The sequence below is a fragment of the Kutzneria sp. NPDC051319 genome (assembly GCF_040682195.1).
In the GTDB taxonomy this organism is placed as follows: Bacteria; Actinomycetota; Actinomycetes; order Mycobacteriales; family Pseudonocardiaceae; genus Kutzneria.
Genome location: NZ_JBFBAM010000012.1, coordinates 1 through 55,035 on the forward strand (window position 1 = coordinate 1; position 55,035 = coordinate 55,035).

A 55,035-nucleotide genomic window follows, 5' to 3' on the forward strand; every position below is an offset into this window, starting at 1 on the left:
TGGGGGGGGGGCCCCCACCCCCCGGGTGTAATCCCCCCCCCGGGGGTGTACCCCACCCCCCCGCTCCACCCTGAGCCTTTTTCGTGTTTGGAAGGGGGCTTTCCTCCACTCCGAGTGGAGGAAAGCCGCCTTCCCAACCTCGAACTAGGCCCTGAACAGCAGGGTGAAGGTGTGGGCGGCGGGCCAGTTGGCGTGTTGGGGGAGGACGTCGGGGCCGCAGGCGGCGGAGCCGAGGCCGTGCTGGGCGTTGTCGACGAACAGGTAGACCCGGTCGCTGGACGGCAGCTCGTAGGGGTGAGCGGCGGCGGCTACCTGTTGCGGGGTATGCCGGGAGAGGCTGAAGCCGGGGCGGTGGCCGGTGCGGTCGGGCACGGTGTCGATGCGCAGCCGGCCGTCCAGCTCCAGCGACCGTAGCTGCGGACGGTGCCCGGTCTCCTGGGGCTTGGAGTAGACGACGTTCAGATCGTCCATGGAACTGGTGAACCGGCCGACCTGGGCGGCGGTGTCACTGTCCGAATAGGACTCCAGCGGCCCGGTGCCGAACCACGAAGCCTCCTCCACGGACGGCAGCTCGAACCGGACGCCGAGGCGCGGCCACGTGCAGTCCCAACCCTGGCTCGGCACGGCGTCGACCCGCAACGCGACGCCGTCCTCCACGCCGAACCAGTGGTAGGTGACCTCGATGCACCGAGCGGCCGTCGCGGCGGCGACACGCACGGAGACGGTGATCGAGTCGTCGCCGATGAGAATGTCCCGGACGCGGTGTTCGAGCCGGTCGAGGCCCCGTTCATGCCACATCCACCCGCCGGCCCGGATGTCATTGTCGGTGGGTGCCCGGTAGAGCTCCAGCCGAGGCCCGGTGATCTCCACGTTTCCGATACGCAGCAAGGAACCCGTGCGCGGATCGAACACGGCCCCGCCGAGCCCCTTGGCCCGCACGAGAGAAACCGGCGGCCGAGAAGACAACTGGTACTGGCGCGAACCGACGACGTGGCCGGAGACGGCCTCCAGGGTCAGCCACGTCTCGCCGGACGCGGCCACGTCCAGAGCCTCCGCTGGCAGCTCGAATCGGCCGGATTCGCCGGCGGGGACGGGGAAGACCTCCAGTTCGCCCCGGCCGACCTCGACGCCGTCGTCCTCACGCCGCCAGGTGAACCGCACGGCCGCGGTGTCGATGCAGTGGTAGCGGCTGCGCAGGGTGCCGGGCTCGTCGCCGAAGACGATCGGGGCGATCACGGCGGCGTACTCGGCCAGCCCCGGCGACGGGGTGCCGTCGGGCAGCACCATGCCGTCCATGACGAAGTTGCCGTCGTGCACGACCTCGCCGAAATCCCCGCCGTAGGCGTAGAACGGGGTGCCGTCGGCGGTCTTGGTGAGAATGCCGTGATCACGCCATTCCCAGATGAAACCGCCGTGCAGCCGCGGATACTGCTCGTACACGGCCTGGTAGTCGGCCAGGCTGCCGGGGCCGTTGCCCATGGCGTGCCCGTACTCGCAATGCACGAAAGGGCGATTCCGTTGCCGCACGGCCTCTTCCGGCTGCAGGTTGCCCTCGCTGGAGTTGCCGGTGGTGGCGATCGCCGCCAGCTCCGACAGCGTGGCGTACATCCGGGAGTGCATGTCGGTGTAGGCGCTGGCATGGTCGCGCTCGAAATGCACCGGGCGGCCTGGATCCCGCTCGTGGGTCCACTGCGCCATCGCGGCCATGTTGCGGCCGGTGGCGCATTCGTTGCCCAGCGACCAGATCACGATGGACGGGTGGTTCTTGTCCCGCTCGACCGTGCGCTCCATGCGGTCCAGGAACTGCTCCCGCCAGCGCACGTCCTCGGACGGATTGTCCGTGATGGACGGATCGAACTCGAAGCCGTGGGTCTCCAGGTCGCACTCCAGCATGACCCACAGGCCGAGCTCGTCGCACAGCTCCAGCACCCGCGGATCCGGCGGGTAATGACTGGTGCGGATGGCGTTGATGTTGTGCTGCTTCATCAGCAGCAGGTCCCGGCGGGCGTGGTCGAGGTCGAACACGCGACCCAGCACGGGATGCGTCTCGTGCCGGTTCACGCCGTAGAACATCACCTTGCGCTCGTTGACCAGGAACTGGTCGCCGTCGATGCGCACGGTCCGGAACCCCAGTCGCAAGTGGACGGACTCGCCGGCCGCGGCGACCGTGCAGTCGTAGAGCCGCGGCGACTCGGCGCTCCACGGCTCCACGGAACCGACCTCGATCGGCGCGACCTCGGAAGGTGACTGCCATGTCACCGAAACGGCGAGTTCCGGCACGGACAAGGTGATCGGGAACGAGCCGCTGACCTCGGGCGTGACGACGCCGTGGCCGTCGGTGAACGACGCCTGCAACCACACGTCGTCGATGCGTTTCGACGGCCGGCCCAGCAGCGAGACGTCACGGAAGATGCCGGGCAGCCACCACTGGTCCTGGTCCTCCAGGTAGGTCGCGGCCGACCACTGGTGCACCCGCACCAGCAGGGCGTTCTCGCCCGGCGCCACGAGATCCGTGACGTCGAACTCGGTGGCCAGCCGGCTGCCCTTGCCCACGCCGACCTCGGTCCCGTTGACCCACACCTTGAACGTCGACTCGACGCCGTCGAAGCGCAGCACGAACCGGTCGACTCCCCAGTCCGGCAACGTGAACGTGCGGAAGTGGTCGCCGGTCGGGTTCTCGTCCGGGACATACGGCGGGTCGACCGGGAACGGGTACTTGATGTTGGTGTAGATCGGCCGGCCGTAGCGACCGTCGCCGTGCAGCACCCAGTGCGACGGGACCGGCAGCGTGTCCCAGTCGGCCGGATCCTCCAGCGGCGCGTCGGCATGCGGCCAGAGCTTGAACTTCCAGTCACCGTTCAGTGACAGAACGGGAGCACTGGAGCGCACCCACGAGCGCGGCGGCAGCCGGTTCGAACCGGGGGAGAAGTCCTCGTAGTACGTCACGCCATCAACCCTTCACAGAACCATCTGTCAGGCCGCCGCGCCAGTACCGCTGCAAGAAGATCATGGCGATCCCCAGTGGGATGACCGACACCAGCAGGCCGCCGATGGTCAGCTCGTAGAACTGCGGCGACCGGTCGACCTGGCTGCGCCAGGCGTTGAGGCCCAGCGTGATGGGGTACAGCCTGTCGTCGGCCAGCATGATCAGCGGCAGCAGGAAGTTGTTCCAGATGCCCACTAGCTGGAACAGGAACACGGTGACCAGCGCCGGGGCCATGCTGCGCAGCACCAGGGTGTGGAAGATCCGCAGCTCGCCGGCGCCGTCCAGCCGTCCCGACTCCAGCACGGAGTCGTCCACAGTGGCCTGGGCGTAGATGCGGCACAGGTACAGGCCGAACGGCGACACCATCGCCGGCAGCAGCACGCCCCAGTAGGTGTTGGCCAGGCCCAGCTTGCTGAACAACAGGAACAGCGGCAGCGCGGTGGCGGTGCTGGGCACCAGCACGCCGCCGAGCACGGTGCCGAACACCAGGTTGCGGCCGGGGAAGTCGTACTTGGCCAGCGCGTAGCCGCCGGCCGCGGCCAGGTAGGTGGCGACCAGCGCGCCGCCGCCGGCGTAGATCACGCTGTTGAGCAGCCAGCGCAGGTAGATGCCGTCGGACGCGGTGAACACCTGCGCCACGTTGGTGAACAGCTCCATGGTCCGGCCGAACCAGAAGCCGGGCGTGGTGAACAGGTCGCCCGAGGACTTGGTCGACGCGATCACCACCCAGTACACGGGCACCAGGAAGTACAGCGCGACAACGGTGAGCAGGCCGGTGACCACGATGGTCCAGCCGGTGTTCCTGGTGGTCGTCATGACCGGCCCCTCCGGTTGGTCCAGGCGAGAAAGCCGAAGGACAGCACGAACGCGGCCACCGCGATGATCACGGCCTCCGCCGACGCGATGCCGTAGTCGTTGTAGGCGAAGGCGTTGTTGTAGGCGCTCAGGTTGGGTGTGTACTCGGTGACGATGGCCGGCGAGACCGTCCTGAGCACCAACGGTTCCGCGAACAGCTGGAGCGTGCCGATGATGGAGAACACCACGCTGAGGACGAGCGCCGGCCGGATCAGCGGCAGCTGGATGGACAGGGCGACGCGCAGCGGGGAGGCGCCGTCCACCTTGGCCGCTTCGTAGATCTCGGACGGGATCGACTTCAGCTGGGCCACGATGATCAGCATGTTGTAGCCGGTGTAGGTCCAGGTGACGATGTTGGCGATGGACCACAGCACCGCGTTGGGGCCCAGGAAGTCGATGTCCAGGCCGACCAGCTTGCCCACGTCGATGATCGGGCTCAGGCCGGGCACGTACAGGAACGACCACAGGATGGTGGCGATCACGCCGGGAATGCCGTAGGGCAGGAAGTACGCGGCCCGGAAGAACGCGGGCCAGCGCGCGGAGGCCGACTCCAGCATCAGGGCCAGGACGGTGGCGAACACCGTCATGACCGGAACCTGCACGATGCCGAACAGCAGCACCCGGCCGATGGCGCCGAGGAAGTTGCTGTCTCCCAGGGCCTGCGCGTAGTTGGCGAAGCCGGCGAAGTCGCTGGACACGCCCTTCTCGCCGAACAGGCCGGCCCGGTTGATGTGGGTGAAGCTCTGCACCACGGCCAGGACCACCGGGCCGAGAACGGTCAGCACGAACAGCAGCAGGAACGGCGCGAGCAGGATCCAGGGCGCGCCCAGCAGTTTGCGCCGGTGCCGCTGCGGTGCTGTCGCCTTGACGGCGGACGCGGATTTCACGGCGGTGGTCACTTCGCCTCCAGCACGGTGAGCCCGATCTGCCGCATGGTGTCCACAGTGGTCTGCTGCGTCTTGTGCAGACTGTCCACGAAGGACTGGCCGGCGGTCAGCTTGCGCCGGAAGTTGTCGGACAGCGTGTTGAGGGTGCGTTGGGTTATCGGTCCCCAGTGCCAGTCCTTGGGCTGCTGCTTGGCCGCCGGCACGAAGACTTCGCTGTTGTAGTTCTGGCCGCTGAAGAACTCGCTGGGCTGCTGCCGCTGCGCCCCGATGTAGTCGCGGGCGGGCGACCAGCCGATGCCGCAGTACTTGATTAGGGCGTCGATGGCCTCCGGGCTGGTGGTCATCCACACCGCGAAGTCCAGCGCCTCCTGGGGATGGCGGCTGTTGGCCAGGATCGCGGTGCTGGAGCCGCCGACCGCGGAGGACCCGGAACCGGTGGACCACCGGGGCATCGGGGCCACCCGCCACTTGCCCTTGCCGGTGCCGATCGTCTCGACCAGCGCGTCGCCCCAGGACGCCCCGGTGAGCGCGGCGATCTGGCCGTTGCCGGCGGCGGCCGTCCAACCTGGACTGTACGGGTCGAAGCCGGTCTGCACGTAGCCGCCGTCGACGGCCTTGTCGAAGAACCGGGCCACGGCCAGGGTCGCGTCGTCGGTGAGGTTGACGATCCAGCCGTTTTCGGTGGGGTTGAACCACTTCCCGCCGGCCTGCGCCGCGTAGGCCATGAACGGCGACGCGTCGGCCACGGAGAAGGCCTCCAGGTACACGCTGGGATCCTGCTTGTGCAGCTCCTGGGCCAAAGTGGCCCATTCGTCCCAAGTGGTCGGTGGCTGTCCGCCCACCTTGGCCAGCACCTCGGGCTGGTAGTACCAGGCCATCGGGCCGGTGTCCTGCGGGATGGCGTAGACGCCGCCGTTGAAGCTGACCTGGTCCCACGCCGCCTCGTCGTAGCGCGACTGGTACTGCTCGGCGCCGTAGCGGGACAGGTCGATCAGGCCGCCGACGAGCATGAACTCCGGCACGCTGCGCAGCTCGACCTGGGCCAGGTCGGGACCGCCGCCGGCGGCCAGCGCGGAGTACATCTTCTGGTAGCCGCCGCTGTTGCCGCCCAGGCTGAACACCGCCTGGACCTGCACGTTCGGGTTCTTGGCGTTCCAGATGTCGGCGACGGACTGCAGGTCCTTGAGCCACGCCCAGTAGGTCAGCGTGATCTTCTCGCCGGGGGCGGCGGCCGGGATCGTCGGCTCCGCGTTCACCGGGGTGGCGCCCGGCGGGGCACAGCCCGCGAGCGCGGCGGCGCCCAGTGCGCCGAGTCCGAGACCGAGCAGGCGACGGCGACCGATGGTCACGCGCTGCCCCCTTTCCGTCACGCGGCGGCGGTGAATTTGTTCACACAATCATAGATTCGGCTCTCGTACCAGCACGCACAGTGCCGCTACGATCACGGATCCATGACCAGGGTGCTGATCATCGGGGGTGGCGTCGCCGGACCGGCGACCGCCCTGGCTCTGCACAAGGCCGGCGTCGACGTCGGCGTCTTCGAGGCCTATCCGGTCGGCGGCGACGATGTCGGCGCCTTCCTGACCATCATGAACAACGGCATGGACGCGCTGGCCGCCGTGGACGCGGCCGGGGTGGTCGAGGCCGTCTCCTTCCCGGCCACCACAGTGGAATTCCTCAGCGGCAGCGGCCAGGTGCTGGGGCGACAGCACATCGCCGGCCAGATCGAGACCCGCCACGATCCGCGGACCATGCGTCGCTCGGCGCTCTACCGGGCGCTGACCGAAGAGGCACGCCGGCGCGGCATTCCGGTCGCCAACGGCAAACGGCTGGTCGACGCCGTGCCCGTGGGCAACCGGATCCGGGCCGTCTTCGAGGACGGTTCGACCGAGCTCGGCGACGTGCTGGTCGGGGCCGACGGCATTCACTCGCGTGTGCGGTCGCTGATCGACCCCGGCGCGCCGGAACCGCGCTACACCGGCCTGAACATCCTGTACGGCTACACCGACGACCCGACGCTGCCGCTGTCCACCGACGCCTACCGGATGATCCAGGGCAAGCGGGCCTTCTTCGGCTACACCACGTCTCCGCAGGGCGAGACCTTCTGGTTCGCCCGGCTGCCCGGCGCGGAGCTGACGCGGGAGAACATCGCCGGCATGACGCTCGAAGGCTGGCGCCGCCGGGCCGCCGAGTTCTTCATCGCCGACACCACGCCGTCGCGGCGGATCATCGAGGCCACCTGGGACGAGATCGTCGGCGGCAACGCCTACGACGTGCCGTCCACGCCGGTCTGGCACCGCGGCGCGATGGTGCTCGTCGGCGACGCTGCCCACGCTGCGTCGCCGGCGGCCGGCCAGGGCGCGTCGATGGCGCTGGAGGACTCCGTCGTGTTGGCCAAGTGCCTGCGGGATCTGCCGCGGGACGAGGCGTTCCTGGCGTACGAGCGGATCCGCCGCGAGCGGGTGGAGCGGCTGGTGGCGACCAGCGCCAACGACGGCGCCACCCAGGACAGCGGCGACGAGGTGCTGTCCGAGCAGTTGAACGATCGGCAGCAGTCCCGGGCCTGGTTGTACGCGCATCACATCGAGTGGGCGGAAGGCGTGGTCTGAGCGATCCGTCCCCCGCTACGGTGATGCCGGGCGAGTGAACGGGGAGACACGGATGGTGACCGTCGACCGAAGCTCCGTGGAGCAGCGGGGCATCGAGCACGTGCCGGACGAGGAGCGCTACGGCGCGCCGAGCCGCCAGTTCTGGGTCTGGTCGGCGGCCAACCTGAGCATGCTGCCGGTCGGCTACGGCCTGCTCGTGGTGGCGGTCGGGCTGAACTGGTGGCAGGCCATGCTGGCCGTGGTCATCGGCATCGGCCTGTCGTATCCGCTGGTCGGGGCGGTGGCCGTGGCCGGTACGCGGGGCGGTGCGCCGGCGATGATGCTGAGCCGGGCGGCGTTCGGCGTGCTGGGCAGCCGCCTGCCGACGTTGATCACCTGGTTCACGGTCGTCGGCTGGGAGACCGTCAGCGTCGCGCTCGGGGCGCTGGCCACCCGGACCGTGCTGGAACGGCTGTCGCCGGGGCTCGGCGGCACGGCGATGGTGGCGTTGGCCTTCGCGGTGATCGCGCTCGGCACGATCGTGCTCGGGGTGTACGGGTATCACGTGATCCAGCGGGTGCAGCGCTGGCTGACCCTGATCACCGCCGTGGTCACCGTCGTCTACCTGATCGTGGTCCTGCCGCGGCTGCACTTCGACCTGAGCGGCGGCAAGGCCGGCTCCGCCGTGATCTTCCTCGGCGGCATCGTGCTGGTGATGGCCGGCACCGGGCTGGGCTGGCTGGCGGCCGGGGCGGACTACTCCCGCTATCTGCCACGAAACACGCCTTCGCGGCGCATCCTCGGCTGGACCGCGGCCGGCGGCGGCGTCACCCAGGGGCTGCTGGTGCTGGTCGGCGTGCTGCTGTCGACCAGCGACCCGGTGTTGGTCGCCGCGGTCGCCAAGGACCCGATCGGCGCGCTGGCCGCGCAGGCCCCGACCTGGTTCCTCGTCCCGTACCTGATCAGCGTGATCATCAGCGTCACCGCCGCCGGCGCGGTCGACCTGTACTCCTCGGGACTGGTGCTCCAGGCCATCGGCGTGCGGCTGCCGCGGCCGGTGACCGCCGGCATCGACGGGGTGCTGATGATCATCGGCGGCGTCTACATCGTGTTCGTCGCCCCGACCTTCGCCAGCGTGTTCATCGCGTTCCTGTTGATCACCGGCGTTGCCGCCTCGGCCTGGGCCGCGGTGTTCCTGGTCGACCTGTGGATGCACCGCCGCGACGGTTACGACACCGCCGCCCTGGACGACGTCAACGGCCGCTACGGGCGGTTCAACTGGGCCGGCATCGGGTCCATGGTCATCGGCACCGTCGTCGGCCTGGGCCTGGTCACCTCGGCCGACGCGCACCTGGCGGCGATCACCGGCTTCCTGCTGCCGGCCGGCGTCGCCGACAGCCCGCTGGCCATCACCAACCTCGGCATCGTGCTGGGTTTCCTGCTGTCCGGCCTGCTGTACGCCGTGCTGACGCTGCGGACGCGGACGGCCGCTCGGGAGGCTGTCGCCGGCTGACGTACCGTTATCCGGTGGACGTGACAACGGTGCTGACCGAACCCGAGTGGCGGGCCCGGCAGCGTGCGCACGCCGACCGGGTCCGGTGCTGGACGCAGCCGCACCGGGAACGCTCCGTGGCCAAGGAAAAGCACCCGGTGCACGACTTCCTGTTCACCTACTACTCGCAGCGGCCGGGTCGGCTGGAGCGCTGGCACCCCGGCCTCGGCTTCGTGCTGGCCGGGGACGCCTCGGAGTTCCTGGCCTACAAGGGGTATCACCGCGTCGAAGACGGCGTGACGCTGGATCCCGCCGCCTGCGCCGAACCTCGCATCCGCACGGCCGAGTTCTACCTGGCGCTGCTGGCCGCCACCGCTTCGCGGCCGCCGCGGCTGAACTGCTTCGGGCTGCACGAGTGGGCCATGGTGTACCGGCAGACGCCGGAGCAGGTCCGCCACTTCGGCTGGCCGCTCCGCCTGGGGCACAAGGGAACCGACGAACTGGTGGAGTCGTCGCAGGTCCGATGTGGACACTTTGACGCGTTCCGCTTCTTCACCCCGCCGGCCCGGCCCCGCAACACCCTGCAGCCGACGCGGGACGGCCAGGTCGAGCTGGAGCAGCCGGGCTGCCTGCACGGCAACATGGATCTGTACAAGGCGGCGTACAAGCTGGAGCCGTACGTGCCGTCGGAGGTGGTGGCCGACTGCTTCGAGCTGGCCGCGCAGATTCGCGAGCTGGACATGAAGGCCAGCCCGTACGACCTGTCGGAGCTGGGCTACGAGCCGGTGCCGATCGAGTCGGCGGCCGGGCGGGCCGAGTACGCGCGGCGGCAGGCCGACTTCGCCGAGCGGTCGAAACCGTTGCGGGACAGGCTGATCACCTGCTGCCGGGACCTGCTGCGGTGGCAGGAAGCGCACCGGCCAGCAACTCCCTGACCGACCGGCTGCCGGTGGTGTCGTCCAGCTCGTCGTAGAGCGCGAGGGCCTGCTGCCAGGACGCACGGGCCTCGTCACGGCGGCCCAGCTCGATCAGCACATCGCCGCGCCGGGTCAGCGCCTCGGCCTGCGCCCAGCGGTCCCGCAGTTCCCGGCTCGTCACGACGGTGTTGTCCAGCAACGCCAACGCGTGGTTGAAGTCGCGGCGGGCCAGGTGGATCTCCACCATCTTGCGCAGCACGTGCACCTGGCCTTCGAGCGAGGCGATGTCCGACATCATGCCCAGCGCCAGTGCGCACAGGGCGAGGCCGCCGTCGAGGTCGCCCCGCAGCCGCAGCACGTCGCCCCGGGTCATCAGGCACAGCGCCTGGCCCTGAATGTCCTTGTACTGCACGAAGATCTGCGTCGCCTCGTCGGCGAACTCCTGCGCCTGACCGTCATCACGCAGATCGGCGGCCAGAAACGCCGAGCCGGCGAGGGCCCAGGCCAGTCCGTAACGATCGTCCACATCGGACCGCAGTTGGCGGGCCTCGGCGTAGAGGCGGCTGGCCTGCTCCAGCTCGCCCATCCGCCGGTAGCCCTCGGCCATGTTGGTCACGACCCAGCCCTCGGCCGCCCGGTCGCCCAGGGCCTGCGCCGCCTGCCGGGCCAGCTCGTGGCTGCGGATCCAGATCGCCCACGGGCGTCGTTGCAGCAGGTAGGTCCACAGCACGATCGGCAGCTGCCAGGCCAGCTTGAAATGGCCGTGGTCCATGGCCAGCTGGATGATCGGCACGAAGTTGGGCAGCTCGGCGTCGCACCAGCGCAGGGCGTCGAGGGCGCCCGCGTCGTCGGAGGTCCAGCCCAGCGGGTGCACGCCCCGGGGCGGCTCGTCCTTGGCCATCGGGTCGAAGCGGAACGGGGCCAGCACGTGGGTGGCGGCCGTTGTGGAGTGCAGGTACCAGCTGACCAGGCGATACACCGCCGCCGGCGTGTCCGTGACCTCGCGGTCGGCCAGCTCGGCGGCGTAGTCGCGGATCAGGTCGTGGAAGGTGTAGCGGTCACGGCCGACGGCCCGCAGCAGGTGGGCGTGGGTCAGTCGGGCCGTGGCGCGGCGGGCGAAGGTGTGCGGCATGCCGGCGAACGCGGCGGCGGCCCGGCCACTGATCTGCGGGCCGGGATGCAGGCCCAGCAGCGGGAACAGGCGGGCGGCGTCGGGGTCGAGGCGCCGCAGCGACCAGGAGAACACCGTCCGCACGTCCGAGTCCTCGACGCCGAGCACGTCCAGGCGCTCCGAATCCAGCTCGGAGACCAGGTCGCGCAGGTCGTAGTCCGGGGTGGTGACGGCCCGTTCGGCGGCGACCCGCAGGGCCAGCGGCAGGCGTCCGCAGCGGGCGGCCAGCGAGGCCAGCGCCGCCGGTTCGCGGTCGGCGCGCTCCTTGCCCAGCACGGTCGTCAGCAGCGCCAGCGACTCGTCCTCGGACATCGGGCCCAGCGTGAGCCGGTGCGGGCTGGCCCGCAGGGTCAGGCCGGACAGCCGCTCCCGGCTGGTGATGATCACCGCGCAGCGGGCCGTGCCCGGCAGCAGCGGCTCGATCTGCGCGAAGTCGGCCGCGTTGTCCAGCACGATCAGCATGCGCCGCTCGGCCAGCGCCGACCGGTACAGCGCCGCCAGCTGCTCGACGTCGGCGGTCCCGGCGACCGGCACGCCCAGCGAGCGCAGCAGGTCGGCCAGCACCTCCTCGGGCCGGGCCGGCCGGTCGTGCGGGCTGTGTCCGCGCAGGTCGGCGTACAGCTGGCCGTCCGGGAAACGCGGGATGGCCTTGTGCGCGAAATGCAGCGCCAGGGTGGTCTTGCCGGCCCCCGGCGGGCCGTCGACGGCGATGATCAGCGGGACCCGGCTGTCGGTGGGGCGTTCCAGGGCCGCGGTCAGGTCCCGGATCTCCGGCTCGCGGCCGACGAAGCCGCTCATGGCCAGCGGCAGCTGGGCCGGGCGGGGGAGCCGGCCGACGGTCAGCACCGCGAGCAGGGAGCCGTTGGCGCCGAGAGCGATGTCCAGCGTGCGGGCCATGTCGACCGAGGGCAGCCGGCCGTTCTCGATCTTGCTCAGGTAGCCCGGGGTGATGTGGGCGAGGTCGGCCAGGCCGCGCAGCGACAGCGCGTGTCGGGTCCGCAGCGCCCGCACGTGCCGGCCGAAGTTTTCCACCATGCCCTACCCCCGGAGCCGAGGGTATTACAGATGCCGCCCCAGGTCGGCGATGTCGGCCAGCAACTCGGACAGGATCCGCGCCGTGTCCGCGGCCACAGCCACCTCGGCCGGACGGCGCTTGGGCAGCTCAGTGCCCGGCAACGGCGTCGCCCGGCGGTCGACCAGGGTCGCCCCGCGCAGGTATCCGTGCAGCTCGACGACGACTTCGTGCCGTTCGTACCGGGCCAGGCCGGGGTTCAGGGCGATCGCCGCCGCCACCGGGTCGTACAGCAGCATGCCCGGACTGCCGTGCTCCACCGCCAGCGTGCCCGAGTAGAAGTCGAGGTACTGCTTGTGCCAGGAGGTCAGCGCCCGGGCCGCCGGGTTGTCGATCTTGGCCAGCTCGGCGATCCACGCCTCGTCGGCCCAGGCCTCGACGACGGCGTCGATCGGCACCACCGTCGTCCGGAAGCCGGCGGCCAGGACCCGCTCCGCGCCCTCCGGGTCGTGCCAGGCGTTCGGCTCCTGGGCCACGCCGACCGTGCCGGGCAGGGTGAACACCCCGCCCATCCAGATCACGTGCTCGACCAGGTTCGGCAGGTCCGGCTCGATCTCCAGGGCCTTCGCGACGTTGGTCAGCGGGCCCAGGGCCAGCACCGTGATCGCGCCGGGGTGCTGCCTGGCCAGCCGGGCCAGCTGCTCGGCAGCCGATTCCTGGGTCGGCCTCCTGGTCGGCGCCGGGCCCGCGTTGCCGCCGAGGCCGTCCTCGCCGTGCACGATCTGCCCCGACTGCATCTCCGGCCCCACCAGCGGCTTGGCCTCGCCCACCGCCACCGGGATGTCCAGGCCCAGCAGCTCGGTGATGCGCAGGGCGTTGTCCGCCCCCGGCTCCGGCGGCAGGTTGCCGTGCACCGTGCCGATCCCCAGCACCCGGCAGTCGCCCCGCTTGGCCCGGGCCAGCAACCCCACGAGCGCGAACGCGTCGTCCACGCCGGGATCCGTGTCCACAACGATCAGCACCGGCCGATTATGCGAGCCCCTTCGGGCGGACACGGGGGTGTTTCCTGGGTTGGCAACGGCCAACCCCTGGCCACCGTGACCATTGTCTCCGCATAGTTGACGTTCCGGGGATTTCGGGGTTCCCGGACCCGCTGGTCGAGGGGAGCGGCGGGTCCGGACCCCTTCTTTTTCACACCGCGAGTCCCGTTCTCAGGCAGCCATGAAGCTGTTTCATGGCGTCCCGAGAGCGGGACTCGCGGTTTTCAGGGGCGGGGGATGGAGCGGAGGTTGCTGCGGGCCAGGTCGATCATCCGGCCTACGCCTCCGTCCAGGACCGTGCGGGTGGCGGCGAGGGCGAAGCCGCGGACCTGGGCCGCCGTGATGTGGGGCGGGATCGACAGGGCGTTGGGGTCGGTGCGCACGTCGACCAGGAACGGGCCGGGAGAGGCCAGCGCGGTCGAGAGGACGCCGCGCAGCTGAGCCGGATCGTCGACGACCTCGGCCGGCACGCCGCAGGCCCGGGCGATGGCGGCCAGGTCGGAAACGCCGTGGTCGGTCTCGAACGACGGATATCCCGCCACCATCATCTCCAACCGGATCATGCCCAGCGACCCGTTGTTGAAAGCGATGATCTTCACCGGCACATTCCGCTCCCGCACGGTGCGCAACTCGCCCAGCAACATGGTCAGACCGCCGTCGCCGGACATGGACACCACCTGCCGGCCGGGCTGGGCATGGGCGGCCCCGATGGCGTGCGGCAGGGCATTGGCCATGGTGCCGTGACGGAACGAGCCGATGATCCGCCGCCGACCGTTGGGCGTGAGATAGCGCGCGGCCCACACGTTGCACATGCCGGTGTCCACGGTGATCACGGCGTCGTCGGCGACCAGCTCGTCCAGCACGGCGGCCACGTATTCGGGATGCACGGGCCGCAGCTTCTCCACCCGATCCGTGTAGGCGGAGACGACCTTCTCCAGGGCATCGGCGTGCTTGCGCAGCATCCGGTCGAGGAACGACCGGTCGGTCTTCTGCCGCAGCAACGGCAGCACGGCCCGCAGCGTGGCGCCGACGTCACCCTCGACGCCCAGCTCCAGCCGGGTACGCCGGCCGAGCCGGGAGGCGTCGCGATCGACCTGGACGGTGTGGGCCTGCGGCAGGAAGGTGTCGTACGGGAAGTCGGTGCCCAGCAGGATCAGCAGATCCGCCTCATGGGTCGCCTCGTAGCAGGCGCCGTAGCCCAGCAGCCCGCTCATGCCCACGTCGTACGGGTTGTCGTACTGGATCCACTCCTTGCCGCCGAGCGAGTGCCCGATCGGTGAATGCACGCGAGCCGCCAGCTCCAGGACCTCGGCCCGGGCGTCGCGAACGCCGGCCCCGACGAACAAGCTCACCGTGGCCGCCGAATTGATCTTGGCGGCCAATGCCCGAACGGCCTCCTCGGCCGGCTCGGCCACCGCCCGCGTCTCCACGATGTGACTGGCGCCGGTGGGAAAAGCGGCCGGCTCGGCGGTGAGGTCGCCGGGCAGCACCAGCACGGCCACGCCCTGCTTGGCCAATGCCGTCTGGATGGCGATCCGCGGCAACCGGGGCAGCTGCTCGGGCCGTGACACCAGCTCGCAGTAGTCGCTGCACTCCAGGAACAGGTGCTGCGGATGCGTCTCCTGGAAGTAGTTGGTGCCGATCTGCGTCGACGGGATGTGCGAGGCGATGGCCAAAACCGGGGCGCCGCTGCGATGGGCGTCGTACAGGCCCTGGACCAGGTGGGTGTTGCCGGGGCCGCAGCTGCCGGCGCACACCGCCAGCCGCCCCGTGAGCTGCGCCTCGGCCGCCGCGGCCAGTGCCGCCGCCTCCTCGTTGTGGACGTGCACCCACTCCACGTCCGGGGTCCGGCGGATGGCGTCGGCGATCGGATTCAGGCTGTCGCCCACCAGGCCGTACACCCGGCGCACGCCGGCCTGCCGGAGGACCTCGATGAGCTGGTCGGCGACGGTCTGAGCCATGGGCCACCCTTCCCCGGTCGATGTGGCGCGACTCACCTCCTATTGGCGGGGCCGCACCCGATGTTCACCGAGGAATCTAGTGGCGGACATGCCGATGGCGCCCGCGGAGAGCGGGCGCCATCGTTTGGCCTTGCCTATTTGCTCAGCCTGTTCAGCTGCCGTGAGCGGCCTGGAACTTGGCCACCAGCTCGGCCGGGATGCGGCCGCGGTCGGAGATCTTCTCCCCCTGGCTGCGGGCCCACTCGCGAATGGCCTGGTTCTGCGCGCGGTCGCCGCCGGCCTTCACCGCGGTGGTGCTGCCGCCCCGCTGCTTGCGGCCACCGACTCGCTGCGCCTTCTCGACGAACGAGGTCAGGCCCTCGCGGAGCTTCTTCGCGTTCTCCTCGGACAGGTCGATGGTGTACTCGACACCGTCGAGCCCGAAGGACACGCTCTCGTTGGCCTCACCGCCATCGAGGTCGTCGATCAGCTGGACGATGGTCTTCTGTGCCATGGACGTTTCTCCGTCTGGGTCGGAACGTGGCGTAATACTCGCTGTCAAAGAGGCGTGCCCCGTCGACGCGACTGCGGCCAGTCTAGTCGATACTCCGCACAAAATGACTCACCGACTCGAAACCAAATTGAGCGGCTAACCGGGTGGGGTCGGTCACGCCCGAGCGGCCGATCGGGCAGCAGTTGTCACCACGGCGGTCCGCCCCTAGTACGCCGAACAGACCAGCGACGACAGTTGTCGTCACCGATTCTTCACCGGATCAGGTGGCGTTAGGTCCGGATTCGCCCGTGACCGCGGATTGCTTGCCCCGCTGCGCACGGAACGTGCCTGCCGCAGGATGGAGGGGTGAGCGAACCCGATCCCCGCCGGTGGAAAGCACTGGCGGTCAGCCTCGCCGCCGGCTTCATGAGCCTGCTCGACGTGAGCATCGTGAACGTGGCGCTGCCCTCGGTGCAGAACGGTCTTGACGCCTCCGCCGGATCCGTGCAGTGGATCGTGTCCGGATATGCGCTCACCTTCGGCCTGTCCCTGGTTGCCGGCGGCCGGCTGGGCGACGTGCTCGGCCGACGGGTCATGTTCCTTGTCGCATTGACCGCATTTGTGCTGACCAGCGCGGTGGCCGGCGCGGCCCCGAACGAGACGTTCCTGATCGGCGCGCGACTGCTGCAGGGACTGGCCTCGGGGCTGCTCACTCCGCAGAACTCGGGCCTGATCCAGGATCTGTTCCGCGGCCCCGAACGCGGCAAGGCGTTCGGCCTGCTCGGCGCCACGATCGGCATTTCCACGGCGACCGGACCGGTGCTGGGCGGCCTGATCCTGGCCCTGTTCGGCGACGAGACGGGCTGGCGCTGGGTGTTCTACGTGAACGTGCCGGTCGGGGTGCTCGCGTTCGTGTTGGCCCTGCGCTGGTTGCCGCGGGTGGATCGCCGCCACGTCGTTTTGCGTCGGGAGATCGACCACATCGGCGCGTTCCTGCTCGGTGTCGCGGTGCTGGGCGTGTTGCTGCCGATCGTGGAGTCGGAGAGCGGCCCGGTCGGCTGGTGGTGGCTATTGGCGGCGCTCACGCCGGTTTTCGCGGTGCTGTTCGTGCTGTGGGAGCACCGTGTGTCCGCCCGCGGCGGGAAGCCGCTGCTCGACCTGCGGCTGTTCACCGAGGTTTCCGGCTACTCGTCGGGTTTGCTGCTGGGATCGGTGTACTTCTGCGGGTTCGCCGGCATTTTCCTGGTGATGTCGCTGTTCCTGCAGAAGGGTTTGCACTACACACCGTTGCAGTCCGGACTCACCGTGACACCGTTCGCGGTCGGTTCCTCGATCATGGCGGCGGTCGCCGGCCGGCTGGTTTCCCGCTTGGGTCGCAAGGTGACGGTGGCCGGGCTGAGTCTCATCACGATAGGGCTGGCCGCGGTCGCGGTGGTGGTGCGACTGGTCCCGCAAGACGTGATTGGCGGCGCGATCGCGCTGCCATTGCTGGTGGCCGGAATCGGTGGTGGCGCCGTGATCTCGCCCAACACCACGTTGACGCTGGAATGTGTGCCGAACCGCATCGCCGGTGTGGCCGGCGGCGCGTTGCAGACCGGTCAGCGGATCGGCACCGCGATCGGCACGGCGGTGCTGGCGACCGTCTTCTACTCGGTCGCGGCGGCGAGCCCCAACGTGATGGGACACAGCCCGGCTGCCGTGTCCACGACGTTGTGGTGTGCCATCGGATTCATGCTGGTGGCAATAGTCATCGCCGTGTACGAACTGCGGCGCACCACGGTCGGCCGGGCGGCGGTCCGGCCGGCCGCCGGCGATTAGGGCGTCACCGCGATGTTGGTGAGCCCCTTCACCGCATTGGTGACGGTGTTCGAGGCGTAGACCACGTTCGGCGTGCCTGCGCACTTCGACACCGATGTCACGTCGATCGCGTACTGCCCAACCCCGCCCAGATCGGAAACGTTGTTCCGCCACACGTTTCCGCAGCCGTTCGGGAACGACGGCGTGGTGCTCACGTTGTGCGTCTGGTAGCCGTCGGCGAAGGTGCCGGGGCTGGCGAACGTGCCGTGGTTGCCGTCGATGGTGTAGCCGGCGCCCTTCACGTCGACCCACGAGTCGGCCGAGTTCTCGCCGGTGATGCCCTGGCCGTCGAACGTGTTGCCACTGATCAGGCCGCCGGTGGTGCCCTCCTTGACGTCGATGAGCTCGGCCGCGATGTTCGGGCCCAGATGATTGCCGAGCACCTGCACGCGGTCGCCGCGGTCGACGCCGTCGGTGTTGCCGTAGCAGGGCCAATTTGAGACCGCGGATCCGATGTAGACACCCTCGCCGTAACCCGGCTGCACCAGGCCGGTGTCGGTGATGGTGGAGTTGCGCACCACGGAATCGGCCGACGACCGCCGGAAGTGGATGCCCTCCTCGTCGATGCGCCTCACCGTCACGCCGTCGATGACCGTGTGCGGCGAATTGTCGACGATGATGCCCTTCTTGGAGTCGGCGACGGTGAAACCGGTCAGATTCCAGTAGGCCGCGTTGAACAGCCAGAGCCCGTAGCCGGAGTCGTAGCCGGCGGTCGGCTGGGCGCAGTCCGGCGGGTCGCCGGCCGGGCCGTCGTTGACCAGCACGGCGTCGGCCGGGCCGGTGAGGGTGATGGGCTCGGCCGCGGTGCCGGGTCGCTGCGTGATGAAGGAGCCGTGGTACGTCCCGGACGCCAGCTTGATCACCTGGCCGGGCTCGGCGCTGCCGAGGGCGGCGATCAGCTCCGCCGCGGTGCCCACGTTCACCGTCGGCCCGCTGGGCGGCGTGGTCGTGGTGGTGGTCGTAGTCGTTGTTGTTGTCGTCGTGGTTGTGGTGGTGGTCGTCGGGCCGCCGCCGGCGCAGTCGGCGCCGTTGAGCAGGCAGCCGGTCGGGGTGGCCAGGCCGCTCACGCCGAAGCCGAAGCTGGTGGTGGCGCCGGGCTTGATCGCGCCGTTGTGGCTGACGTTGGCCAGCTTGTAGTGCTGGCCGGTGTGGGTGAGCGTGGCGTTCCAGGCCTTGGTGACGGTGGTGCCGCTGGGCAGGTCGAACTCGACGACCCAGGTGCTGCTGGCGGCCGTGCCGCCGTTGGCGATCGTGTAGCTGCCGTTGTAGCCGTTGCTCCACGTCGAGGTCTGACTGAACTGGGCGGTCAGCGCCGGGGCCGTCGCGGACGGCGCCGTGGCGTCGGCCGGGTGGGCCACGACCAGCAGCGCGGCCACTATGCCGACCGATGCCAGCGGCGCCAGCAGTCTTGTTCGGAACACGCGGGAACCTCCGGAAACGCAGGGCGGGGTCCACGCAGTATCGAGTCGCCCCATCGCCCCGGCAATGGGCGGATCGGGTAACTCCACGTATGTGAATTAAGAATCCGGCGACGCTTTTCTGACGCTTTTCGTATGGACAAAACCGCAGGTCAGGGCGTGTCTTCGGCTATCGCCTGGTCGTAGGCCCGCAGCGTGGCCACGAACAGGTCCCGCTCGTCGGAGGTGAGTGGCGCCAGCACCTTTCGCCACGCGTTCGCGCTGCCGGACAACCAGGCCTTGACGGCCGCGCGGTGATTCTCGGCGATGCTCACGATGGTGCGGCGGCGATCGGCCGGGTCCTCGGCCCGGTCCAGCACGCCCTGCCGGCTCAGGTCGCCGACCATCAGGCTGGCCGTCGTCGGCGCCACCTCCAGCCGGGCGGCCAGCTCGTTGACGGTGAGCGGCCCGTCGCACAGCAGGTAGGCCATCAGTGCGATGTGCCGCGGGGCCAGCGAGAAGCCGTGCAGCTCGGCCGGCACCGGCAGCTTCTTGGCCCGCCCGACCAGCCGCGGCATGAGCAGCAGCAGCTCGCGCACGGTGGTGTCCACCGTTGACATGGCTTTGACTCCAAACTAGCTTTGCTTACAAAGCTAATACTGTTCGACAGTCCATCGTAGGGGGAGCACCACCATGACCGTCCTCGTCACGGGCGCGCGCGGCCGCATCGCGCGGTCCCTCATCAGCCGCCTGACCAGCGCCGGAACGCCCATCCGGGTCGCGAGCAGCCATCCGGGGCCGGGGGAGGTGCGGCTCGACCTGCGGACCGGGGAGGGCCTGGCCGAGGCCCTCGACGGCGTCGACCGGGTGCTGCTCTACACCCAGCCCGGCGGCGTCGAGGCCTTTCTCCAGGCGGCCCACGGCGTTCGTCACGTCGTGCAGGTGTCGTCGTCGGCGGTGCTCTACGGCGGCGGCTCGATCGCCGCGCGGCACAAGGCCGTCGAGGACGCCCTGTTGTCCTCCGGGCTGCCGGTGACCGTGTTGCGGCCCGGCGCGTTCGCCGCGAACTCCTTGCGCTGGGCGGAATCCATCCACGCCAGGTCCACGGTGGAGTTCGCGTATCCGGACGCCCGGTACGCGCCCGTCCAGGAGGACGACATCGCCGCCGTCGCCCAGGCCGTGCTCGACGCGGGCAGCCACCTCGGCGAGGCGTTGACGCTGACCGGCCCCGAGGCGCTGAGCTACCGGCAGCAGGTGGCGATCCTGGCCGAGGTGCTGGACCGGCCGATCACCGTCGGCACGATCAGCCGGCAGCAGGCCACCGAGCGGCGGCCGGCGTTCATTCCAGCGGAGGTGATGGCCGAATTGCTGGACACCGACGCCCGCTGCGTCGACGAGCCGACGCTGGTCACCGACACCGTGCCGGCGATCACGGGTGCGCCGGCTCGGGGCTTTCGTCGCTGGGCAGCCGACCATCGCGCGGAATTCGGGGCACCACAAGGGTGAACTCCGCGCCGCCGGGGCTGGCGACGTCGATGCGGCCGCCGTGCAGGACGGCGTTCTCGTAGGCGATGGCCAGGCCGAGGCCGCTGCCCTCGCCGCGGCGGGAGCGGTCGCCCCGGACGAAGCGGTCGAAGACCACGGGCATCAGCTCCGGCGGCAGGCCCGGGCCGTGATCGCGGACGGCCACGCGGACCTCGGACGGCTCCGTGCCGTCGATGGTGATGGTGACCGGCGGGGCGCCGTGGTGCAGGGCGTTGCTGACCAGGTTGCGGACGATGGTGTGCAGCCGGCGGGGATCGCCGACCAGCACGCCCTCGCCGAGCAGCCGGACGGGGATGTCGGCGGCCACCATCTGCACCACGTCGACGCAGAGCTCTTGCAGGTCAACGGGTTCCGGCCGGAACTCGGCGGCGCCGGCGTCGAAGCGGGACATCTCCAGCAGGTCCTCGACCAGCGCGCTCAGCCGCCGCGACTGGGAGGCGATCAGCTCGGCCGAGCGGTCGTGGTCGGGGCCCGCGAGGCCGTCGCTGGCCGCGATCAGCACGGCCATCGGCGTCCGCAGGTCGTGGGCGACGTCGGCGACGAACTGGCGCTGCTGCTCGTCCTTGCGTCGCAGCTCCTCGATGGACTCGCCGAGCCGCCGGGCCATGGCGTTGAACTCGCCGGCCAGATCGGTGAACTCGTCCTGGCCCTGCACGGGAAGCCGCGTCTCCAGGTCGCCCGAGCCGAGCTGGCGGGCGGCCCCGGCGGCGACCCGGACCCGGCGCTGGATGCGGCGCGCGGCCAACAGCCCGAGCCCGCTGCCGACCAGGATGACCACCACGGATGCGGCGCTGAGCTCCAGCCGGATGCTGGCCAGCTCGTGGTCGACGGAGGCGGTGCTGTAGAATTCGACCAGCAGCATGTTCGGCTCGGTCTGGCCGACGAAGACCAGCTGCAGGCTCCCCTGGTAGGCGCCGTCGTAGTCGATCGGTTCGAGCCCCTGCCGCGCCCGGTCGACCTGCTCCTTGGGGATCACGGCGGGGGAGCCGGCGACCGCGAGATAGCCGTTGCCCCCGGAGACCAGCCGGGACTGCGGGCCGGTGGCCGGGTTGAGGTTCACGATGGACCACTCCAGCGCGAGCCGGCCGTGCAGGTAGTCGGCCGCACCGTCCACCTTGGACCCTTCGGGGGCGGCGGCGTGCACCAGCCACTGGTGGATCTGCTGGGCGTCCGACTGGAAATCGGCCGATGCGGCGTCCCGGAAGCGATGCTGGATCTCGCTCTGCTGCAACTGGTACGACAGATAGGCCATGGTTGCGGTGGCGGCCACCGTGATCGCGATGACCGACAACACGATGGACGTGCGCAGCCCGGGATGCCAACGCCTCACGGCTTGACCAGGCGGTAGCCGAGCCCCCGCGCGGTGCGCAGCAGCGTCGGGTTGCCCGGGTCCGGCTCGATCTTGGCCCGCAGCCGGGCCACGGCCGCGTCCACCAGTCGCGAGTCGCCGGCGAAACCGTAGTCCCACACCCGCTTGAGCAGCGTCTGCCGGGACAGCACCTGGCCCACGTGGTCGGTGAACTCCAGCAGCAGCCGCATTTCCGTGGAGGTCAGGTGCAGCTCCTCGCCGGACTTGGTGACGATCATGGCCTCGGCGTCGATGGACAGGTCGCCGAACGTCTGCACGCTGGGCTGTTCCTGGCCGGTCGAGGCGCGGCGGAGAATGGTCTTCACGCGGGCGTCGAGCACCCGCGGCTCGGCCGGCTTGACCACGTAGTCGTCCGCGCCGCCTTCCAGCCCCACCACCATGTCCACCGGGTCGCCACGCGCCGTCAACAGGACGACGGGAACCGTGGACCTGGCGCGGATCCTGCGGCACACCTCGAAGCCGTCGATGCCCGGCAGCATCACGTCCAGCAGCACCAGGTCGGTCGGGATGCGGTGGTCGAACAGCTGCTCAAGGGCCAGCTCGCCGCTGTGAGCGACCGTCACCTCGTGGCCCAGCGCGGTCAGCGCCCGGGCCAGGGCCTCGGCCAGCACGGTGTCATCCTCGACGAGCAACAGCTGGGCCACCGCGCCTCCTCCGGTCGGATACACAGTGGTTAGCACGAACGGCGTACCGGCGCCGCGCCGGGATGCGGTTGGCGGGCCGGCCGGGTGGCGCACAGCTCGAAGTGCCACGGCTCGTTGTCGTAACGGCGGTACAGCTTGTGCTTGTCCCCGTTGCGCTCCAGCCACGCCGCCCCCTCGGACGGGCGGACGTCCAGCGCGGTGCCCTGCACGTGGCTCGACTCGTGCGGCGGCAGCACCCAGCGGCGGGCCTCCTGGTGCGAGCCCGCGCTGCGCACCGCGTCCTTGTACAGGCGGTACTGCTCGGCCGCGTCCCGATGACCCGACGTCAGCCCGATCAGCTGGCCGTCCCGCCAGAACGCCTCGGCGCGGGCCGCCTCGAACGCGCGGCGGGTCGTCGGGTGCAGGCCGGCCAGCGACTCACGCGGGAACCGCAGGCCCAGGGCCCACTGGGCGGCATGATGCCGGGCCGCGCCGTGGTGGCGCAGGACGGCCACCGGCAGGAACACGCGGGCCAACACCTTGGTCGCGGCTTCGAGCAGGATCGTTCGGGTCATACGGACAATCGTGAGGGCGGCGTGTGCTGGCTCTGACCTAGGAGTGTCACGGCTGTGTGACAGTGGCTCACTGTGGGGCCCGCAACGGTCGGAAGAACTCCCGGATCTCGGCCACCAGCTCCTCGGGCCGTTCCAGGGCGGCGAAGTGCCCGCCGCGCTCGAACTCGGTGAACCGGGTCAGGTTGTAGCCGCGGCGCACGAACTCCTCGGGCGGCGTCATGATCTCGTGGGCGAACGAGGCGAAGCCGGTCGGCGTGTCCACGTACCCCGGCGCGAGCATGCCCTCGTTGTGCTGGGCCTCGTAGTACAGGCGGGTCGAGGTGGCGGCGGTGTTGGTCAGCCAGTAGAGGGTGATGGTGGTCAGCAGCTCGTCCTTGCTGAACACGGACTCGACATCGCCGCCGCAGTCGCTCCAGGCCCGGAACTTCTCCACGATCCAGGCCGCGAGGCCGGCGGGGGAGTCGGACAGCGCGGCGGCCAGCGTGGCCGGCTTCGTGCCCTGGAGCAGGCTGTACGCGCCCTCTTCGGCCTGCCACTGCCCGATCTCGGCCAGGAACGCCCGCTCGGCCGGCGTGAGCGGCGGCGAGTTCTCGTCCAGCACCGGCAGCGCGCCCAGCAGGTTCAGGTGGATGCCGGCCAGGTGCTCGCCGTGGGTGCGGGCGAGCGCGGTGGTGATCATCGCGCCCCAGTCGCCGCCCTGCGCGCCGTAACGCTCGTAGCCGAGCACCTCGGTCATGAGACGGTGGAACAGGGTCGCGATGGCCTGGGGGCTCAGGCCGGGCGTGCCCGGATGGGGGGAGAAGCCGTAGCCGGGCAGGCTCGGCGCGATCAGGTCGAAGGCGTCGGCCGGGTCGCCGCCGTGGGCCGCCGGCTCGGTCAGCGGTCCGATGATCCGGTGAACCTCGAAGAACGATCCCGGCCAGCCGTGCGAGAACAGCAGCGGGAACGGCTTCGGCCCGATTCCCTTGGCGTGCACGAAATGCACCGTCGTGTCGCCGACATCGGCCAGGAACTGGGGCAGGGCGTTGAGCCGCTGCTCGGCCGCGCCCCAGTCGAACACCACCCGCCAGTACGTGAGGAGTTCTGCGAGATAGTCCGGCGGCGTGCCGTGCGTCCAGGCGGATCCGGACAGTGCTGGCGGAAAGCGCGTCCTGGCCAGCCTTTCCCGTAAATCGGTGAGCTGCTGGTAGGTGGTGACGCTCCGAAATGGACGCACCGGTGTTCCCTTCGACGGCGTTGGCTCCACGTCTACGCCTGCCGCCGCGGGTTATCCAGGCCCCGCCGCGCTCCCGTCGGCCGGCGCCGGGAAGGACTGTCCGAACACGACGTTCAAGACTGCCCGTTCATGCGCTGTAGCGGATCATCCACTCGGTGTCGGGGTCGACGCCCGTGAACTCGAACCGCTCCGGCGGCACGATCTCCACGGTGTGGTCGGCCGGCACGCGCGCCGGCAGCGTGCCGAAACGCTCGCGGCGGACGGCGGCGGCTTCCTGGTCGGTGAGCTCAGCCATGACTACCTCCGGACTTCCTGGTCGGCCGGAACTTGGCCCGGTAGCTGCGGGCCGAGACGCCGACGTGCTTGGCGAAGTTGCGGCGCAGTGACTCGGCGGAGCCGAAGCCCGTCATCACCGCGATGTCGGTGACCAGGTGGTCGGTGGTCTCGAGCAGGGTCTTGGCCCGCTCGGTCCGTTCCCGGCCCACCCAGTCGACGATGCTGGTCCCGGTGGCCTGGCGGAACTTGCGCACCAGGCTCCTCTCGCTGACGTGTGCCTGTGCCGCCAGCTGGTTCAACGTGAGCGGCTGGTGCACGTGTTCCCGCAGCCAGCTGAGAAAATCCGGCATGAGCTGACCGTGGTCGCGGGAGAGCTGCTCGCCGGACCGGTTGGGCGCGACGACCAGCAGCCGGCCGATGGCGTTGGCGTAGGCGTCGCCGATGTCCAGCGACAGCAGGTGCAGCGCGATGTCCGCAGTGGACAGTGCGCCGCCGCAGGTGTGCACCGCGCCGTCGTCGACGAAGATCCGGTCGATTTCCAGGCGGGTGGAAGGAAACTCCTCACGGAACGCCGCCGAGTAGAGCCAGTGCGTGGTGGCGCGGCGGCCGTCGAGCACGCCCGCGCGGCCGAGCAGGAAGGTGCCGCCGCACAGTCCGACCATGCGCGCGCCGCCGTGGAAGGCGGCCCGCAGCAGAGCCAGCAGCGTGCGGCTGCGTGGGGCGAACGGATTCTCGACACCGGGGACAAAAACCGTGTCGGCCGACAGCACGGTCGCCATCGGGGCCAGGTCGCCGAGGTCCACGCCGCCGGGCAGCGGCTGGCGGCGGCGTTCGCCGCACAGCACGACCTGGTAGCGGCCGGTGAGGTCGTCCGCGCCGGGGAACGGCCGGCGACCGAACACCTGTTGCACCACAGCCACTTCCAGCGTCACCGAGTCGGGCAGCACCGGCACCGCGATCACGTGGCGGTCGCGGCCGCGGGAGACCGGCGGGGACTTGACGGGGTGCATGGCTCAGGCCGCGGCGACGAGGGCGTCGCGCATGATCTGGAGCTGGCCGTGGTGCTGGACGACGTCGGTGTAGACGTGCAGCAGGGCGCCCGCGCTGTCGGTGTCCTCGTGGGCCGCAGCGATGTCCTTGGATAGCTGGATGACGGTGTCCCGGACCCGGTCGAGCAGGGGCGCGACCGGCCCTTCCGCCGTGAACTCGGCGTCCCGGTCGCGGTGCGCCGGGCGGCCGGAGACGACCTCGCCGACCCAGTAGCCGATGGCGCCGACGCTGTGGTTGAGCAGCGCGTACGGCGTGTTGGCGCCCGGCAGCGGCATGCGCCGGTTGGCCAGGTCGTCGCCCAGTTCGGCGACGATGTCGGCCATCCCGTTGAGCGCGTTGGCGAAGAAGTCGAGGTACTGCTCTCGCGTGATCACTGGCGTCTCCAGTCGGCACCTGTCGAGGCGGTGTGCGATTCACGGGGACTTATTGCGCACCGGTTAGAACGGTGTGCAGCATTGCATGACGTCTGCGCACCTGTCAAACTGGTGCGCATGGTTCACCGCTTCCCGTGCGACCACCCGGCGCTCGACTTCGTCGGCACCCTGCGCGGCCGCCGCTTCGACGACCCGCTGGAGATGCTCGACGGGCCCGCGTCCCTGGACGCCTGGTACCGCGAGTCCTCGATCCTCGATGCCGGCCCCCCGGCCGGGCCCGCCGACCTCGTCGACGCCGTCGCCCTCCGCGAGGCCATCTACGCCCTGGTCGCCGCCCGCCTCTTCGACGAGGAGCGGCGCCCCGCCGACATCTCCCTGATCAACTCCTTCGCCCGCGCCACCCCCGCCGCCCCCCAGCTCACCCCCGCCGGCCGCCGCGTCGAGGCCACCCCCGCGCAAGCGCTTGCCACCGTCGCCCGCGCCGCCGTCGACCTCCTCGGCGGCCCCGACCTCGCCCTCCTCAAGGAGTGCCAGCGCCCCGAGTGCAACCAGGTCTTCATCGACCGCTCCCGCGGCTTCCGCCGTGAATGGTGCTCAATGACCACCTGCGGCAACAAAGTCAAAGGCGCCACCTACCGCGCCCGCCAACGCGGAAACCTCGCCCCCGCCACCTGACACATTCGGGCGACTACCCCGCGGTCGCCCCCGGCCCGCCGCTACCGGCCGCACGTGAGTGGCTCATTTCGCCTCCGCGGCCACCTGAGCCACTCACGTGCCCGGCGAGTGTCGCACCTGAGTGGCTCAGGTGGGCCCAGGGGGCAAGTGAGCCACTCATGTGGACTGGTCAGAGCGTTGCGGGGTAGGCGAATCCCTAGTCCGTAGTCTGTCTTAGACGTCCGTTCTATACATACGTCATGAACGTGTGTATGTTTCGAGTCATGACACACGCCACGCAAACACCCCGCCTCGCCGGACGGCGCGAATGGATCGGCCTGGCCGTTCTGGTGCTCCCGCTGCTCCTGGTGTCCATGGACATGACCGTCCTCTACTTCGCGATCCCGTCGATCTCCTCGGCCCTGGCCCCCAGCGGCACCGAGCAGCTGTGGATCATCGACATGTACGGCTTCGTGCTGGCCGGCCTGCTCATCACGATGGGCAACATCGGCGACCGGATCGGCCGCCGCAAGCTGCTGCTGATCGGCTCGGTGATCTTCGGCCTGGCCTCCGTGGCGGCCGCCTTCGCCAGCGACCCGACCACGCTGATCGTCGCCCGGGCCATCCAGGGTGTCGGCGGCGCGACGTTGATGCCCTCGACGTTGGCGTTGGTGCGCAACATGTTCGAGGACGAGAAGCAGCGCCGCTCGGCCATCGCCGTCTGGTCCACCGGCCTGTCCGTCGGCGCCGCACTCGGCCCGATCGTCTCCGGTGTGCTGCTCCAGTTCTTCCCGTGGGGCTCGGTCTTCCTGATCAACGCCCCCGTCATGGTCCTGCTGCTGATCCTCGTGCCGACGCTGGTGCCCGAGTACCGCCTGCCCAAGGGTCAGGCCGGCAGGTTCGACTTCGCCTCGGGTCTGCTGTCGCTGGCCGGTGTGCTGTCGGTGATCTGGGCTCTGAAGGAGGCCGCGGTCAACGGCTTCTCCACCCTGCCGGCCGTCGCCCTCGTGGTCGGTGTCGCCCTCGGCTACGTGTTCGTCCGCCGGCAGAAGACGCTCCAGCACCCGATGATCGACCCGCAGCTGTTCCGCAACCGCGACTTCGGCGCCTCCATGACCGTCAGCATCGCCTGCGCGTTCTGCCTGATCGGGTTCGGCATCTTCACCACCCAGTACATGATGGAAGTCCTGCGGATGAGCACCCTCGAAGCCGCGCTGTGGACCATGGCTTCCCCGGTCGTGGTCACGCTGGTGGTGCCGTTCGTGACGATCGTGGCCCGCACGGTCCGCCCCGCCTACATCATTGCCACCGGCTTCCTTGTTGCCGCCGTGGGCTTTGTGGTCATGACTCAGCTCGGGGTCGAGCGCAACCTGTTCACGGTCATGGGTGGCGCGATCGGGATCGGCATGGGCATCGCCATCGTGCTGACCTGCATCACCGACCTGGTTGTCGCCGCTGCTCCCAAGGAGCGTGCCGGAGCTGCGTCCGCACTGCTGGAGACCGGCCAGGAACTGGGCGGTGCGTTGGGTATCGCCATCCTCGGCTCCGTCGGCGCCGCGGTGTACGGCAGCTACTTCGACGCCCACACCCCGATCAATGTCCCAGCCGCCGCGGTGGAGGCGTCCAACCAGACCCTGGCGACGGCTTCGACTGTGGCCCACGGCCTGCCCCAGGCTCAGGCCGACTCGTTGTTGACGGTGGCCCGTGAGGCGTTCACCAGTTCCCTGCACTACTCGGCGATCGCCGGTGGTGTGGTGGCGGTCGGCGCGGCGATCTTCACCATCGCCCTGCTGCGCCGGATCAAGCCCACCCCGCCCGCCCCCAAGGACGAGAACAAGACCGAAGAGACGAAGGTCCTCCACAGCACCGTCGCCTGACAGCGGCGAGTAGGTGAGTCGGGGCCCGGCTCGTTCGTACCAGGGCGAGCCGGCCCCACAACCACCAACAGACTTCCGTTGCCGGCACCACGCGTCATGAAGGTTTGCGTGGCAGCAAAGACGCGGCGGCGACGGAACAGGATCGACCCCCACCCGGGACGGCGGGTGGGGGTCGATCCCTTTTATGCGAGCAGCTTTTTGACGGCGTCGACTACCGTGCGGCGGCGGAACTCCCGGGTGGAGGCGTCGGCCAGCTCCGGGTTGGTCGTGGCCCAGGCGGCGGGGATGGCCTGGAGCAGCACGAGAAGCTGGACGGGATCGAAGTGGGTGGCCACGGCGCCGTCGACCTGCGCCTGTCGAAGCCGTTCCAGGCGAACGTTGTTGACGGCTGAGACGGCGGGCAGGACGCCGTTGCCGCGTTCGAGTCGGTACCAGGTGGACAGTCGAAGCGTCACGGGATGGGCCTCGTAGTGGTCGAACAGCCGGCCCGCGTAGGCCGGCAGGTCGCCGGCGTCGAACGGCACCAGCTCGTAGAACTCGGCGATGCTGCGGGCGAACACCGCCTCGAACAGGTCGTCCTTGTTGCCGAAGTACGAGTAGATCAGCGCCTTGTTGCAGCCCGCGGCGGCCGCGACCCGGTCCACCCGGGCGCCGGCGATGCCGTGCTCGGCGAACTCGGCGGTCGCCGCTTCCAGCAGTCGCTGTCGGGTGGCGTGCGCGTCCCTGGCCATGGTGTGAGCGTAGCAACTATCTAGTTAGTTGACGCGGAATGTTCCAGATGGTGTCATGGTTGATGTAACCATCCAGTTAGTTAGAGAGTGAAGGCGGTAGGACGATGAGGACCTGGCTGATCACCGGAAGCTCGCGCGGCCTCGGTCGGCGGCTGGCCGAGGCCGCGCTGGCCGGCGGCGACAACGTGGTGGCGACCGCGCGCAAGCCCGAGCAGCTGGACGACCTGGTGCGTGAGTACGGCGACCGGGTGGCGCCCTTCGCCCTGGACGTCACCGACGGGGCGCAGGCCGAAGCGGCCGTGCGGTTCTCGGTGGAGCGCTTCGGCCGCCTTGACGTCGTGGCCAACAACGCCGGCTACGCCGCCAGCGCGCCGATCGAGCACATGCCGGAAGCCGACTTCCGCGACCAGTTCGAGGCCAACTTCTTCGGCGTGGTCAACGTGACCCGCGCCGCGCTGCCGGTGCTGCGCAAGCAGCGCTCCGGCCACATCCTGCAGTTCTCCTCGGTCGGCGGCCGGGTCGGCGGCTCCCCGGGCATGGGCGCCTACCAGTCGGCCAAGTTCGCCGTCGAGGGCTTCTCCGAGGTGCTGAACAACGAGGTCAAGCCGTTCGGCGTGAAGGTGACGATCATCGAACCCGGCCCGTTCCGCACCGACTGGGCGTCCTTCTCCACCGACCAGGTGATCGACCCCGACTACGACGGCACCGTCGGCGAGATGGACCGCTTCCGCGCCAAGACCTCGGCCGACTGGCCCGGTGACCCGGTCCGCGCCGCCAAGGTGATCGTCGACGTGGTCGACGCCGACGAGCCGCCGCTGCGCCTGCTGCTCGGCGCCACCGCCGTCGACCTCGTGCGCAAGTCGCAGGATTCCCGGGCGGCCGAGGTGCAGATGTGGGCCGACGTCAGCCGGTCGGCCGATTTTCCTCAGGCCTGAACGCGTATCGGGGCGCCCAGGCCGCCAGCACCGAGGCCACGAAGTTGGCGTCGGGCTGCCGGGTCAGCAGGTGGTCGGCGCCGTCGATGGCGATGAACGACTTGGGGTGCCGCGCGGTGTCGAAGATCCGCCGGGCGTGGTCCACGCCGACCAGCTCGTCCACCGGCGAGTGCATGACCAGCAGCGCGGCGTCCAGCGTGGCGATGCACTCGGCCTGCGGCTGGGCGGCGACGTCGGCCAGGAAACTGGCCCGCACGCGGAACTTCCGCCCGCCGAGCACCACGTCCGCCTCGACGTCGCGTTCGATGTCGTCCCGCCGGTCGCCGAGCAGGTGCAGCACGTGCTCCGGGTCCGCCGGCGCGCCGATCGTCGCCACCGCCCGTGCCTCGGGAATCCGGTGCCGCGCCGCCAACACCGCCGCCCCGCCGAGCGAATGCCCGATCAACAGGGTCGGCGCGGCGTAGGTCGTCCGCAGGTGGTCGGCGGCCAGCACGAGGTCCTCGATGTTGGACGAGAAGTCGGTGTTGCCGAAGTCGCCGCCCGAGCCGCCGAGACCCGTGAAGTCGAAGCGCAGCACCGCGATGTCGTAGGCCGTCAGCGCCTTGCAGATCCGGGACGCGGCCAGCACGTCCTTGCTGCACGTGAAGCAGTGCGCGAACAGCGCGTAGGCGCAGGGCGTGCCCTCCGGCAGTTCGAGCCGGGCGGCCAGCGGCACGCCCAGCGACCCGGTTAACTCGGTCTTGGCACTGTGCATCGATCAGTCCTGACGGTGGCGCTGGTAGTGGCGGGCCACCCGTGCCCGGTTCCCGCAGCTGGGCGAGCACCACTCGCGGCGCGTGTGTTCCTTCACGAAGTACAGCACGCAGTTCGGCGCCAGACAGGCGCGCAGCCGGCCACGCTCCGCGCCGGCAAGCAATTCGAGCCCCATGGTCGCGATCACACCCGCCGCCGGCCCGTGCAACGTGCGCTCCGGCAGCCCGCCGTCCGGCCAGATCAGCCGGGCCTGCGCCTGCTCGGCCAGCACGTTCAGGACGGCCAGCGCCGCCGGCCGCGACATCGGGTCGACGGGCGCGCGGGGGTCCTCGGTGGCGTCGGCCGCGAGCCTTCGCAGCGCCCGTCGCAGGTCACGTAGTTGGCCGAGATCCACCGGCCCGGGCAGGTCGGCCGCGTGCGGCCACGCGTCGTCCAGCACGTCCCCGTCGGGGCGGACCGTGTTCATCAGCTCAACCGGCAGCGGTTCCGGCACCCCGTCAACCTAGCACACCGCTAATGGAACCAAAGGTTGCTATCCATTTGGCCCCTGTCGGTGGGGGCTAGGTGCCGGCGCGCAAGGCGTCGACGGGCTCCAAGGTGGCGGCGCGGAGGGCGGGGTAGAGGCCGGCCAGCAGGCCGACCAAAGCACCGGCGAAGGGTGCGCCGGCGGCGAGAGGGAGGTCGAGGACGGGCGTCCAGTTGTTGAGGGCGGAGATGACGACCACGGCGACGATGCCGGCGCTGGTGCCGATGACGCCGCCGATGAGGCCGACGGTGCCGGACTCCACCAGGAACTGGCCGGCGATGTGGCGGCGGCGGGCGCCCAGGGCGCGGCGGAGGCCGATCTCGCCGATGCGCTCCATGACAGTGACGAGGGTGACGTTGGCGATGCCGATGGCGCCCACGACCAGGGAAACGAGGCCCAGCACGACGAACAGGCCGTTGACGTCATGCTCGACGCCGCCGCGCAGGGTGGCGGGGTCGGGCGGGGCGACCACCTGGAGCTGGGCGTGGTCGTTGGGGCTCAAGGCAACGGGGGCCTGACGGGCGATCAGCGGGGCGGCGCCGAGGTCGGTGCGGATCAACACCTTGCTGGGGGCGCCGATGTGCAGGCGGTCGGCGGCGGCGGTGTAGGGCAAGATCACCGAAGCGTCGAGGGCATGGTCGAGGTCCAGGCCGGAGGCAGCGAGCACGCCGATCACCGTGAAGGCCTGGTCGTTGACGAACACGGCGGGCTGGTCGTCGACGCGGGTGATGCCCAGCAGCTTGGCGGCGGTGGCGCCGAGAACGGCGACGCGGTCGTGCCGGGTGACGTGACCGTTGTCGAAAAAGCGGCCCAGGGCAAGGGAACCGTTCACCACCTCGGGCAGGCCGGCGGTGGCGGCGACGACGGGCAGCGAACGATCGGTGACGGTGTTGGGGTCGTGCAGCTCATTGGCCCGCACGGAGGGATTGGCGGCGGGGTCCATTTCGGACACCGAGGCGGCGGCATGAACGCCATTGAGCCGCAACAGGTCCGATAAACCGGACCATGACACCAGCGGGTGGGGCGCCGTCGGAACGGTCACGGTGACGCCGGTGGCGCTGACGGCGTCGAAACGGCCGGCGATCTGGTTGCCGGCGGTGGTGGCGACGCCGAGGGTGATGACCAGAGTGGTGATGCCGATGAAAGTGCCGAGCATGGTCAGGGCGGTCCGCACGGGACGGGAGGCGACGCCGGCCAGGGCCTCGTCGCCGAGATCGATCAGTCGCACAGCCGGCCGTCCTCGATCCGCACCCGACGCTGGGCGCGCCGGCTGACCTGCTCGTCATGGGTGATCACGATCAACGTCACGCCCCGCGCCGCCAACTCGTCGAACAGGTCGAGCACGCCGGAAGTGTTGGCCCGGTCGAGGTTCCCGGTGGGCTCGTCGCACAACAACAGCGCCGGCCGGCCCAACAGGGCGCGGGCGATGGCGACCCGCTGACGCTCGCCGCCGGACAGCTTGTCGGGGCGGAAATCCTTGCGGTGACCCAAACCCACCTGCCCCAGGGCATGGGAAGCCCGCTCCGAACGGTGCTTGCGATCGGAAGAGCCGTACAACTCGGCCATGGCCACGTTGTCGACCGCGCTGCGGTACGACAACAGGTGAAAGGACTGGAAGACGAAGCCGATCCGGCTGCCACGCAACGAAGTGCGCTCACGGTCGCTCAAGCCGGCGGTCTCCACGCCGTCCAGCTGGTAGCTGCCGGACGTGGGCCGGTCCAACAGGCCCAAGGTGTTCAGCAAGGTCGACTTGCCGGAGCCCGAGGCGCCGACGATCGACACGTACTCGCCACGGGCAACGGTCAGATGGACGTCGCTCAACGCCTCCACCGGCGGATCGGCGGCGAACACGCGGCTCACGGCGTCCAGCTTGATCACGGTCACTTGCTGCCCACCACCACGCGGTCCCCGACGGCCAGACCGGTGCCCGACACCTCGACCAAGCCGTTGGCAGTCAGCCCCAACCGCACGCCGACGTCCTGCACGGAGCCGTCCTTGCGCTGCACCTGCACGCGTGTCGACCCGTCCTGGCTGGTGGCGACGGCGGCGACCGGCACCACCAGAACCTCGCCGTTGGTCTTGCCGACCTCGATGTCGATCTTCGCGGCCTTGTTGGCGTAGGCGGCCAACGCGGCCGGGTCCTGCGCCACCAGACGTAGCGGCGTGGCGTCCGAAGTGGACTGTTGCTGCTGCTGGGGCTGTTGCGGCGCACTGGGTTGCACGGGCTCATCGGTGGGTGGTGGTGCGGCGTCCTTGCCGATGGCGTCCACCTTCGCCGGCATGGTGGCGCCGTCGGGCAGCGTCAACGTGGCGTTCATGCCGGCGTGGATGAACTGGGCATCGGCCGACGGCACGGTGCTCTGGATGTTCACGGTGCTGTTGGTGACTGTGCCGATCGGCCCGGCGGCGGTCGCGCCGGCCCGCGTGGTGACGGTGTCCACGCGGACCGGAAGCGTTGGCAGGAAAAGGATCTCGCCCGACGGCACGGTCACCTTGTCGGCCTCGGCCTGCGGCTCGTAGCCGGCGTGCTCGTACCAGCGCTTGACCTGGATCTGCGTCACCACGTCGAACGTGCCGTTGGTCAGGTGCCCGTAGCCCAGGGCGGTCAGCGCCTGCTGGAGCTGCTTGACGTCATCGCCCTTCATGCCGTCGGACAAGGTCCGGTACATCGGAACCTGGCCCGGCAGCAGGAAAACCGGCCGGCCGCTCACTTCGAGCAGCCGCTGGCCGGAGCCGACCGTCGTGCCGACGGCGGGGGCCCGAGTCACCAGCTGCGTCGCGGCCCCGCCGACCGTGCCGGTCAGTGTCAACGGCGTCGCGCCGGTGTAGCTGATCGTGCCCTGCGCGGTGATCGTGCTGGCCAGGGCCTGCTTGGCCACCCCGACCGTGATCAACGACGCGGGCGGCGGCTGGTGCGCGGCGGCCGCGTCGGCCGGCGAGGTGATCTGGGCGCCGACCGCCCAGCCGGCCGCGCCGGTCGCCAGGGCCACGCCGACCACCAGCAGCATCACCCGTCTCGGGTTCATCAGCCGACACCGACCTGGAGCAGCTTCTCCACGAACGGCTTCGCCGCCGCCTCGTAGGCCTTGCCGCACTCCAGGTCGTCGAGGGAGATCTTGATCTCCTTGGTCAGCGCCTGCTTCTTGTCCACCGCCGGACTGTCGGTGTGCTCCTGCTCCACCGTCTGCTCCAGGGTGCGCTCGATCACCCCGGGCTTGGTGCTGGGCACGGTGTAGCCGTGCTGACGCAGGCAGTTGCCGTAGTCCTGGGCGGCGGCCAGCACGGTCGCGTCGGTGGTGAACTGCTGCTCGGCCAGGGCGGCAGCGGCCTGGGCCGTCGGGTCGGTCGTCACGGCGGGGCCGTCGTCGATGTTGCCGAGCTGCTTGCTGATCTTGTCGGAGCAGCCGCCGGTCTTGACGTCGGTCTTCTTGCTGGCGGTTGTCAGCTTCTCCCGGGCGCCGCCGTCGAAGGCCTGGTCGTAGGCCTGCTGCCGGGCCGGGTCGAGGCCGGCGCGGATGGCGTTGTTGGGGTTGGACTCGGGGCCGGCGGCCGGCCTGACCACGTTCGGGTCGTTGGGGAAGACGTCGCCGGCGTAGTAGGTGCCGTAGCCGTATTTCTGCCGATACGGCTTGAGCACGTCGTACGGCACGAGCGCCGGGTCCTTGCCGGCCACGTTGCCGGCGGGCCGGCTGTAGTGCTGCGGATGCGGCACGTACTGGAAGCCGGCGGCCTTCATGCAGTCGGCCATCAGGTTCTCGAACTTGATGGACCAGGCCTCGGCCTTGCCCTCCGGCGTGTTCGTGTCCGGGGCTGCCTCGGTAGGCGTGGATGCCGAGGAAGAGGTGCCGGCCGGGGTGGTCGAGGTGGCCGAAGGGGCACCTCCGCAGCCGGCCAGCAGCACGCCGGCCGCCCCGACGGCCAGCAGCGCCCTTATCGTGGTGGTCATGACGGTCTCGACGGGCGAGTGCGCCAAAAGGTTGAGGCAACCCCGCGCGGCCGCCCGGCGTCGGAGCAGGCATGGCCAGAGGTGACGTCGAGTTCGTGGAGTTCGTGCGGGCCAGCTCCGCGCGCCTCCAGCACGCGGCGTACCTGCTGACCGGGGACCGCCACCAGGCCGAGGACGACGTGCAGACGGTGCTGGTGCGGGTGTACACGGCGTGGTCCCGGATCCGCCGGCAGGACCCGTTCGCCTACGCCCGCAAGGTGCTGGCCAACATGGTCATCGACCGCTGGCGGCGGCCCATCCGGGAGGACGCCACCGAAGAGCTGCCCGAACAGCCGATCCCCGACCTGGCTGACGGCGTCGCGACCCAGGAGTGGCTGCTGCGGGCCCTGGCCCTGCTGTCGCCGCGGGAACGGACCATCGTCGTGCTGAGGCACTTCTGGGACCTGTCCGAGGCCGACGTCGCCGTCGAGCTGAAGGTCTCGGTCGGCACGGTGAAGAGCACGGCCTCGCGGGCGCTGGCCAAGATGCGCATGTCCGAGGCGCTCATGGAGCGTGTCTCATGAACGACGTCGACCGCCTCCGGGAGGCCATGGCCGAGCCGCCGGACCAGTGCTTCGCCCCCGTCGACGTGGCGCGGGTGATGCGGATCGGCGGCCGCCGCCGGGCCCGCCGGCGCCTGCTGACCGGGGCCGCCATGATCGTGGCGTTCATGGCCGTCGCCGGCAGCGTGCTCGGTGTCCAGATCTTCCGGGACGCCCAGGACCACAGCACCGTCACCGTGTCCGCTCCGCACACCGCGGCCACCGATGTGGTGCCGATGGGCACGGTGGTCGACACGGGCATCGCGGACGCCGAAGGCCGCGCGGTGCTGTTCTTCGCGCACGTCCGCGACGCCACCGGATCCGCCAAGTACCAGCTGGTCCTGGCCCACAAGGCGGCCGACGGCAAGCTCACGCCCACGCTGACGATCGATGCCGACCTCAGCGGCAACGGCTTCCACAGCGTCACCACCGGCCACCCGGGCAGCTATGTGCCGCTGTTCGGCTTTTTCGTCGGGCCGGTGCAGCATTTCAAGTCCGTGTACGCGGGCGGTCCGCTGCCGGTGGACGGACAGCGGGTGCCTGAGCTGAACGTCACCATTTTCTGGGCGCTGCCCAAGTACGACGCTGAGGGCATCACGCAGGCCAGCGTGGTGCAGCTGTCGGCGTTCGACGATCAGGGCGCCCTGCTCGATTACGGCCAGGGGCCCGGCCGCTAAACGGAGCGCAGTACCGTCGCCACCACGCCGAGCACTTCCGCGCGGTCGCCGTCGATCACGCTGTAGGCCGGATTCCGCGGTTCCAGATACACGTGCCCGTTTTGCTTCCGGTAAACCTTCACCGTGGCTTCACCGTCGATCATGGCGGCCACGATCTGCCCCGAATGGGCCTCCTGCTGCTTGCGGATGACGACGATGTCGCCGTCGCAGATCGCGGCGTCGACCATCGAGTCGCCGCGGACCCGCAGGCCGAATACCGTGCCGCGGCCGGTCAGTTCCCGGGGCAGCGTCAGAATGTCGTCGACGTGTTCCTCGGCCGTGATGGGAATACCGGCGGCGATGTCGCCGACCACGGGAACGCTGACGGCGCCGTCGCCGTGCTCGCGGCTGCGGCCGTTGCCGCGCAGGAAGTCCCGCACGTCGATCGGGCGCGACACCGAGGCGCTGCGCCGCAGGTAGCCCTTTTCCTCAAGGGCGGCGAGATGCTTGGAGACCGAGGAGTTGGACTTCAGGCCGACCCGGTCCGCGATCTCGCGCGTGCTCGGCGCATAGCCGTACTCGACCACCCACTCCTTGATCGTGGCCAGGATCTTCACCTGCCGCTCGGGGAGCGACTCCACGTCCATGTCCTGGAACGGGTCGAAATCGGTGTATGCGGTCACCGGTTGATCATAGGACGGGCCCTTTTCGTGGAATCCGGCGGACACCCATTCCGGTTGTCGTCCGACACCGTCCGTCGTGATGTCGACGCCATCGCCGGCCGGAGGGCTGGCCGCGCGGTCGAACGGCCGGCAAACATGATTGATGCTCAGGCCTTCGTTTTCACACCATCGTGTCGTGGAGGGTTCGGCGTGTCGCTTGACGGCAACGCCTGTTCTGACAGAGACGGATCGACATCCAGGAGGAGACATGAAGCGCATCGCTTTGCTCGGCGCCAGTCTGTTCGCGATGGTCGCCCTGGCCGCCGCGCCGGCCTCGGCCGCCCCCGTCGACCACCCCGGCGACGGCGGCTGCTGGACGCAGCACCACCACTACCAGTGCGACGACGACTGGTGGGGCTGGAACGACGGTATCGGCGGGCTCGGGATCGGGATCGGCATCGGGATCGGGCTCTGAGCGGGACCCGCTGCCGGGAACCAGCCCGGACCGGGTGGGGCTGATCGCGTTCGGCCCCACCCGGCCACCGGGGATCTAGGGTGGCACCGTGCCTGCCTTCGACGACGTGCGGTTTTTCGCCATCCCGATGACGACCCGGTTCCGGGGCATCACCGTGCGGGAAGGCGCGGTGCTGCGCGGCCCGAACGGCTGGGGCGAGTTCTGCCCGTTCGACGACTACGACGACGCCGTGGCCGCGACCTGGCTGGCCACGGCGGTGGAGCAGTGCACCGAGGGCTGGCCGGCGCCGGTGCGGGACCGGATCCCGATCAACTGCACGGTGCCGGTGGTGGAGCCGGCTCGCGCGTACGAGATCGTGGCGAAGTCGGGCTGCGGCACGGCCAAGGTGAAGGTGGCCGACCACCCGGAGTCGCTGGGCGAGGACATCGAGCGGTTGGCGGCGGTCCGCGACGCCCTCGGGCCCGCCGGGAGCATCCGCATCGACGCCAACGCGGTGTGGGACGTGGACGCCGCCGTCGCGCACATCCGCCGGCTGGAGCGGGCGGCTGGCGGGCTGGAGTACGTGGAGCAGCCGTGCCGCACGATCGAGGAGCTGGCGGCGGTGCGCCGCAAGGTGGACGTGCGGATCGCGGCCGATGAGTCGATCCGCCGGGCCGAGGATCCGCTGAAGGTGGCGGTGGCCGGGGCGGCCGATGTGGCGGTGATCAAGTGCACGCCGCTGGGCGGGGTGCGGCGGTCGATGCGGGTTGCCGATGCGGCCGGCCTGCCGGTGGTGGTGTCCTCGGCGTTGGAGACGAGCGTCGGCCTGGCCGCGCAGCTGGCCCTGGCCGGTGCGCTGCCGGAGCTGGATTTCGCTTGCGGGCTGGGAACCCTGTCCCTGCTCACGGGCGATCTCGTGCGGGATTCCTTCCAGGTCGTGGACGGATTCCTGCCGGTGCCGACGCAGGCGCCGTCGCCGGATCCCGAGCTGTTGGAGGAGTTCGCGCTGACCGGCGACCGGCTGAAGTGGTGGCAGGAGCGGCTATCCCGCGTGCTGGCGCTGTGACTTCGGCGCCGCCAGCACGGCGGCCACCTGCCCGAGCACCGGCTGGATCAGGTAGATGTTCGAGGAGGCGACCGCACAAGTGGCGGCCAGCACCGTGGTAAGGCGACGGGTGAGCACTTCACGTGAATCTAGCACCGGGGCCGAAAGCCGGCTCGTGACCGCTCGGCCCCGCCGCTGCTTCGCCTGGTTGCCGGATTTCGACCGCCGCCACCAAACGTGCGCATCCACACGAGTTGATGGGGCGGGCGAAATCCGGCAAGGGCGAGGCAGCGGCTCAGAAGGGGCCGAGCCGCGACGCCGAAGGTGACGCCAGTGACACGTGGAAGATCTGGTCGTTGCTGTTGTGCGGGGTGCTGTCCTTGTCCCCGTTGTTGGACGTGGTCAGCCAGATGCCGCCGTCGGGCGCGGGCTCGACGGTGCGCAGCCGGCCGTAGGTGCCGTCGAAGAACACCTGCACGTTCGTCAGGCTGTCGCCGCTGATCACCTCGCGGTAGAGGCGGGTGCCGCGCTCGCAGGCGACGTAGAGCACGTCACGGACGATGGTGATGCCGCTGCACGAGCCCTGAGCCACGGGGTAGGTGTGCTTGGGCTTGAGGTAGCCGGCATTGCCGCAGCTGCCGGACGTTCCCTCGCACGAGGGCCAGCCGTAGTTGCCGCCCTTCACGATCAGGTTGGTCTCGTCCATGATGCTGTTGCCGAACTCCTGCTCCCACAGGCGTCCCTGGGAGTCGAAGGCCAGCCCCTGAACGTTGCGGTGCCCGTAGCTCCACACGGCGTTGTGGAAGGGATTGTCGGCCGGGATGCTGCCGTCCGGGTTGATCCGCAGCACCTTTCCGTTGAGGCTGCTGGTGTTCTGCGCGTTGTCGCCGTTCTGGGCGTCGCCGGTGCCGGCGTAGAGGTACTTGCCGTCGGGGCTGAAGCGCAGCCGGCCGCCGTTGTGGAACTTGTTGCGGGCGATGCCGGAGACCAGGATCTGCTCGGTCGAGGTCTGCAGCGAGTCGGCGCTCGGGTCGTACTTGATGCGCACGATCCGGTTGTCCGACGGGGAAGTGTGCATGATGTAGAGCCAGTGGTCGCTGCCGAAGCTGGCCGGGTTGATCTCCAGGCCGGTCAGACCGCCCTCGCCGTCGGTGCTCTGCACGTTGGGCACGGTGCCGATGACCTTCTTGGCCCCGGTCTTGGGGTTCAGGTGCACGATGTCGTGCACGTCCCGCTCGTTGAACAGGATCGTGCCGTCCGGCAGGGTGACGAAGCCCCACACCACGTCGTCGCTGGCTCCGACCTGGGTGACGGTGCAGATCGGCTGGGTGCAGGAGCCGCTCGTCGTCGTCACGTCCAGGGTGGCCGAGGCGGGGCTGGCGTTCTTGTTGCCGTCGAACGCGGTGACCTGGAGGTGGTAGGCGGTGTTCGGCGTCAGGGCGCTCAGCTGTGCGCTGGGCGTTGCGCCGCTGGAGGATCCGATCGCCACCGGCGAGCCGTTGACGAGGTTGTAGACGGTGTAGCCGGCGACGCCGACGTTGTCCGTGGAAGCGGTCCAGGCCAGGCCGATGCTCGTGCTGGTGACGCTCGTGGTGTGCACGCTGGTCGGCGCGGTCGGCGGCATGTGGTCGTCCGACGGCTGCGTGGTGACCGACAGCGTGGGGCTGGGCTGCGAGACGTTGCCGGCGTTGTCGCGGGCGTTGACGTAGAAGCCGTAGGTGGTGCTGGGGCTCAGGCCGTCGCACGTCCCGGTCGTACTGGTGACCTGCGCGCACAGTTGGCCGTCGTGGTAGATGTCGTAGCCGACGACGGCCACGTTGTCGGTCGAGGCCGGCCACTGGATGGTGGCGCTGATCGGGGTGCTGCTCACCAGGGTCGGGGAGCCGGGCGGGGTCGGGGGAACGGTGTCGCCGCCCGCGCCGTAGACCTGGAACTCGTCGAGCGAATAGCCCTTGCTGGCATCGGTTCTACAGCGCGCTGTGCCGTAGACCCGGACGTAGCGGCCGGTCCCGGACAGGCCGGTGAGGTTCTCGACGCCGCCCTTGCCGGAGGAGGTGGTGTAGATCGCCGTCCAGTTGGTCGTGTCGGGGGAGACCTCGATCCGGTACGCCTTGGCGCACGAGGCGTCCCAGGTCAGCTGGACCCGGTTGACGGCGTAGGTCGCGCCGAGGTCGACGTAGATCCACGACGGGTCGACGTCCGCCGCGCTGGCCCACCGGGTGGTGGTGTTGCCGTCGACCGCGTTCGCGGGCTGGCAGCAGCCCCCGGAGGAACTGGCGACGACGGGTTTTCCCTGCGACAGCAACGTGTCCGCCGCCGAGGCCGGACCCGCGGTCCCGGCGATGACGGCGAAGACCGCCACCGCGCCGGCGACAAGTCTGGCTAGGCTCGTTCTGGCCACAGCCCGCACCTTCCACTCGCATCGGATGTCTGGCGCGGCGGCGGGGGTGAAAACGTTTACAGGGGGAATGTACGAGGGCGGGCAGGGCGCGTCAACCGGCTGACGGGCTGGGCCCCTGGGCTGGTCGGGCGTGGGGTGTGGCAAGGCGGCGGGGCGGGCTGGCGGGGCGGGGTCCGGCGGGTCAGGGCGGCCGGGCGTCAGCCCTGGCGGCGACGTCGGTAGTGGTCGGCCACCAGCGCGCCGCCCAAGGCCAGCGTCACCAGCCCGAAACCGATGCCGAGCAGGACGTTCTGGCCGGAAGCGGACGTCACGACGTTGGCGACGGCGCTGACGGCCAGCAGGACCCAGAGGACGGGGCGGGTTTTGGTCATGTCACGACCCTAGGAATCGGCACCCCCGCACACGATCCAGCGGGCGGGAGAATCGGCGGTACAGCAGGCTGTACTTCTGGGTGCTCGGCGTGGCTGGGGCCGGCGCGGGTGGCTAGGGTCCGGGGCATGTCCACCCGATACGTGGTCGGCCGGGCCCGTGCCGTGCTGGACGCGCTCGAACACCTCGCCGGCGGCCTCGGCACCGCCCTGTTCGCGCTGGCGGTGCTGGCGTGGCTGCTCGTGACCGTCGCATTGTGCCTGGTCGGGGTCGGGTTCCTGCTGCTGCCGACCGCGCTGCGCATGGTGCGGGCAGTGGCTGACCGGGAACGCGCCCGGCTGTCCCGCTGGGGACCGGAGATCATCGGCCCGGGGCCGATGCGGGGACTGCGGGATCCGGCGCTGCGCCGAGAGCTCGCCTGGCTGCTCTGCCACGCCTCCCTCGGCTTTCTGCTCGGGGCCACCGCGTTGACGTTGCCGATCGATGTCCTCCATGACGCCTCTTTCCCGCTGTGGTGGCAACTGGTCCCGCCGTCCGCGGCCATGCCGGCGCAGGGGTTCTTCCCCGCCACCGACTGGTCCGGCGCGTTCCTGGTGTGCCTGATCGGGCTCGCGGCGCTGGTGATCACGATGGTGGTGCTGCCGCCGATGGCATGGTTGCAGGCGTGGCCGGGGATCCGCCTGCTGTCGCCGGATCGCGGCGCCGACCTGGCCCTGCGCGTGGCCCAGCTGACGGCCACCCGCGCGGCGGCGTTGGACGCCCATGCCGCCGAGCTGAGGCGGATCGAGCGGTCACTGCACGACGGCACCCAGAACCGGCTGGTCGCCGTGACCGTGCTGATCGGTGCCGCGCAACGCGCGTTGGATCGGGATCCGCTGGTCAGCAAGGAGATTCTCGACCGCGCGCAGGACGCCGCCGAGCAGGCGCTGGCCGAGCTGCGCGGGGTCGTGCGCAGCATCCTGCCGCCGGTGCTGGCCGACCGGAGCCTGCCAGACGCCCTCACGTCGTTGGCCGCCGCCTGCCCGGTGACCTGCCGCCTCGACGCCGATGTGGCCGACCGCTGCGCCGTTTCCGTGGAGGCCACCGCGTACTTCGTGGTGGCCGAGGCGTTGACCAACGTCGCCCGGCACAGCCGGGCCACCGCCGCCACAATTTCCCTGCGCCGACAGGAGAATCGGCTGTGCGTGGAGGTGACCGACGACGGCGCCGGCGGGGCCAGCGAGCAGGACGGCTCGGGGCTGTCGGGCATCCGCCGCCGGGTCGAGGCGCACGACGGGGCCTTCGCGTTGACCAGTCCCGTTGGGGGACCGACCGTTCTGACTGTGAGCCTGCCATGCGGATTGTGATCGCCGAAGACGACTCGCTGCTGCGCGAGGGTCTGGCCCTGCTGTTGAAGGCCGAGGGCCTCGATGTCGTGGCGACCGTGGCCAATGCGCCGGATTTCCTGGCCGCCGTGGATGAACACGGGCCCGATCTGGCCATTGTGGACGTTCGAATGCCGCCGACCAACACCGACGAAGGCATTGTGGCGGCCGTCGAGGCCCGGCGGCGGCGACCTGGCCTGGCGGTGCTCGTGCTCTCCGCGTACGTGGAGCAGGCCTTCGCCACCGAGCTGTTCACCACGGGCGGCTCGGGGCTGGGCTACCTGCTCAAGGAGCGGGTCGGGCGGGTGGAGGAGTTCCTGGACGTGCTGCGCCGGGTGGCCGGCGGTGGTACCGCCATCGACCCGGAAGTCGTTGCCCAGCTGATGGTTCGCCCCGACAACCGGTTGGAACGGCTCAGCGCCCGGGAGCGGGACGTGCTGGCGCTCATGGCCGAGGGGCTGGGCAACAGCGCCATCGCCGCGCGGCTGGTCGTCACGGATGGGGCCGTGCACAAGCACATTCGCAGCATCTTCGCCAAACTGGATCTCGCGCCGACCGACAGTGCCGATCGGCGCGTGACGGCCGTGCTGCGCTACCTCAAGGCGAGGACCGGCGCCCGGTGACCCAGGCGGCCGCGGGTCGCCGCCAGCAACACGATCGCGATCGTGCCGGAGCCGAGCAGGAACGCGTTCGCGGTGTCCTGGATCGACATCGACGGGAACATCTGCGACCAGGCGATCGAGAAGAAGTTGTTCACGCTGGTGTGCAACAGCATGGCGATCGGCAGGCTCTCCCCGGTGCGGTTGAACACCCAGGTCATGATGATGCTGAAGGTGACACAGGTGGCCACGAACTCCACCGGCGTGAGCAGCGTCCAGTGCGGCCAGTTGCCCCAGTCCGAGAAGAACAGCGGCAGGTGCCAGACTCCCCACAACGGCCCGAGGATCAGCGTTCCACCGAGCGGACCGAACCGGTTCTGCAGGCGAGGCAAGGCAAAGTCGCGCCAGCCCGGCTCCTCGGCCAGGCCCGTGGTGACCATCTGGAGCACCAGGCCCGGCACGTACGCCACGAGCGTCGCCACCGCCGGCAGCATCGGGTTCTGCTCCGACAGCGCCACTGTGGACGCCGTCAGCACCGCCGGCACGGCCAGCACAACGCCTACGTACCAACGCCAGTTGACCCGCCACTTCGCCAGCCGCCCCACCCACAGGCGCAGCCCCGCCCGGCCGTCGGTCACCGCCGTGACCACGTACGCCGAGAAGATCGGCCCCAGGTAGGCGCCCGGCAGGACGCCCGCGAGCTGGCTCGTGCCGAGCAGCTCCGGGAACCGGAAGTGCAGTAGCCCCAAGCCGTTCTCGGACAGGATGTACGGCGCCCATGCCGCCCAGCTCAAGGCGTTGGCCAGCACGAAGAACCAGACCAGCGGCCGGCGGCGGATGTTTTCGGTGATTGTCACCGGTTGAGCACACCAGCGCGGGCCGTGAAGGTCATTCCCGTGAGCACCCGAATTCAGGTACAGCAGGCTGTATCAGGCGACTTCGGCCGGGAGAACTGGGCCGAGACCCTGCACGAGTTCGCGCGGGCCAAGAATGTCCGCTTTCTCCGGTCATTCCCCCGTCCGGCATGGCCGCCGGCGGGCCAGCCATTCCTTGGGTCTATTGGCCACGCAGGGTGCTCGGAGCCGGCCTCACCTGCTAGCTTCCCACCATGGGGGTCGACCACGACTTTGTCATCGTCGGCGCGGGCACCGCGGGCTGTGTGCTCGCCGCGCGGCTGAGCGAGGATCCGGGCGTCCGCGTCCTGCTGATCGAGGCGGGGGCGGCCGAACCCGATCCGCGCAGCGCGATTCCACCGGCCTGGCCGTTGTTGCAGGAAACGGCGTCGGACTGGGGCGACCTGACGGTGCCGCAGTTGTCGGGCGCGCCCGTGAACCTGCCTCGCGGCCGCGGACTGGGCGGGTCCTCGGCGATCAACGGAATGGTCTTCACGCGCGGGCACCGCTCGGCCTATGACCGGTGGGGCGTCAAGGGATGGGGTTTCGACGACCTGCTCCCGTACTTCCGGCGCGCCGAGTGGACGCTGTCGGTCGGCCCGGCGACGCCGGCGCATCCATGGGCGACGGCGTTCCTGGAGGCCGGCGCACAGGCCGGCCATCCGCTCGCTGCGGACATCAGCGGCGGCACGGAGCTCGGCTTCGGGCGCACCGACGTCACCATCGCCGACGGCCGGCGGATCAGCTCCGCCGACGCGTACCTGACGCCGGCGGCGCAGCGAGCCAACCTTGAGATCATCACCGACGCCCAGGTCCGGCGGATCCTCTTCGACGGCACTCGCGCCGTCGGGGTCTCCTTTCGTGCCAACGGAATCGACCGCCAGGTCCGATGCGAACGGGAGATCATCCTGGCTGCGGGCGCGATCGGCTCGCCGCATCTGCTGATGCTGTCCGGAATCGGCCCGGCCGGGCATCTCCGCGACCTGGGGATCGACGTGGTGGCCGACCGGCCCGGTGTCGGCTCGAACCTGCACGACCACGTCGTCACCACCCTGGTGTACGAGGCCGGCCGGGAGATTCCACCCACAGTCAACGGGCACGTCGACATCATCGGCCTCGCCGCCAGCACCGGCGGCCTTCCCGATCTCCAGTTGTTCTCGTTCGATGTGCCCCTGGTGCCCGAGGGCGTTCTCGAACACGGCTACACGATCGGAATCTCCGCGATGGCACCGCATTCACGTGGCACGGTGCGGCTGCGGTCGGCGGATCCGTGCACGCTCCCGAGCGTCGATCCGGCCTACTACCGCGATGCCCGCGACCTCGACACCATGACCATTGGGTTGGCGATGGGCCGCGAGATCGGCCACCAGCCTGCGCTTTCCTTTTGGCGCAAGCGCGAAGTGGTACCAGGTCCGAACAGTTCGGTTCGGGATCACCTCCTGGCCAGCCTCCATCCCTACTACCACCCGGTCGGCACCTGCCGGATGGGCGCCGACAACGACGCCGTCGTCGATTCCGAGCTCCGCGTGCACGGCTTTGACGGGCTGCGCGTCGTCGACGCCTCGATCATGCCGACCATCACCAGCGGCAACACCGCCGCGCCGGTGTACGCGATCGCCGAACGCGCCGCCGACCTGATTCGGTGACACACCGGGACGAGACGCCGGCCGCGCTCACGTTCCTCGCGCCGAACAGCCGGCCCAGCACCGACAGCGGCCAGCTCCTCCAGCAGCAGCTGGCCGTCATGGGCGTGAGGCTGACGCTGAACAACGCGGAGCACCGTGGCCGACTACGGCGTGGTCGGCTTCACCAAGTAGACTATTGGTGAGGTACTTCACGAATGGAGGCGGCGGTGAGCGATGAGGCCGTGCGGGTGGGGCTGCGATACCTGTCCCTCGCGCACCGGGTGCGCCGGCTCGTCGACGACAAGATGGTTGCCGGCGGGCTTTCGCTGGCCCGGGTGAAGGTCCTGCGCATCCTCGACGAGACCGGCCCGCAGCGGCAGGTGTCGCTGGCCGAGAGCCTCGGCCAGGCCCCGCGCTCGGTGACCCAGGCGGTCGAGGCGCTGGAGCGGGACGGCCTGGTCGTCCGGACCGCCGATCCCGAGGACCAGCGGGCCAAGCTCGTCGCCCTCACGCCGGCCGGGGCGGACAGCCTCGCGGCCGGGGTGACCGCCGGCGACCAGGCGCTCGTGGAGATCTTCGGCGCCCTGGGGCCGACGCGGCTGGCCCGCCTCGGCAAGCTGGTGGACGCGCTCGAAGAGGAGCTATAGCGCCATTCCGACGAGGTCGGCCGTCGTGTCCCAGAGTTCTTTCTGGATCCGCTCGCCGCGTCCGGGAGCCGGGCATTCGAGCGGTTTGCCGTCACGGTGTGAGAAGTACCCGCCGGTGGTCGTCGCGAACTGGTCGTCCGTGCACAGGCGCGTGATGATTCCCGCGCCACGACGGGGATCGCCGATCCTCAGCGCCTTGAGGACCTTCTCCAGCGGGCCGGCGAACGGCAGCTCGCGGCCGAGGCCGCTGGTGTTGAAACCGGGGTCGCAGCAGTTGACCGTCACGCCGGTGCCGGCCAGTCGCCGGCTCAGCTCCTGCGTGAACATGATGTCCATCAGCTTGGTCCGGCCGTACCGGGCGAAGGACTCGCGCCGTGAGAAGTCTTCGGTGGCAAGGAGATCGGCCTTGGGATCCAGCGTCTTCACCTGCCGCGCCGCCTCGGAGGCGACGTTGACGACGCGGCCGGTGAGCTTGTCCCGCAACGTCGCCGTGAGCAGCCACGGCGCCAGGTAGTTGACCGCCGTCATCTCCGCGAAGCCGTCTTCGGTGCGGCGCTGGGCAAAGGCGTGCAGGCCGGCATTGTTGACCAGCACGTCCACCTGGTCGTAGCGCGCGGCGATCTCGGCGCCCACCCGTCGGACATCGTTCAGCGAAGCCAGATCCGCGATGAAGACGCCCGCCTCGGTCTCCCGGCGCAACGATGCGGCCTTGCCCGGGTCGCGGGCCACCACGGCCAGCCGCGCTCCTTGCCGTGCGAGGTCGAGGGCGACCAGTCGGCCCAGGCCGTTGGTGGCCCCGGTGATGACGACAACAGGGCGCGTGCTCATGGCCGCCTCCACGATTGATGAGGTACCTCATCACTGTAGCAGTGCTGAGGTACCTCATCAAATCAGCGCGGCAGCCGCTCGACCAGCGCCCCGGCCCGGTCCACGAGCTCCTTGGCGGTGTTCCCGTTGACCACGTACAGGATCACCTCGTCGGCGCCGATGGCGGTCAGGGCGGCGACGTCCTCGGCCAGCTGGGCCGGGCTGCCCTGGAACGGCGTGCGGTCACCGGGGATGTCGGCGTCGGCGACGTAGACGTGGATCAACGGCACCAGGCGCAGGGCGTCGGCGTCACGGCCGTGGCCGTCGGCCAGCTCGCGGATGCGCTGCCAGGTCTGTCCGATCGCCTCGGCCCCCATGCCGCTGGGAATCCAGCCGTCGGCCTTGCGGGCGATCCGGTCCAGCGCGGCCGGGGCCGAGCCGCCGCCGACCAGGATCGGGATGCTGTCGACCGGCTTCGGGTTCACGAAGGCGTTGTCCACCACGGTCCGACTATCCCGATAGGACACCGGGTTCGGGCCCCAGAACGTGCGGCAGGCGTCGATGGTGGCTTCGAGGTCGCGGCCCCGGTTCCGCAGCTCCGCGCCGTGCGAACGGTACTCGTCCGAGGACCAGCCGGAGCCGAAACCGGCCACCATCCGGCCGCCGCTGAGCTGGTCGATGGTCGCCAGCGTCCGGGCCAGCCGCACCGGCTGGTGCAGCGGCGCGACCAGCAGGCAGGTGCCCAGCTTGACCGTCTGCGTCACGGCCGCCGCCGCGGCCAGCACCGTCAGCGGCTCGGCGTTGAATTGGTAGGTCTCGGACCAGGCCAGTCCCGGCACGCCGTACATGCCGTCGTTGGGCTGCAACGGAAACAGCACCCGCTCATACACCCACAGGCTGTCGTAGCCCAGGCGCTCGGCCTCGCGGGCGACGGTCGTGACATCGTGGCTGAGATCCGCTTCGCTGCCCTGCGGCAGGGGCAGTCCGTACTTGGTCATGCCACCATCATGCCCGCGTATCGCGGGCGTATGGAAAACCGCATACGCCACGGCAACGTCCGGCCGTCTTCACTGGGGGCCACAGTTTGTCAATGGGGGAGGACCGCGCTCATGGATTCCGCAGGGGGTATCGGCCGGCGGCGGTTGCTCGGGCTGACGGCCGCGGGCGTGGTGGCGGCCGCCGCACCGGTCGCCAACGCCGATCCGGTCGATTGCGACATCCCGCCAGCCACTCGGCCCGGCGGCGCCTATGACCGGTACGTGGCGCAGCTGGCGGCCGAGGGCAGGTTCTCCGGCGTGGTGATGCTGTCGCACCGGGGCCGGACCGTGCTGTCACGCAGCTACGGCCTGGCCGACCGGGAGAACGGGATCCGCAACCACGAAGGCATCGCCTTCAGTCTCAGCTCCGCCGGCAAGCCGTTCGGCGCGGTGGCCGTCCTCCAGCTGGTGCAGCAGGGCAAGCTGAAGCTGTCCGACACCGTCGGCACGTATCTGACCGGCTACGCCAAGGAGATCGCCGACAAGGTGACCATTCACCACCTGCTCTCCGGCACTTCCGGGACGACGAGCCCGGACGAGGACGTGCAGCGGGTCTTCCAGAGTCGGGAGGAGGTGCACGCCTACTACGAACAGTGGGCTCGGCAGTCGACGCCGGTGGATCCGCCCGGCACACCCACCGACCACGTCGCCGCCGAGGTTCAGATCCCCGCGCAGATCGTCGAAGCCGTCAGCGGGCAGTCGTACTGGGATTACGTGCAGGACAACATCTTCCGGCGTTGCGGCATGACCGGCACCGGGTTTTTCACCCGGCCTCAGTGGCTCACCGACCCCCACATCGCGCACCCGTACATGACGCTGGCCGACGGCAGCCAGGTCGATGCCGTGCGCCACCTGGACCAGGGCAGCCCCGCCCCGGACGTGCTCGGCAAGAACCCCGGCCGCGCCTTCATCGACGCCCCCGGCGACGGCGGTTTCGCCACCGCGCCCGACCTCGTCCGCTTCGGCCAGGCCCTGTTCGACGGCACGCTGCTGGACCGTCCATGGGCCGATGTGCTCACCGGCGCCAAGATCCCCCACGGGCCCACGTCGTTCGGCGCCTACTCGCTGCCCGTCCACATCCTCAACCGCCAGTGGGTGTTCGGGCGGGCCGGTGCAAACCCCGGCGTCGCCGCCAGCTGGAACATCTACCCCGACACCGGCTGGATCGGCGTCACCCTCGGCAACAGCGACGGCCTGCCGTTGCAGGAGATGTCCGTGCGGGAGTCCCAGGCCGTCACCGAGGCGTCGTGCTGAGGGACTGGCACGCCTGGTTCGGCACCTTCACCGGCGTCGTCGCCCTCACCGTGCTCGCCCTCCCCGTGGCAGCGCTGATGGTGTGGCTCCTCACCCTTCGCGGCAGGCCGTTGCGGATGTCCCTGGCCGAGGTCGGTCTCGTCTACGGCACCGTGCCGGGCGTGTGGCTGATCTTGCTGCCCGGCGGCCCCGCCGGCTCCAACCGGGTGAGCCTCATCCCCCTGCGCGACCTCTCCGCCGTCCTCGCCGCCGGTCCCTCCACCGCCGTCGCCCAGGTCGTCGGCAACCTCCTGGTGTTCGCCGCGCTGGGCTTCTTCGCCCCCATCCGCTTCTCCGCCTTGGCCTCCGCCCCACGGATCCTCGCCCTCGGCGCCGGCTGCTCCGTCTTCGTCGAGACCTTGCAGTACGTCCTCCAGCTGGGCCGTGTGTCCTCTGTGGACGATGTCCTCCTCAACGCCGCCGGCGCCCTCCTCGCCGCCCTCGCCTCCCGCCACTGGTGGCGGGCTCCGGTAGACGTGATGTCGTAGCGGCGGCCCGGCCGGTGGCGTTCCGGACCCCTACGGTTGCTCGGGCTGCGACAGCAGCGGCTCCCGATCGAGGTGCTGGCCGACACCGTCCCGGCCGAGACGCGCGAGCAGCTGTTCGGCGGCTTGGCAGCGAGCCGGCTCCTGGCGATGGAGGACAGGGTCGACGCCTGGGAATACGGCGCTGCCGCCCTACGGCGTGGAATGGCCGACCCGCGGCCGCCGACAATGACGGCGATCGACGCCGCCGATAATCCACGTCATTCGCGGAAATTCGGCCATATCTCGCCCGGGGTCATAGAGGAACGCATGCAAATCGGCTAGCTTTCCAGTGCTCGACCGCCGCGCTCGTCCACGTCCATCACCCAGGCAGGAAGTGGCAGAGCAACCATGAAAGTGCTGGTCACAGCGTGTCCGACCTATGGGCATTTCTTTCCGCTGGTCCCGTTGTGCTGGGCATTGCGCAACGGCGGCCACGATGTTCTCGTCGCATTGCCGGGACGTTTCGCCGATGTGGCGGCCGCCGCCGGACTGCCCGCGGTCCGGCTCGGCCCCGATTGTCCGGTGCGAGATTTCGTCCCCGATGACCACGCCGTTCAGGACAACTCCACGGCGGCGCTGATCGACCACGTCGTCGCCTACTATCTGCCGCTCGCCGAGCGGCTCGCCGACCGCACGGTCGAGCTGGCCGCCGAGTGGCGGCCGGACGTCGTGCTGCATACCCCGTGGGAGCACGCCGGCCCGCTCGCGGCGGCCGTGGTCGGCATTCCCACCGTGATCCAGACCTGGGGTGTGGCGCTGCCGCCGGAGCTGCCGGGCGCCACCGCGGCGGCCCTTGCCGACCTACATCGCCGGTGGGGGCTGGCCGGCGTCGCCGAACCGACCTGGACCGTCGAGGTGTGCCCGCCCGGCCTGCAATATCCGGACGCGCACTCGGCGGTGCTGCCGATGACGTACGTCCCCTACAACGGTTCCGGCCCGATGCCGAGGTGGCTGCTGGAGCGGTCGGACCGCCCACGGATCTGTGTCACGCTGGGCAGCATCCCGATCCCGGGCGACCACGCGTCCGTGCTGGACGTCGTGTTGGCCGGGCTGGCCGAGGTCGCCGCCGACGTCGTGCTCGTCACCGGCGGCAATCTGGCGCCGCTCGACGACCTGCCGCCCCATGTCAGGGCCGTCACCGGCCTGCCACTGAGCCATGCGCTGCCGACCTGTGACGTGATCGTGCACCATGGTGGATCGGGTACCACCATGACGTCGACCGCGTTCGGGTTGCCGCAGTTGGCGTTGCCGCAGATGTGCGACCAGTACCGGCACGCCGAGCGGCTGTCCGCCGCCGGCGCCGGCATCCAGTTGCTGCCGGGACAGGTCGACGCCGTGACCGTCCGCGCGTCGGTCAGCGCCCTGCTGGAGGACGGGAGCCATCGCGCGGCGGCCCAGGCGCTGCGCACGGAGATCCGCCACCGACCGTCGCCGGACCTGGTCGCTGACAGCCTCCACGATCTCGTCCGCCTGGCGGAGGTGCGGTCGTGAACTGGGTGGGACGCACCGCCGTGGTGACCGGCGGGCTCGGGTTCGTCGGCTCACATTTCGTGCAGCAGATGCTGACGCGCGGCGCGGAGGTCATTTGCCTGTACCGCACGGAAAGACCCGAGGTGATCGCCGAACTTGACCACACCGCCCGGCTCCGCCTGATCCAGCTCGACCTGCTCGACGAGAACGAGTTGCGGGCGGCCTGCCGGTACGCCGCGCGGCGCGTCGACGCCGTGGTGCACTGCGCGGCGCTGGACGGCAACGCCGAGTTCAAGCGGCGGCACTCGGCGCGGATCCTGGACGAGAACATGCGGATCGCCTCCAACGTGCTCGGCGCCGCCCGCCGCCAGCAGGTGGACCACGTGGTGCTGATGAGCTCGGCCGAGGTCTACGCGCCGGCCGCGCCGGATCCGGTCGCCGAGGAGGACGACTTCTGGCGGCATGCGCACTTCACCGAGAACGGCTACGCGCTGTCGAAGATGTTCACCGAGATCCTCGCCGACCTGCATCGCAAGCAGTTCGGCATGACCATCCACGTGCCCCGGCCGACCAACGTCTACGGGCCGCGGGACGGCGGCGGGCGGGTGATCCCGGCGATGCTGGACCGGCTGGCCGCCGGCGAGGAGGTGGTGGTCTGGGGAGACGGCCGCCAGACCCGTGGCTTCGTGCACGTCGAGGACTTGGTCCGGACCACGCTGGCGATGATCGCCACGAGCCGCCACCCGACGGTCAACGTGGGCGGGGCGGAGTCGGTGTCCATCGTGGACCTGGCCCGCCGCCTCGCGGCGCTGCTGGGGCGGCCGGAGCGGATCCGGCTGGACCTGGACAAGCCGGCGGGCTCGCCGGGTCGCCGGCTGGACCTGCGCAGGATGAACGAGATCATCGATTTCACGCCCCGCCCGCTGCGGGACGGCCTGGCTGACACGGTGGCCTGGTTCCGCATGCAACGGGACCGCGCCGCGGCCTAGCGTGCCCCGGCTCCCAGGGCCGGCGCGTCGGCGACGAAGGCCCGCTCGGTCAGCAGGCCGCGCAGTCTGCCGGCCACGGCGCCGTCCACGACCGGCCCGGACAGGTCGTTGCGCTCGTCGGGCAACCGCTCGACGAGCGCAACGAGGAGGTCCGGCTTGCGTTTGACGGAGTAGTGCACGCCGCGGTCAGCATGGATGGCGCAGGCCGGCGCGATCCACGGATCTCCTTGCAGCGCAGGCGAATCGAACATCCATATCCGGGTGTCAGCCGAGCCGCTCGGCGTGGCGGGCCTGCTCGACGATCGCGGCCGAGGGCGACAGCGCGCACGACGAACGGATGCCCGTCACCGTCGATCCGCCGGCTGCCACAGCGCCAGCGTGGCGCCACCGGGTTCGTCGACGACCACGACCGAGCCCGGTGGCAGATCGGTACGGGGCTTGACGATTCGCGCCCCGAGCTGCACCGCGCGCCGGGCAGCGGCGTCCACATCGGTCACCGGGACATAGGGGATCCACTGTGGATGCCGCGGATCGCCGTCGGGCAGCGGGGTGAATCCGCCCCAGACACCGGCCTCGTCACCGAACATCGGCCCGGCGGGGGTGTCGGTGACCGCCCAACCGAACAGGTCGGTGTAGAAGCGGCGCGAGGCGGCCAGGTCAGTGGTCCGGACGTCGTGAAACACAAATTGTTGGGACATGCGTCCTGACTTTAGGACACGTGTCCCATCTTTGGCAACGAGGCGGTAGGTTTGCCGGCGTGACAGCGACCAGGCCCGTGATCGAAGCCAATCGGCGCGGTAAGCGCGAGCAGATCATCGACGCCGCCAAACAGGTCCTTGCCCGGGACGGGCTCGCGGCCTGCACCGCGCGAGCGGTCGCCGACGCGAGCCCGCTGACCAAGAGCGCCGTGCACTACTACTTCGACGACATCCACCAGATCGTGGACATCGCGATGCGGGAACACGTCGCGGCGATGGTGACCGGGCTGCGTCAGGCCGCCGACGGTGAATCCGATCCCGCCGGGAAACTGTGGGCGGTTGTGGACGCCTACCTGGCCACGTTCGCCGCACAGCCCAACGCCGCGTTCCTCTGGTTCGAATACTGGATCGACACCGGCCGTCGGCAGTCCGCCGACGCCATCGCCGCCACTGTGGAGGACATACGCGTCCTGCTCGACGAACTCGCCGCGCGACTGCCGGTCGACGACCCCGCCGTCACGGCCGACGCACTGCTGTCCTGGCTGCTGGGAACGGTCGTGCAGCAGCAGATACGGCCGAAATCCTCGACCCGGCTCCGCCACGAACTGAACTCCATCATCCACAACACGACGGGATGAAGCCGCCGGCGGCATGGGCACGTGTCGGACGACGGCTGGTAGCGCGGGAAGGCTTCGTGATGGAAGTTCTGCGACAAGCAACCTGGTGGTGGATGGTGGCGCCGCCGTAGATGGTTCCTGCCTGCACCACGGAGGCGGCATTGCCGGTGATGGGTTTGTGCGTCTCGTTGTTTGGTGGCGCGGGGGTCTCTCGCCAGCATCGGACTGGTGCGGGAACTCGAGGTTCACCTAAGCGGACGTGTGCCGAGCGAGAAATGCTGGTGCACAAGGCATGTGGACAGGGTGCATGTCGTGGAGACCGACTCGGGCGACTTCGAGGCATCACTGCGGGGCATCGCGTCGGCGCGGGGTGGTGCTGCGCGGCACGGTGCGGCATCCATCGCGTTTGTGATCTTGGCTCCTGCCGGGCTTCGGCAGCGGAGCGACCACTCGTCCACTATGGACGGTAGAAAAACAAAGAACCCCACCTGAATGCCCAGGTGGGGTCGATTGTCGCAATGTGCGGCGCCAGGGACTCGAACCCCGAACCCGCTGATTAAGAGTCAGCTGCTCTGCCAGTTGAGCTAGCGCCGCTCATCGAGGTTCCCTTGCGGGTTTCCCTCGCTGACGGGAGAAAGATTAGCACACGCGTCGCGGCAATTCCCAATCGGCTGGTCAGGGGCGGTATGCCCAGGTCAGGGCGGGGATTTCGACCAGGCGGGGGGAGGGTGATCCGCGTCACTGGACTAGGGTTGACGGTTCGGTCGGGGGAGGTGCGGCAGTGGGGCACGGAAGGTCGCCGAGGGGCCGCCCTAATCGGCGGCAGGAGCCGGAGCTGGGGCGGGTGCCGGTCCGTTTCGGGGAGGCGGAACTGTCGCGGGACCCGGATCGGCCGTCGGGGTGGCTGCTGTCGGTGAACGGCGTCGCGCAGTCCTATGTGGACGTGGAAGACCCGACGCATCTGGAGTTCGACTACGTGCGCCGGATCGGGGACGTGGTGGATCTGGCCCACCCGGAGGGAGAGCCGCTCGACGTGCTGCACATCGGCGGCGGGGCGTGCACGGTAGCGAGGTACGTGGCGGCGACGAGGCGCGGATCGCGACAGCTGGTGATCGAGGCCGACGGCCCGCTGGTGGACCTGGTGCGCGAGCACATGGACCTGAGATCGGTGCCACAGCTGAAGGTCCGGGTCGGCGACGGCCGTCAGGAGACGGCG

Annotated in this window: 57 protein-coding genes and 1 tRNA gene (1 of these 58 only partly in view); 24 read left to right on the forward strand and 34 right to left on the reverse strand. The window is 70.0% G+C overall.

Going from position 1 to position 55,035, the window contains the following annotated elements; all coding sequences use genetic code 11:
• Nucleotides 1–144: 144 nt before the first annotated feature.
• From AB0M73_RS14480 to AB0M73_RS14495, 4 genes are read right to left on the reverse strand one after another with little or no spacing between them, the layout of a single operon-like run.
• Nucleotides 145–2,946 (reverse strand): glycoside hydrolase family 2 TIM barrel-domain containing protein, encoded by a 2,802-nt coding sequence (locus tag AB0M73_RS14480; RefSeq protein ID WP_363891063.1) that lies wholly within the window; start codon nucleotides 2,944–2,946, stop codon nucleotides 145–147.
• A gap of 4 nt (nucleotides 2,947–2,950) precedes the next feature.
• A complete protein-coding gene (locus AB0M73_RS14485) occupies nucleotides 2,951–3,802 on the reverse strand; it encodes a carbohydrate ABC transporter permease (RefSeq protein WP_363891065.1) in 852 nt (283 codons plus the stop codon).
• On the reverse strand, nucleotides 3,799–4,740 hold the full coding sequence (locus AB0M73_RS14490) for a sugar ABC transporter permease (RefSeq protein WP_363891067.1): 942 nt from the start codon (nucleotides 4,738–4,740) through the stop codon (nucleotides 3,799–3,801). The genes AB0M73_RS14485 and AB0M73_RS14490 overlap by 4 nt, the downstream gene beginning before the upstream one ends.
• Nucleotides 4,737–6,077: an extracellular solute-binding protein gene (locus tag AB0M73_RS14495; RefSeq protein WP_363891069.1), complete on the reverse strand. Its 1,341-nt coding sequence runs from the start codon at nucleotides 6,075–6,077 to the stop codon at nucleotides 4,737–4,739. Before AB0M73_RS14495 ends, AB0M73_RS14490 begins: the two co-directional genes overlap by 4 nt.
• Nucleotides 6,078–6,179: 102 nt before the next feature.
• On the opposite strand from AB0M73_RS14495, the gene AB0M73_RS14500 reads away from it, so the two are divergent.
• From AB0M73_RS14500 to AB0M73_RS14510, 3 genes are read left to right on the forward strand one after another with little or no spacing between them, the layout of a single operon-like run.
• Nucleotides 6,180–7,337, forward strand: a complete 1,158-nt coding sequence (locus AB0M73_RS14500) for an FAD-dependent monooxygenase (RefSeq protein WP_363891070.1) — start codon at nucleotides 6,180–6,182, stop codon at nucleotides 7,335–7,337.
• 52 nt (nucleotides 7,338–7,389) lie between these two features.
• On the forward strand, nucleotides 7,390–8,829 hold the full coding sequence (locus AB0M73_RS14505; RefSeq protein WP_363891071.1) for a cytosine permease: 1,440 nt from the start codon (nucleotides 7,390–7,392) through the stop codon (nucleotides 8,827–8,829).
• 14 nt (nucleotides 8,830–8,843) lie between these two features.
• On the forward strand, nucleotides 8,844–9,743 hold the full coding sequence (locus AB0M73_RS14510) for a 3-methyladenine DNA glycosylase (protein WP_363891073.1): 900 nt from the start codon (nucleotides 8,844–8,846) through the stop codon (nucleotides 9,741–9,743).
• Here the strand turns inward: AB0M73_RS14510 and AB0M73_RS14515 are convergent.
• From AB0M73_RS14515 to AB0M73_RS14530, 4 genes are all read right to left on the reverse strand, one after another.
• A complete protein-coding gene (locus AB0M73_RS14515) occupies nucleotides 9,685–11,931 on the reverse strand; it encodes an AAA family ATPase (RefSeq protein ID WP_363891075.1) in 2,247 nt (748 codons plus the stop codon). The genes AB0M73_RS14510 and AB0M73_RS14515 overlap by 59 nt on opposite strands.
• 24 nt (nucleotides 11,932–11,955) lie before the next feature.
• Nucleotides 11,956–12,930 carry a nucleoside hydrolase gene (locus AB0M73_RS14520; protein ID WP_363891077.1) on the reverse strand — a complete coding sequence of 325 codons (975 nt, stop codon included), beginning with the start codon at nucleotides 12,928–12,930 and terminating at the stop codon, nucleotides 11,956–11,958.
• A 242-nt stretch (nucleotides 12,931–13,172) separates the two neighbouring features.
• The gene (locus tag AB0M73_RS14525; protein ID WP_363891079.1) at nucleotides 13,173–14,909 is read right to left on the reverse strand and encodes a pyruvate dehydrogenase; all 1,737 of its coding nucleotides are present in this window, start codon (nucleotides 14,907–14,909) and stop codon (nucleotides 13,173–13,175) included.
• A gap of 151 nt (nucleotides 14,910–15,060) precedes the next feature.
• Nucleotides 15,061–15,402 (reverse strand): Lsr2 family protein, encoded by a 342-nt coding sequence (locus tag AB0M73_RS14530; RefSeq protein ID WP_043718402.1) that lies wholly within the window; start codon nucleotides 15,400–15,402, stop codon nucleotides 15,061–15,063.
• A gap of 405 nt (nucleotides 15,403–15,807) precedes the next feature.
• On the opposite strand from AB0M73_RS14530, the gene AB0M73_RS14535 reads away from it, so the two are divergent.
• Nucleotides 15,808–17,199: an MFS transporter gene (locus AB0M73_RS14535; protein WP_363891278.1), complete on the forward strand. Its 1,392-nt coding sequence runs from the start codon at nucleotides 15,808–15,810 to the stop codon at nucleotides 17,197–17,199.
• Here AB0M73_RS14535 and AB0M73_RS14540 read toward each other — a convergent pair.
• Entirely contained in the window at nucleotides 17,196–18,659 is a 1,464-nt protein-coding gene (locus AB0M73_RS14540) for a cellulose binding domain-containing protein (protein ID WP_363891081.1), read from the reverse strand. The genes AB0M73_RS14535 and AB0M73_RS14540 overlap by 4 nt on opposite strands.
• Before the next feature lie 149 nt (nucleotides 18,660–18,808).
• A complete protein-coding gene (locus AB0M73_RS14545; protein WP_363891083.1) occupies nucleotides 18,809–19,255 on the reverse strand; it encodes a MarR family winged helix-turn-helix transcriptional regulator in 447 nt (148 codons plus the stop codon).
• 73 nt (nucleotides 19,256–19,328) lie between these two features.
• Here AB0M73_RS14545 and AB0M73_RS14550 point away from each other — a divergent pair, with 73 nt between their 5' ends.
• On the forward strand, nucleotides 19,329–20,141 hold the full coding sequence (locus AB0M73_RS14550; protein WP_363891085.1) for an NAD(P)H-binding protein: 813 nt from the start codon (nucleotides 19,329–19,331) through the stop codon (nucleotides 20,139–20,141).
• On the opposite strand, the gene AB0M73_RS14555 is transcribed toward AB0M73_RS14550, so the two are convergent.
• The 7 genes from AB0M73_RS14555 to AB0M73_RS14585 all read right to left on the reverse strand — a co-directional run bounded on the left by AB0M73_RS14555 (nucleotide 20,065) and on the right by AB0M73_RS14585 (nucleotide 25,663).
• Complete coding sequence (locus tag AB0M73_RS14555; protein WP_363891087.1) at nucleotides 20,065–21,510, reverse strand: HAMP domain-containing sensor histidine kinase; 1,446 nt, start codon at nucleotides 21,508–21,510, stop codon at nucleotides 20,065–20,067. The two genes, AB0M73_RS14550 and AB0M73_RS14555, sit on opposite strands and share 77 nt — an antisense overlap.
• A complete protein-coding gene (locus tag AB0M73_RS14560) occupies nucleotides 21,507–22,193 on the reverse strand; it encodes a response regulator transcription factor (protein WP_363891089.1) in 687 nt (228 codons plus the stop codon). Before AB0M73_RS14560 ends, AB0M73_RS14555 begins: the two co-directional genes overlap by 4 nt.
• Before the next feature lie 29 nt (nucleotides 22,194–22,222).
• Nucleotides 22,223–22,747 (reverse strand): D-alanyl-D-alanine carboxypeptidase family protein, encoded by a 525-nt coding sequence (locus AB0M73_RS14565; protein ID WP_363891091.1) that lies wholly within the window; start codon nucleotides 22,745–22,747, stop codon nucleotides 22,223–22,225.
• A 67-nt stretch (nucleotides 22,748–22,814) separates the two neighbouring features.
• Nucleotides 22,815–23,963, reverse strand: a complete 1,149-nt coding sequence (locus AB0M73_RS14570; RefSeq protein WP_363891093.1) for an epoxide hydrolase family protein — start codon at nucleotides 23,961–23,963, stop codon at nucleotides 22,815–22,817.
• 127 nt (nucleotides 23,964–24,090) lie between these two features.
• Entirely contained in the window at nucleotides 24,091–24,258 is a 168-nt protein-coding gene (locus tag AB0M73_RS14575; protein WP_363891095.1) for a hypothetical protein, read from the reverse strand.
• Nucleotides 24,251–25,249 carry a helix-turn-helix domain-containing protein gene (locus AB0M73_RS14580; protein ID WP_363891097.1) on the reverse strand — a complete coding sequence of 333 codons (999 nt, stop codon included), beginning with the start codon at nucleotides 25,247–25,249 and terminating at the stop codon, nucleotides 24,251–24,253. Before AB0M73_RS14580 ends, AB0M73_RS14575 begins: the two co-directional genes overlap by 8 nt.
• 3 nt (nucleotides 25,250–25,252) lie before the next feature.
• A complete protein-coding gene (locus tag AB0M73_RS14585; protein WP_363891098.1) occupies nucleotides 25,253–25,663 on the reverse strand; it encodes a DUF664 domain-containing protein in 411 nt (136 codons plus the stop codon).
• Nucleotides 25,664–25,780: 117 nt separating this feature from the next.
• Between AB0M73_RS14585 and AB0M73_RS14590 the strand changes: the two genes are divergently transcribed.
• Both AB0M73_RS14590 and AB0M73_RS14595 read left to right on the forward strand, forming a co-directional pair.
• Nucleotides 25,781–26,338: an ABATE domain-containing protein gene (locus tag AB0M73_RS14590; RefSeq protein WP_198047220.1), complete on the forward strand. Its 558-nt coding sequence runs from the start codon at nucleotides 25,781–25,783 to the stop codon at nucleotides 26,336–26,338.
• A gap of 263 nt (nucleotides 26,339–26,601) precedes the next feature.
• Nucleotides 26,602–28,194, forward strand: a complete 1,593-nt coding sequence (locus AB0M73_RS14595) for an MFS transporter (RefSeq protein WP_363891100.1) — start codon at nucleotides 26,602–26,604, stop codon at nucleotides 28,192–28,194.
• A gap of 182 nt (nucleotides 28,195–28,376) precedes the next feature.
• Here the strand turns inward: AB0M73_RS14595 and AB0M73_RS14600 are convergent, their stop codons facing one another.
• Nucleotides 28,377–28,925 (reverse strand): TetR family transcriptional regulator, encoded by a 549-nt coding sequence (locus AB0M73_RS14600; RefSeq protein WP_363891102.1) that lies wholly within the window; start codon nucleotides 28,923–28,925, stop codon nucleotides 28,377–28,379.
• 104 nt (nucleotides 28,926–29,029) lie between these two features.
• Here AB0M73_RS14600 and AB0M73_RS14605 point away from each other — a divergent pair, with 104 nt between their 5' ends.
• Nucleotides 29,030–29,860, forward strand: coding sequence for an oxidoreductase (locus AB0M73_RS14605; protein WP_363891104.1), 831 nt, complete (start codon nucleotides 29,030–29,032; stop codon nucleotides 29,858–29,860).
• Here the strand turns inward: AB0M73_RS14605 and AB0M73_RS14610 are convergent.
• The 6 genes from AB0M73_RS14610 to AB0M73_RS14635 all read right to left on the reverse strand — a co-directional run bounded on the left by AB0M73_RS14610 (nucleotide 29,829) and on the right by AB0M73_RS14635 (nucleotide 35,085).
• Nucleotides 29,829–30,614, reverse strand: coding sequence for an alpha/beta hydrolase (locus AB0M73_RS14610; protein ID WP_363891106.1), 786 nt, complete (start codon nucleotides 30,612–30,614; stop codon nucleotides 29,829–29,831). The genes AB0M73_RS14605 and AB0M73_RS14610 overlap by 32 nt on opposite strands.
• A gap of 3 nt (nucleotides 30,615–30,617) precedes the next feature.
• Nucleotides 30,618–31,106: a CGNR zinc finger domain-containing protein gene (locus tag AB0M73_RS14615; protein ID WP_363891107.1), complete on the reverse strand. Its 489-nt coding sequence runs from the start codon at nucleotides 31,104–31,106 to the stop codon at nucleotides 30,618–30,620.
• Between the two features lie 67 nt (nucleotides 31,107–31,173).
• The gene (locus AB0M73_RS14620; RefSeq protein WP_363891109.1) at nucleotides 31,174–32,367 is read right to left on the reverse strand and encodes an ABC transporter permease; all 1,194 of its coding nucleotides are present in this window, start codon (nucleotides 32,365–32,367) and stop codon (nucleotides 31,174–31,176) included.
• Nucleotides 32,358–33,023 carry an ABC transporter ATP-binding protein gene (locus tag AB0M73_RS14625; protein ID WP_363891111.1) on the reverse strand — a complete coding sequence of 222 codons (666 nt, stop codon included), beginning with the start codon at nucleotides 33,021–33,023 and terminating at the stop codon, nucleotides 32,358–32,360. Before AB0M73_RS14625 ends, AB0M73_RS14620 begins: the two co-directional genes overlap by 10 nt.
• Nucleotides 33,020–34,165, reverse strand: a complete 1,146-nt coding sequence (locus tag AB0M73_RS14630; RefSeq protein ID WP_363891112.1) for a peptidoglycan-binding domain-containing protein — start codon at nucleotides 34,163–34,165, stop codon at nucleotides 33,020–33,022. The genes AB0M73_RS14625 and AB0M73_RS14630 overlap by 4 nt, the downstream gene beginning before the upstream one ends.
• Nucleotides 34,165–35,085: a hypothetical protein gene (locus tag AB0M73_RS14635; protein WP_363891113.1), complete on the reverse strand. Its 921-nt coding sequence runs from the start codon at nucleotides 35,083–35,085 to the stop codon at nucleotides 34,165–34,167. The genes AB0M73_RS14630 and AB0M73_RS14635 overlap by 1 nt, the downstream gene beginning before the upstream one ends.
• Before the next feature lie 71 nt (nucleotides 35,086–35,156).
• Here AB0M73_RS14635 and AB0M73_RS14640 point away from each other — a divergent pair, with 71 nt between their 5' ends.
• Nucleotides 35,157–35,648 carry a SigE family RNA polymerase sigma factor gene (locus tag AB0M73_RS14640; protein WP_363891114.1) on the forward strand — a complete coding sequence of 164 codons (492 nt, stop codon included), beginning with the start codon at nucleotides 35,157–35,159 and terminating at the stop codon, nucleotides 35,646–35,648.
• On the forward strand, nucleotides 35,645–36,343 hold the full coding sequence (locus AB0M73_RS14645; protein WP_363891115.1) for a hypothetical protein: 699 nt from the start codon (nucleotides 35,645–35,647) through the stop codon (nucleotides 36,341–36,343). The genes AB0M73_RS14640 and AB0M73_RS14645 overlap by 4 nt, the downstream gene beginning before the upstream one ends.
• On the opposite strand, the gene lexA is transcribed toward AB0M73_RS14645, so the two are convergent.
• Nucleotides 36,340–37,005: a transcriptional repressor LexA gene (lexA, locus tag AB0M73_RS14650; RefSeq protein WP_043718362.1), complete on the reverse strand. Its 666-nt coding sequence runs from the start codon at nucleotides 37,003–37,005 to the stop codon at nucleotides 36,340–36,342. The genes AB0M73_RS14645 and lexA overlap by 4 nt on opposite strands.
• Nucleotides 37,006–37,252: 247 nt before the next feature.
• On the opposite strand from lexA, the gene AB0M73_RS14655 reads away from it, so the two are divergent.
• Nucleotides 37,253–37,459, forward strand: coding sequence for a hypothetical protein (locus AB0M73_RS14655; protein ID WP_363891116.1), 207 nt, complete (start codon nucleotides 37,253–37,255; stop codon nucleotides 37,457–37,459).
• Between the two features lie 127 nt (nucleotides 37,460–37,586).
• Entirely contained in the window at nucleotides 37,587–38,504 is a 918-nt protein-coding gene (locus tag AB0M73_RS14660; protein WP_363891279.1) for an o-succinylbenzoate synthase, read from the forward strand.
• Here AB0M73_RS14660 and AB0M73_RS14665 read toward each other — a convergent pair.
• From AB0M73_RS14665 to AB0M73_RS14675, 3 genes are all read right to left on the reverse strand, one after another.
• Nucleotides 38,481–38,621 carry a hypothetical protein gene (locus tag AB0M73_RS14665; protein WP_363891117.1) on the reverse strand — a complete coding sequence of 47 codons (141 nt, stop codon included), beginning with the start codon at nucleotides 38,619–38,621 and terminating at the stop codon, nucleotides 38,481–38,483. The genes AB0M73_RS14660 and AB0M73_RS14665 overlap by 24 nt on opposite strands.
• A 157-nt stretch (nucleotides 38,622–38,778) precedes the next feature.
• Nucleotides 38,779–40,884 (reverse strand): PQQ-dependent sugar dehydrogenase, encoded by a 2,106-nt coding sequence (locus tag AB0M73_RS14670; protein WP_363891118.1) that lies wholly within the window; start codon nucleotides 40,882–40,884, stop codon nucleotides 38,779–38,781.
• Between the two features lie 197 nt (nucleotides 40,885–41,081).
• A complete protein-coding gene (locus AB0M73_RS14675) occupies nucleotides 41,082–41,255 on the reverse strand; it encodes a hypothetical protein (RefSeq protein WP_363891119.1) in 174 nt (57 codons plus the stop codon).
• A 126-nt stretch (nucleotides 41,256–41,381) separates the two neighbouring features.
• Here AB0M73_RS14675 and AB0M73_RS14680 point away from each other — a divergent pair, with 126 nt between their 5' ends.
• Both AB0M73_RS14680 and AB0M73_RS14685 read left to right on the forward strand, forming a co-directional pair.
• Entirely contained in the window at nucleotides 41,382–42,599 is a 1,218-nt protein-coding gene (locus AB0M73_RS14680; RefSeq protein WP_363891120.1) for a sensor domain-containing protein, read from the forward strand.
• Complete coding sequence (locus AB0M73_RS14685; protein WP_363891121.1) at nucleotides 42,587–43,240, forward strand: response regulator transcription factor; 654 nt, start codon at nucleotides 42,587–42,589, stop codon at nucleotides 43,238–43,240. Before AB0M73_RS14680 ends, AB0M73_RS14685 begins: the two co-directional genes overlap by 13 nt.
• Here the strand turns inward: AB0M73_RS14685 and AB0M73_RS14690 are convergent.
• Nucleotides 43,210–44,073, reverse strand: coding sequence for a CPBP family intramembrane glutamic endopeptidase (locus AB0M73_RS14690; protein ID WP_363891122.1), 864 nt, complete (start codon nucleotides 44,071–44,073; stop codon nucleotides 43,210–43,212). The genes AB0M73_RS14685 and AB0M73_RS14690 overlap by 31 nt on opposite strands.
• Before the next feature lie 251 nt (nucleotides 44,074–44,324).
• On the opposite strand from AB0M73_RS14690, the gene AB0M73_RS14695 reads away from it, so the two are divergent.
• Genes AB0M73_RS14695 through AB0M73_RS14705 form a run of 3 tightly spaced genes read left to right on the forward strand, consistent with a single transcriptional unit; the run spans nucleotide 44,325 to nucleotide 46,381 of the window.
• The gene (locus AB0M73_RS14695) at nucleotides 44,325–45,755 is read left to right on the forward strand and encodes a GMC family oxidoreductase N-terminal domain-containing protein (protein ID WP_363891123.1); all 1,431 of its coding nucleotides are present in this window, start codon (nucleotides 44,325–44,327) and stop codon (nucleotides 45,753–45,755) included.
• Nucleotides 45,752–45,937 carry a hypothetical protein gene (locus tag AB0M73_RS14700; RefSeq protein ID WP_363891124.1) on the forward strand — a complete coding sequence of 62 codons (186 nt, stop codon included), beginning with the start codon at nucleotides 45,752–45,754 and terminating at the stop codon, nucleotides 45,935–45,937. The genes AB0M73_RS14695 and AB0M73_RS14700 overlap by 4 nt, the downstream gene beginning before the upstream one ends.
• 24 nt (nucleotides 45,938–45,961) lie before the next feature.
• The gene (locus AB0M73_RS14705) at nucleotides 45,962–46,381 is read left to right on the forward strand and encodes a MarR family transcriptional regulator (protein ID WP_363891125.1); all 420 of its coding nucleotides are present in this window, start codon (nucleotides 45,962–45,964) and stop codon (nucleotides 46,379–46,381) included.
• On the opposite strand, the gene AB0M73_RS14710 is transcribed toward AB0M73_RS14705, so the two are convergent.
• Nucleotides 46,376–47,209, reverse strand: coding sequence for an SDR family NAD(P)-dependent oxidoreductase (locus AB0M73_RS14710; RefSeq protein WP_363891126.1), 834 nt, complete (start codon nucleotides 47,207–47,209; stop codon nucleotides 46,376–46,378). The two genes, AB0M73_RS14705 and AB0M73_RS14710, sit on opposite strands and share 6 nt — an antisense overlap.
• A gap of 62 nt (nucleotides 47,210–47,271) precedes the next feature.
• Nucleotides 47,272–48,186, reverse strand: coding sequence for a TIGR03619 family F420-dependent LLM class oxidoreductase (locus AB0M73_RS14715; protein WP_363891127.1), 915 nt, complete (start codon nucleotides 48,184–48,186; stop codon nucleotides 47,272–47,274).
• 111 nt (nucleotides 48,187–48,297) lie between these two features.
• On the opposite strand from AB0M73_RS14715, the gene AB0M73_RS14720 reads away from it, so the two are divergent.
• The 5 genes from AB0M73_RS14720 (at nucleotide 48,298) to AB0M73_RS14740 (ending at nucleotide 52,504) form a co-directional block, all read left to right on the forward strand.
• Nucleotides 48,298–49,479, forward strand: a complete 1,182-nt coding sequence (locus AB0M73_RS14720) for a serine hydrolase domain-containing protein (RefSeq protein ID WP_363891128.1) — start codon at nucleotides 48,298–48,300, stop codon at nucleotides 49,477–49,479.
• Complete coding sequence (locus AB0M73_RS14725; protein WP_363891129.1) at nucleotides 49,473–50,006, forward strand: VanZ family protein; 534 nt, start codon at nucleotides 49,473–49,475, stop codon at nucleotides 50,004–50,006. The genes AB0M73_RS14720 and AB0M73_RS14725 overlap by 7 nt, the downstream gene beginning before the upstream one ends.
• 36 nt (nucleotides 50,007–50,042) lie before the next feature.
• Nucleotides 50,043–50,327, forward strand: coding sequence for a hypothetical protein (locus AB0M73_RS14730; protein ID WP_363891130.1), 285 nt, complete (start codon nucleotides 50,043–50,045; stop codon nucleotides 50,325–50,327).
• Between the two features lie 66 nt (nucleotides 50,328–50,393).
• Nucleotides 50,394–51,536, forward strand: a complete 1,143-nt coding sequence (locus tag AB0M73_RS14735) for a nucleotide disphospho-sugar-binding domain-containing protein (protein WP_363891131.1) — start codon at nucleotides 50,394–50,396, stop codon at nucleotides 51,534–51,536.
• Nucleotides 51,533–52,504, forward strand: coding sequence for an SDR family NAD(P)-dependent oxidoreductase (locus AB0M73_RS14740; protein ID WP_363891132.1), 972 nt, complete (start codon nucleotides 51,533–51,535; stop codon nucleotides 52,502–52,504). The genes AB0M73_RS14735 and AB0M73_RS14740 overlap by 4 nt, the downstream gene beginning before the upstream one ends.
• Here the strand turns inward: AB0M73_RS14740 and AB0M73_RS14745 are convergent.
• Nucleotides 52,501–52,755 (reverse strand): hypothetical protein, encoded by a 255-nt coding sequence (locus tag AB0M73_RS14745; RefSeq protein ID WP_363891133.1) that lies wholly within the window; start codon nucleotides 52,753–52,755, stop codon nucleotides 52,501–52,503. The genes AB0M73_RS14740 and AB0M73_RS14745 overlap by 4 nt on opposite strands.
• Before the next feature lie 93 nt (nucleotides 52,756–52,848).
• Nucleotides 52,849–53,202 (reverse strand): VOC family protein, encoded by a 354-nt coding sequence (locus AB0M73_RS14750; protein WP_363891134.1) that lies wholly within the window; start codon nucleotides 53,200–53,202, stop codon nucleotides 52,849–52,851.
• A gap of 59 nt (nucleotides 53,203–53,261) precedes the next feature.
• On the opposite strand from AB0M73_RS14750, the gene AB0M73_RS14755 reads away from it, so the two are divergent.
• On the forward strand, nucleotides 53,262–53,840 hold the full coding sequence (locus AB0M73_RS14755; protein ID WP_363891135.1) for a TetR family transcriptional regulator: 579 nt from the start codon (nucleotides 53,262–53,264) through the stop codon (nucleotides 53,838–53,840).
• Between the two features lie 500 nt (nucleotides 53,841–54,340).
• Here the strand turns inward: AB0M73_RS14755 and AB0M73_RS14760 are convergent.
• Nucleotides 54,341–54,413: transfer RNA gene (locus AB0M73_RS14760), tRNA-Lys, on the reverse strand.
• A 250-nt stretch (nucleotides 54,414–54,663) separates the two neighbouring features.
• Between AB0M73_RS14760 and AB0M73_RS14765 the strand changes: the two genes are divergently transcribed.
• Nucleotides 54,664–55,035, forward strand: partial view of a fused MFS/spermidine synthase gene (locus tag AB0M73_RS14765; protein ID WP_363891136.1) — the start only. It continues 441 nt past the right edge of the window; the window shows 372 of its 813 coding nt (coding positions 1–372); it begins with the start codon at nucleotides 54,664–54,666; the stop codon falls past the right edge of the window.

Bases quoted from the DNA above. Each gene is read 5' to 3' on its own strand.
- AB0M73_RS14485 (WP_363891065.1), bottom strand. From the start codon at position 3,802: ATGACGACCACCAGGAACACCGGCTGGACCATCGTGGTCACCGGCCTG.
- AB0M73_RS14500 (WP_363891070.1), top strand. From the start codon at position 6,180: ATGACCAGGGTGCTGATCATCGGGGGTGGCGTCGCCGGACCGGCGACC.
- AB0M73_RS14505 (WP_363891071.1), top strand. From the start codon at position 7,390: ATGGTGACCGTCGACCGAAGCTCCGTGGAGCAGCGGGGCATCGAGCAC.
- AB0M73_RS14515 (WP_363891075.1), bottom strand. From the start codon at position 11,931: ATGGTGGAAAACTTCGGCCGGCACGTGCGGGCGCTGCGGACCCGACAC.
- AB0M73_RS14525 (WP_363891079.1), bottom strand. From the start codon at position 14,909: ATGGCTCAGACCGTCGCCGACCAGCTCATCGAGGTCCTCCGGCAGGCC.
- AB0M73_RS14530 (WP_043718402.1), bottom strand. From the start codon at position 15,402: ATGGCACAGAAGACCATCGTCCAGCTGATCGACGACCTCGATGGCGGT.
- AB0M73_RS14535 (WP_363891278.1), top strand. From the start codon at position 15,808: ATGAGCCTGCTCGACGTGAGCATCGTGAACGTGGCGCTGCCCTCGGTG.
- AB0M73_RS14545 (WP_363891083.1), bottom strand. From the start codon at position 19,255: ATGTCAACGGTGGACACCACCGTGCGCGAGCTGCTGCTGCTCATGCCG.
- AB0M73_RS14550 (WP_363891085.1), top strand. From the start codon at position 19,329: ATGACCGTCCTCGTCACGGGCGCGCGCGGCCGCATCGCGCGGTCCCTC.
- AB0M73_RS14565 (WP_363891091.1), bottom strand. From the start codon at position 22,747: ATGACCCGAACGATCCTGCTCGAAGCCGCGACCAAGGTGTTGGCCCGC.
- AB0M73_RS14575 (WP_363891095.1), bottom strand. From the start codon at position 24,258: ATGGCTGAGCTCACCGACCAGGAAGCCGCCGCCGTCCGCCGCGAGCGT.
- AB0M73_RS14580 (WP_363891097.1), bottom strand. From the start codon at position 25,249: ATGCACCCCGTCAAGTCCCCGCCGGTCTCCCGCGGCCGCGACCGCCAC.
- AB0M73_RS14590 (WP_198047220.1), top strand. From the start codon at position 25,781: ATGGTTCACCGCTTCCCGTGCGACCACCCGGCGCTCGACTTCGTCGGC.
- AB0M73_RS14595 (WP_363891100.1), top strand. From the start codon at position 26,602: ATGACACACGCCACGCAAACACCCCGCCTCGCCGGACGGCGCGAATGG.
- AB0M73_RS14600 (WP_363891102.1), bottom strand. From the start codon at position 28,925: ATGGCCAGGGACGCGCACGCCACCCGACAGCGACTGCTGGAAGCGGCG.
- AB0M73_RS14605 (WP_363891104.1), top strand. From the start codon at position 29,030: ATGAGGACCTGGCTGATCACCGGAAGCTCGCGCGGCCTCGGTCGGCGG.
- AB0M73_RS14610 (WP_363891106.1), bottom strand. From the start codon at position 30,614: ATGCACAGTGCCAAGACCGAGTTAACCGGGTCGCTGGGCGTGCCGCTG.
- AB0M73_RS14630 (WP_363891112.1), bottom strand. From the start codon at position 34,165: ATGAACCCGAGACGGGTGATGCTGCTGGTGGTCGGCGTGGCCCTGGCG.
- AB0M73_RS14635 (WP_363891113.1), bottom strand. From the start codon at position 35,085: ATGACCACCACGATAAGGGCGCTGCTGGCCGTCGGGGCGGCCGGCGTG.
- AB0M73_RS14640 (WP_363891114.1), top strand. From the start codon at position 35,157: ATGGCCAGAGGTGACGTCGAGTTCGTGGAGTTCGTGCGGGCCAGCTCC.
- AB0M73_RS14645 (WP_363891115.1), top strand. From the start codon at position 35,645: ATGAACGACGTCGACCGCCTCCGGGAGGCCATGGCCGAGCCGCCGGAC.
- AB0M73_RS14655 (WP_363891116.1), top strand. From the start codon at position 37,253: ATGAAGCGCATCGCTTTGCTCGGCGCCAGTCTGTTCGCGATGGTCGCC.
- AB0M73_RS14660 (WP_363891279.1), top strand. From the start codon at position 37,587: ATGACGACCCGGTTCCGGGGCATCACCGTGCGGGAAGGCGCGGTGCTG.
- AB0M73_RS14675 (WP_363891119.1), bottom strand. From the start codon at position 41,255: ATGACCAAAACCCGCCCCGTCCTCTGGGTCCTGCTGGCCGTCAGCGCC.
- AB0M73_RS14680 (WP_363891120.1), top strand. From the start codon at position 41,382: ATGTCCACCCGATACGTGGTCGGCCGGGCCCGTGCCGTGCTGGACGCG.
- AB0M73_RS14685 (WP_363891121.1), top strand. From the start codon at position 42,587: ATGCGGATTGTGATCGCCGAAGACGACTCGCTGCTGCGCGAGGGTCTG.
- AB0M73_RS14695 (WP_363891123.1), top strand. From the start codon at position 44,325: ATGGGGGTCGACCACGACTTTGTCATCGTCGGCGCGGGCACCGCGGGC.
- AB0M73_RS14710 (WP_363891126.1), bottom strand. From the start codon at position 47,209: ATGAGCACGCGCCCTGTTGTCGTCATCACCGGGGCCACCAACGGCCTG.
- AB0M73_RS14715 (WP_363891127.1), bottom strand. From the start codon at position 48,186: ATGACCAAGTACGGACTGCCCCTGCCGCAGGGCAGCGAAGCGGATCTC.
- AB0M73_RS14720 (WP_363891128.1), top strand. From the start codon at position 48,298: ATGGATTCCGCAGGGGGTATCGGCCGGCGGCGGTTGCTCGGGCTGACG.
- AB0M73_RS14735 (WP_363891131.1), top strand. From the start codon at position 50,394: ATGAAAGTGCTGGTCACAGCGTGTCCGACCTATGGGCATTTCTTTCCG.
- AB0M73_RS14745 (WP_363891133.1), bottom strand. From the start codon at position 52,755: ATGTTCGATTCGCCTGCGCTGCAAGGAGATCCGTGGATCGCGCCGGCC.
- AB0M73_RS14750 (WP_363891134.1), bottom strand. From the start codon at position 53,202: ATGTCCCAACAATTTGTGTTTCACGACGTCCGGACCACTGACCTGGCC.